This is a genomic window from Pseudomonas sp. Os17 (genome assembly GCF_001547895.1).
In the GTDB taxonomy this organism is placed as follows: Bacteria; Pseudomonadota; Gammaproteobacteria; order Pseudomonadales; family Pseudomonadaceae; genus Aquipseudomonas.
The window spans coordinates 1,046,690-1,102,117 of sequence record NZ_AP014627.1 but is presented as its reverse complement, the minus strand read 5'-3'; the positions used below and the strand labels follow the sequence as shown (position 1 = coordinate 1,102,117).

Sequence of the window (55,428 nt, the reverse complement as noted above, 5' to 3'; positions counted from 1 at the left end):
GCGCATATCGTCCGGACCCGACTTGCCGCCGTTCTCGTCCCGCAGGTGGACCACGACCCGGGTCAAATCTTCTTCGTAGCGTTCGAGCGTGCTTTCAACGGTGCTGCGCACCCACTCCTCCATCCGAAGGCTGCTTTGAATATGGTTATCGCTATGGACTTGGATTTGCATAGTTCTTCCCTTATTTCAGCTTGCTCGTAAGAGGGTCAAGGCAGGGCGTTTGGACCTGCGTTTCGTGACCTCTTGGTTACACAATTAGGCACGGCGACGAACATTTCAACCCCTAAAAAAAGATAAATATTCATACGCAAATAAACCCGGACAAACTGCAAAAGCGCTGTTACTGTCGGGAGTTAGCTCCACTCGGCTACTGCGCTTGCCCCCTCACAATTGCCCCTCTCCCAGAGGGTGCAGACCGCGAAAAATCTCCGCCTCCTCCACCAGCCAGTCATGCACCGCGCGTACGCCCGGATGACTCAGCGCGCCCGGCGCATAGAGCAGCACATAACGCTTGTGGTTAGGCACCGCCAGGCCGAAAGGCACGATCAGGGTGCCGCGCTCCAGCTCGTCGTTGAGCAGGGTGCGTCGGGCAATCGCCACGCCCATGCCGGCAATCGCCGCCTCGATGGTCAGGTGATTGCGGTTGAAGGTATGGCCACGGCGCACGTCCGCGCCCTCGAAACCGATGGCATTGAGGTAAAACTCCCATTCGGCGTATTCGTAGCTGCCGCGCCAGGCGGTGATGTCGTGCAACAGCGGAAAATGCGCCAGGTCTGCCGGGCCGTGCAGCGGCGGTCGGCCGCGCAAGAGGCTCGGGGCACACACAGGAAAGATCTGCTCATCCAGCAGCGCGGTGGATTGCAAACCGGGGTAGCTGCCGTCGTTCAGGTCGATGGCCAGATCGAAGTCGCCTTCGTGCAGGGCCACGCTGCTGTCTTCGGCCACCAGACGCAGCTGGATCTCCGGATAACGCTGCTGCAGCCGCGGCAGACGCGGGGTCAGCCACTTGCCAAGGAACGACGGGATCGAACGCAGGCGCAAGGTGCCGCTGATCATTCCCGCGTCCAGGCGCCGCAGTTCCGCATCGATGCTGCCGTAGGCCTCGCTCACCGTCAGCGCCAGCCGCTGGCCCTCGGCACTCAGCTCGACGCCCCGGGGCCGGCGATGAAACAGGCGCAGCCCCAGGCGCTCTTCCAACTGGCGAATCTGCTGGCTCACCGCGCCGGGGGTGATGTGCAGTTCTTCGGCACAGCGAGTGAAGGACAGGTGCCGCGCGGCACAGGAAAACACATGCAGCCAGACATAGGTCTGGGCATGAAACTGACGACTCATTGTTTAGTCCTGCTAAAGGATCTCTTAGGAATTTTCGTTGGTCAGCCGCGACCGACCCGGGCAGTATCGCCGACATTGCGCTTGGCCTACAAAAAATGGCAGCGATCCACCTTCCATTGCTTGTAAGGCTTTAGCATGGCTATCAGTGTTTTCGATCTTTTCAAAGTCGGTATCGGCCCCTCCAGCTCCCACACCGTAGGCCCGATGCGCGCCGCCGCCACCTTCGCCCAGGCACTGTTCGACCAGGGCCTGGAGCAGCAGGTGCAGCGGGTGCAAATCCGCCTCTACGGCTCGCTGTCGGCCACCGGCGTCGGCCATGCCACCGACCGCGCCAGCGTCATGGGCCTGATGGGCCAATGGCCAGACAGCATCGACCCCAGCAGCATCAACCCTTGCATAGCGCAACTGCGCGAAAGCGGCCAACTGCTGCTGGGCGGACGCACGCCCATCGCCTTTGACTGGCAGCAGGACTTGCTGCTGCTGGACGAAAGCCTGCCCTACCATCCCAACGCCATGTCCCTGAGCGCCTCCGGCGAGCAGGGCATGCTGCTGGAGCAGACCTACTACTCGGTGGGCGGTGGCTTCATCATCGAGGCCGCCCAGGTCGAGGCCGGTGCCGACGCCGCCGCCAGCGTCGAATTGCCTTACGACTTCAACAGCGCCGCCGAACTGCTGGCCCTGTGCAAGACCCACAAGCTGCGGGTCGGCGAACTGATGCTGGCCAACGAACGGGCCTGGCGCAGCGATGCGGAAATCCGCAGCGGCCTGCTGCATATCTGGTCGGTGATGCGTGAGTGCGTCGAACAGGGCCTGCGCCACGAAGGCACCCTGCCCGGCGGCCTCGACGTCCCGCGGCGCGCCGCCAAGCTGCACCGCAGCCTGCTGGAAATCGGCAAGCCGAACGTCATCACCTCGACGCTCTCGGCCATGGAGTGGGTCAACCTCTACGCCCTGGCGGTGAACGAGGAAAACGCCGCCGGCGGCCGCATGGTCACCGCCCCCACCAATGGTGCGGCGGGGATCATTCCGGCGGTGCTGCACTACTACATGAAGTTCAATCCCCAGGCCTGTGACGACGACGTCGTGAGCTTTTTCCTCGGCGCCGCGGCCGTGGGCATCCTGTGCAAGAAGAACGCTTCCATCTCCGGCGCCGAAGTCGGTTGCCAGGGTGAAGTGGGCTCGGCCTGCGCCATGGCCGCCGCCGGCCTGGCGGAAGTTCTCGGCGCCACGCCCGAGCAACTGGAGAACGCTGCCGAGATCGGCCTGGAACACAACCTCGGCCTGACCTGCGACCCGGTGGGCGGCCTGGTGCAAGTGCCGTGCATCGAGCGCAACGCGATTGCCGCGGTGAAGGCGATCAACGCCACCCAGATGGCCCTGCGCGGCAACGGCCAGCATTTCATTTCCCTGGACCGGGTGATCCGCACCATGCGCGATACCGGCGCCGATATGCACGACAAATACAAAGAAACTTCACGGGGCGGCCTGGCGGTGAGCTGGGTGGAATGCTGAGGAGCCTTGCCTGACCGTCCGTAAAACGTGAGCCCGAGCAAAAATAATAACGAGGCGATACCGATGACCGATGTACCGACACCTGCTGCCGAACACCCTGCTGTAGCCACACCCCGCGACACCGCGACAGCCCACCAGGGCTGGAGCAAGCACGACACCACCTGGATGCTCGGCCTGTATGGCACCGCCATCGGCGCCGGCACCCTGTTCCTGCCGATCAACGCCGGGGTCGGGGGCTTCTGGCCGCTGATCGTGCTGGCGCTGCTGGCCTTTCCCATGACCTTCTTCGCCCACCGCGGCCTGACCCGCTTCGTCCTCTCCGGACGCTCCGGGGACATCACCGAAGTGGTCGAGGAACATTTCGGGATCGGCGCCGGCAAGCTGATCACCCTGCTGTACTTCTTTGCCATCTTCCCGATCCTGCTGGTGTACAGCGTGGCCCTGACCAACACCCTGGGCAGTTTCATGGAGCACCAGCTGCACATGACGCCACCGCCCCGGGCGCTGCTGTCGCTGCTGCTGATCCTCGGCCTGATGGCCATCGTGCGTTGCGGCCAGGGCGTGATCGTGCGGGCCATGAGCCTGCTGGTCTATCCGTTCGTCGCCGCCTTGCTGCTTCTGGCCCTGAGCCTGATCCCCAACTGGAACGGCGCCTTCTTCGCCTCGGCCAGCGAAGGCATGGCCCTGCCGCTGTTCTTCAAGACCCTGTGGCTGGCGATTCCGGTGATGGTGTTTTCCTTCAACCACTCGCCGATCATCTCGGCCTTCGCGGTGGACCAGAAGCGCCAGTACGGTGCCCTGGCCGAGCGCAAGAGCAGCGGCATCCTGGCCACTGCCCACGGCATGATGGTGCTGACGGTGATGTTCTTCTGCTTCAGCTGTGTGCTGGCCCTGTCGCCGGCGGACCTGGTGGCGGCCAAGGAACAGAACATCTCGATCCTGTCCTACCTGGCCAACCACTTCCAGACCCCGGTGATTGCCTACGCCGCGCCGCTGATCGCCCTGGTGGCCATTACCAAGTCGTTCCTGGGCCACTACATCGGCGCCAGCGAAGGCTTCCAGGGGCTGATCGTGAAAAGCCTGCGCAGCCGCGGCCGTGTCCTCTCGGCCGGCAAGCTGGAAAAGATCACCGCGCTGTTCATGGTCCTCACCTGCTGGGCCGTGGCCACCTTCAACCCAAGCATCCTCGGCATGATCGAAACCCTGGGCGGCCCGGTGATTGCCTGCCTGCTGTTTTTGATGCCGATGTACGCGATCCAGCGGGTGCCTTCACTGCGCCAGTACTCGGGCCAGCTGTCGAACCTGTTCGTGGTGTTGATCGGCCTGATCGCACTGTCTGCGATCATTTACTCGTTCCTGCCCTGAAACGGACCGGAATAAAAAAAGCGGACCTTGCGGTCCGCTTTTTTATCCCTGCAATCATTGCCTCCCGCGGTTCCCGGCATGCCCCTTGCTTTGTTCGTCCTTGAGCCACACGGACGTAGACAAACCTCGGCGAACGACCGGCCAGTGGTCTGGAATCGCGAACCTATTGCGCGCCCTGCCGGTCAATGACTGCACGACCCAATCAAGCGGTGAGGCATCATGGACAACCCCTTCCAACTGATTACCGACACCTTCACCCCGGACTATCAGGTCAACCTGAGCATCCAGGGCCTGGACGGCAGCATCATGCTGACCCTGTCCCAGGCCGGTCGGGTGGTGGCCAAACGCATCATCAGCGCGGCCCAGCGCAATGACCCGCAACGCATCAAGCGCCTGGTGCAGAGCATCCAGTTCGGCATCGCCATCGAACAGGGCCACAGCGCCGTGGCCATCCTCGAAGCCATGACCAACGGCGACAACCTGGCGCAGTTGCCGCCCGCCGGCCACAAGCCCGCGCCCCAGGCCCTGAGGATTTAAAGCTCGCCCTTCTCCACTTCAGGGTGCTCGCCGGAGCCGGCGCCGAGCTTGCGCTGCGGATGCTCGATCTTCACCGAGGGAAATTGCGACGAGGCGTAGCGCACCACCAGAATGGCGAAGGCCAGCAACAGGATGCCGCCGCACAGGTAGATGATCCCCAGGTCCGGCGGGTTGTGGTGGGAAACGTTGGAGATCAGCAGCCGGGTCAGCGCGGTGATCGCCACGTAGATCAGGAAGCGCACCGGCATGTGGTTGGTCTTGAAGTAGATACCGACCATCGCCCCCAACTCCAGGTAGATGAACAACAGCAGGATGTCATCGATCTTGATGTGCCCTGCCTCGATCATCTGCAAGAATTCCATCACCGCGGCCCAGGCGGTCACCGCACCAATGGCGAACAGCGCCAGGTAATGAAATGTCTCGACGAACAGGTTGCCCAGGGATTCGGCCAACTGATGGACGTTCTGCCGCAGGTTCTCGGCCCAATTGATTTTCACGATGGTACTTCCTTAGGTCGGTTCGACCGGATGATGCGGATTGGACGTGACGGTTGTTCTGCATGCAGAAAAAAGGCCAGGAGCCGTCAATGAGATGGTGGCCACTTGCAACGAGGCACGGCCCGGTAACAATCGGCCCGGGAAAAAAAATCCGTCTACATTAAAAAGCCACTATCCAAGGGAAAAGGATTCGCCTATTCTCTCGACCTGTATATAGATACAGTGTTTATACAGACCCATTATCGTGAAGGCATGTGAGGTGGTGAATGGCCGTCGAAGTGGTATACCGCAGCAGCCGAGATCTGGAGCGCTTGTTCATGGATAAAGCCGAAGCTGACCGTCATGACAAAATGCTCGAACTGGCTGAATTGCTGGCGCAAGTGTTGCAGAAAGCCGTGCCGTCGTTGAGCGAGCAGCAGGTGGAAGAAGCCGGGATCTACATGGCGAAAAATCGCGATGTGTTCGCCAAGGCATTCAAGAGCCAGCCGGATGCGTTGTCCGAGTTGCTCAGCGCCCCCGCCCCCGTGGTGGAAGCGGTCGAGGCGCAGCAACCTGCCGAAGCCGAGGCGCCAGCCAAACCGGCGAAAGCGGCCAAGGCGGCAAAGTAGGTTTCACGCGAATTGAATCAGCCCTGTGTCCATGACCCAGGGCTTTTTTCATGCCTGCGGATAACCGAAAGCGGCGTGCACAACGGCCGCTCAAATGGCCCTTGGTCCTGGCAACTCGGGCAGATCGAGAGACTGGCCACGCAGTATGGAAGTGATCTTGCGCACAAAGGTCACCGGCAAATCAGTCGATTCGCCAAACAGGTCGACAAGGCCAACCTCCACCGCGCTGTCGACGAGGCTGGAGAACGCCTCGGTCTCCGAGGGCGGTATCAGAGCGACAAGGTCCTGTGGCCAGTCATCCCCGCGACCATTCAACGCCAGCAAGGCCCCGGCCCGCTCCCAGGCCAGTACAGAACCCCTGTCCGGATAATCCTTGAGGTGCCGGATCAGCGCATCGACAGCGCAATGGCGAATGCCCTTCCCCTGGCAGTACGCCTCCAGGCAGGTCGCAGCGTATCGCTGCAGATCCCTGACTGAACACTCGGCAAACGTTTTGTCCGCATCTGCCACGGTCATTGCCCAACGCCCCATACCCTGCAACCTGCCGAGCAATGGCCGGACGCGATATCCATGGCTTCCAGGATTCGGTCCTCGGCCGCATCGGATGCATCAAGCCTGAGTAATGCCAGGTAGTTGTACACCGCCGCCGCCGAAAAGCCCCGGTCCCGGTACAGCACAAGAATATTGCGCACCGACTCTATATCCGCCCCTGCCCGCAACAGGCAAGACAGCTGCTCATCCAGCCCACTATCCAGTGCTTCACGCATCGTCGAATACATTCCTTGTCCATTGGGCCTGCCAGGGGGCGGGTTCAGCGCCGCGTTTTCGGGGCCAGATACTACAGAGGGCGTGGGCAAGGATGAAGGCCTGGGCCTAGCGATACAGCACCCGCTCCGCCAGCTCATCGGCCACCCGCGCCGGGGAGCGTTTTTCCGCCTGGGCGTGGGCGAAAACTTCGGTCAGCCGTGAACTGATCTTCGAGAGGTGGGCGGTGATGGTCGACAGCTCCTCGCCCCGGTGCTTGAGCGAGACATAAATCAGCCCGCCAGCATTGATCACGTAATCCGGCGCATAAAGGATGCCGCGACGTTCAAGCTGGTCGGCCACCTCCAGGTTGGTCAGTTGGTTGTTGGCCGACCCCGCCACCGCCGCGCAGCGCAATTGCGCCACGCTATGACTGTTGAGCACGGCCCCCAGGCCGCACGGCGCAAGGATGTCGCAGGGGGTGCTGAGCAGCGCATCGTTGGCAATCGGATGGGCGCCCAGTTGCTCCATGGCCAGTTGCACCTTGCCGGCATCGATGTCGCTGACCAGCAGTTCGGCCCCGACCGCATGCAGTTGTTCGGCCAGGGCGAAGCCGACGTTGCCCAGGCCCTGGATCGCCACCCGCAGGCCTTCCAGGTTGTCGCTGCCCAGGCGCGCCATGGCCGTGCTGCGGATGCCGGCGAACACCCCCATGGCAGCGTGGGGCGAAGGATCGCCGGCAGCGCTGGTGCTGGTGACATAGCGAGTCTGCTGGGCGATGCAGTCCATGTCGGCCACCGAGGTGCCGCTGTCGATGGCGGTGATGTAGCGGCCGTCCAGTTGCTCGACGCAGCGGCCAAAGGCCTCGAACAGCGCGGCGCGATTTTCCACATGGGCCGGGCGGATGATCACCGCGGTACCGCCACCTTGCGGCAATCCGGCCAGGGCGGCCTTGTAACTCATGCCCCGGGCCAGGCGCGCGGCATCTTCCACGGCACTGGTGGCGTCGGGATAGGCCAGATAACGGCAACCGCCCAGGGCGGGCCCCAGGCGGTTGTTGTGGATGGCGATCACTGCCTTCAACCCGGTGCTGGGGTCGACGCTGAGGTGCAGCGATTCAAGGCGGGTGCTGTGCATGAGAGCAAACATCGACAGGCTCCCGAATCACTTCTGGTAGTCGCCAGTATAGGCTTGCGCCTGGAATTTGCTGCGCCGCGCAGGAATAAGCCGAGAGTGTTTGCAGGCATTGGGAAATAACCTGCAACCACCTGTGTCAGCACTGGACGAAGCGGCGCCACGAGGCTAAAACGAGGCATCCGTCGGAGGTTGAGATGAACCCGCGCCAAGCCTTTTTCGCCTGCCTGCACCGCTCGCCGCCCGCTCTGCTGGAGGCGGCCCTGTGGATTGCCGCCGAACACGCCCCGCAACTGGTCCCCGAACGCCAGCTGGAAGCCTTCAAGGAAATCCAACTGCAGATCGGCCACAGCCTGCCCCCTCTGCCGGCAAACGAACTGGGCCAGCCGCTGTTGCGCCGGATGAACGACCTGGGCTTCCAGCAGGACGAACACCTGCCCCTGCGGCCCCAGGCAGCGCTGATGGACAAGGTCCTGGAGACGCGCCGCGGACAGCCCCTGGCCCTGGCGCTGATCGCCCTGGAGCTGGCGCAACGCTTGCAGATTCCCCTGGTGGGCGTGAACTTCCCCGGGCACTTCCTGCTGCGGGTGCCCGGCGCCGATCATTTGCTCGATCCCTGCGGCGGACGCCGCTTGTACCCCGCCGACTGCCGGGAACTGCTGCAACGCCAATACGGTGCCCACATCAAGCTCAGTGCCGAACACCTGGTCAGCGCCGAGCCCACGCAGATGTTCCAGCGCCTGTCGCGCAACCTGCGCCAGTTGCACCTGTCCTACGACGACCACCTGGGGGCCCTGATCAATGCCGAGCGCGTACTGGAGCTGGGCAATGGCACCGCCGCCGACTACCTGGCCCGGGCCAGCCTCTACCAGCGCCTGGAATGCCCGAATGCCGAGCGCTTCGACCTGGAGCACGCCCTGCTGCTCAGCGACGACCCGATCCAGCGCCTGCGCCTGACCGAACGCCTGGGGCACCTGCCGCCCAACACCATCGTGCACTGAATCCCCCCGCGGTTCCGCGCCTGCCGTGCAACAATGCCCGCCGCCCACCCGCCTGCTGCAAGGATGAAAAAGCATGAACAGCGCCGAACGCTTCCTCCAGGATTTCCACCAGCGCCACCCCGGCACCACGCCACCGGCCTTCGCCGGGCTGAGCCTGGCAGGGCGTGGTTCCTCCTACGACATACTGGCAACCACCCTCAAGGCCCTGCCACCCGAGGCGCGGGTGCTGGACCTGGGTTGCGGCGACGGTTTCCTGCTCGACCTGCTGGCCAGGCACCACCCCACGGCACGGTTGCTCGGGGTCGACATGAGCGCCACCGAATTACAGGCGGCCCATGTGCGCCTGGCGGGCCGGGGCCTGCTGCTGGAGGAGCGGGCGCAAGCCCTTTCCCTCGCCAGCGCCAGCGTCGACGCGGTGCTTTCCCACCTGGCGCTGATGCTCATGAGCGATATCGAGCAGGTGCTGCAGGAGGCTCATCGAGTGCTGGTCCCGGGCGGCCAACTGTCAGCGGTGGTCGGCCGGAAATTTCTCCTCGGGGAACTGGGCCAGCACTACCTGCAGGTGTTCCGCGCCGCCGCCCGACGCGACCACCTGGCGCACCTGCCCCTGGTGGACCCACGGGCGCAGTCGGAGGATGGCTGGCGGCAACTGCTGGGTCGGCACTTCACCGCGCTGCACTTCGAAGACTTGGACCTGCCCTGGACGCCAACCTTCGAGGAACTCTGGGTTGCCCTCGGCGACACCTACGACCTGGATCGCCTGAGCCCTGCCAACCGCGCCAGGATGAAGCAGGAGCTGCACGACGCCACCCGGCACTTGCAATGCGCAGACGGCACCCTGCCCACCGGCTGGGGGCTGTTGCTGATACAGGCCAGGGCCGCATGACAGCAGCGCCCGGGCTCTGGCAGGATGGGCGGCTAACTCCAGGGAACGGACACAGCATGCTCATCAGAAAAGCCCACGGCGCCGACGCGCAACGGGTCTTCGACATTCGCAACCAGGCCATCAACCAGCAGTGCGCCGGCCATTACCCCGAAGCGGACCTCCAGGTCTGGACGGCTGGCGAACTGAGCGACTACTTCATCGAAGTGGTGGAAAACACCGGCCATGTCGCGGTCATCGACAATCAGGTGACCGCCAGCGGCATGCTCGACCTGGAGACCGGGCAGGTCGACGCGGTGTTCGTCGACCCGGCCTACATGGGACGCGGCATCGGCCGCAAGATGATGGAGTACCTCGAAGAACGGGCGCTGGAGGCCGAGTTGCCCCACCTGATCCTGGACTCGACCCTCAACGCCGCCGACTTCTATCGCCGCTGTGGCTTTGTCGGTGAGCGCATCGCCCAGTACCAGTCGCCCCGGGGCCTGACCCTGGCCTGCGTGCCGATGATCAAGCACCTGGCACGCTGAACCACCCCGCCCCTCAGGACTTGAGCGGGGCCTGCCGTTGCACGGCCGGCCCCGCCTCACCCGAGGCCGACGCCAGGGGCGAACGCACCTGGATGATCAACAACGCCGCAAGCAGGGCCGGAATCCCACAGAAGAAGAAAATCTGCTGCACCGGAATATGCATCGCCAGCAGCATGCTGCCGAACAGCGGACCGAGGATCGAACCGAAACGCCCCACGCCCAAAGCCCAGCCGGTGCCGGTGGCGCGCACCTGGGCCGGGTAGAAGTTGCTGGCGAAGGCATTCAGGGTCAGCTGGCCACCGATGATGCAAAAGCCCGCGGCAAACACGAACAGCACCAGGTAGCGCGGGTTGTCGTGGTTCAGCCCCAGCAGCACGGTGCACAGCGCAGCCGCCGCGAGCACCACCGCCAGCAGGCGCACCTTGCGTTTCAGGCGGTCGGCGAACCAGGCCATGCAGATCGCGCCGAGGGTGCCGGCGAAGAGGAACATCGAGGTCACCAGGTTGGCCTGCTGCAGCGCCAGGCCACTCTCCAGCAGCAGCGTCGGCAGCCAGCTGATCATGAAATACAGCAGGATCAAGCTGACGAAAAAGGTCGACCAGATCAGCAGGGTCGGCCGCGCATAACCGTGGAGAAACAGTTCCAGCACCGTGAGCTTGCTGTCCGCCTGCGCTTCGTCGCGGCCCAGCTCGGCAGCCGGCGGCTGCCAACCCGGAAGCATCTGTGCGGTGAGCTTGCGCAGCCGCGCATAAGGCGGTGCATCGCGCAGCAGCCGCGGCAGCGATTCGGGCAAGCGCCAGAGCAGGAAAGGAAACAACAGCAGCGGGGTGATGCCACCGGCAAGGAACACCGCCTCCCAACCAAAGCGATCGATGAAGCCGGCGGCCACAAAACCACCGGCAGCACCGCCAAAGGAGAAACCACAGGCCGCCAGGGTGACCATCAGGGTGCGCAGGCGCGGCGGCGAGTATTCCGACATCAGCGCCATGGCGCTGGGCATCGCCCCACCCATGCCGATGCCGCAGATAAAGCGCGCCACCATCAGGCTCTGCAGAGAATGGGCGAACACCATCAGCACCGTCAGGCTGGCGTAGATCAGCACACAGCAAAGCAGGATGCGCCGCACGCCAAAACGGTCCGCCAGGGGCGTCACTGCCAGGGAGCCCAGGGTCAGGCCCAACAGGTTGGCGCTGAACACCGGGCCGAAGGCAGCCTTTTCCAGGCCCCAGTTCTGAGCCAGGGCCGGCACCACATACCCCAGGACCTGGGCATCGTAGCCATCGGTGACCAACAGCAAGGCGAGAAGCAACAGGAGCAACCACTGGTAGCGGGACACCGGGCGGGCGTCGAGCGCCGCGCGAAAGCTGGCAATCTGATTTTGCATCGCAAGGTACCTGTTCGGTTTTTTATGGTGATGGGCAGCGGTGTTGCACAGGTCACCGGTGGTGACCGCTCGGGCCCCCTTGCGGGGCCCGGGTGATGCGGATGCCGCGCGGCCCCGGATGCCGGGGCCGCGCGCAGGCTCAGGCCGGGGTGTCCGGCTGGTTGGCCGGGTGCGCGGCCTGGAACGCCGGGTGTTCGGCCGCCAGGGCCGCGACCCGGAGAATCCGCGGGTAGTTTTCCAGGGACACCTTGAAACGCTCGGCCGCGTACAGCTGGGGAATCAGGAACACATCGGCCAGCCCCGGCTCGGCGCCGAAACAGAACCCCTGATCGCCGATCAGCTGTTCCAGGGCCGCCAGGCCCTGGCTGATCCAGTGGTCGATCCACACCAGCAACTGTTCTTCCTCATGCCCCCACTCGCGCAGCAGATTGAGGGTGCTGGAGTTGTGCAGCGGATGGACGTCGCAGCCGATGATCGCCGCCACCGCCCGTTCCCGGGCACGGCTGGCCAGGTCCTCGGACAGCAGCGGCACCTGTGGATAACGTTCCTCCAGGTACTCGATGATCGCCAGGGACTGGATCAACAGGTCGCCGTCATCGGTGCGCAGCGCCGGTACCCGCCCCTGGGGGTTGATCTCCAGGTATTCCGGCTGGCGGTTGGCGCCGCCCTTGGGCACCAGCAGGTTGACCGGGATGGCCTGGAAATCCAGGCCCTTGAGGGCCAGGGCAATTCGCACCCGATAGGACGCGGTGGAACGGTAGTAGGTATAGAGCTGCATGGGGCTCTCCCTTAACGCGCCGGTTGGACCGTGCCACGGCATTCGCCGAAGCCGATGGAGGCGAAGCCTTCGCGGCGGCAACGCCCGCGCAGGATGATTTCATCGCCGTCTTCGAGGAACTTGCGCACCTCGCCGGAGGCCAGCTCGATGGGTTTCTTGCCGCCCTCGGTGATTTCCAGCAGGCTGCCGAACTGGCCGCTCTGCGGACCGGACAAGGTGCCCGAACCAAACAGGTCGCCCGCCTGCAACTGGCAACCGTTGACGCTGTGGTGCGCGACCATCTGGGCCACGGTCCAGTACATGTACTGGGTGTTGCTCAGGGTCAGGCGGTGAGCCGGCAGGCCCTGCTCGCGCATGGCCTGGGTGATCAGCAGCACTTCCAGTTCGATGTCGAAGCCGCCAGCGGCCTGGTCGCGCGGGTCCAGCAGGTACGGCAGCGGTTGCGGATCGCCTTCCGGACGCTGCGCCTGGGCCTGGCGAAACGGCTCCAGGGCTTCGGCGGTCACCACCCAGGGCGAAATGCTGGTGATGAAGCTCTTCGACAGGAACGGGCCCAGCGGCTGGTATTCCCAGGCCTGGATATCCCGCGCCGACCAGTCGTTGAGCAGGCAGAAGCCGGCGATGTGCTCGGCGGCGTCGCCAATCGCGATCGGCTCGCCCATCTCGTTGCCCTGGCCGATCCAGATCCCCAGCTCCAGCTCGTAGTCCAGCCGCGCGCAGGGGCCGAAGGTCGGCTCGCTCTGCCCGGCCGGCAGGGTCTGGCCCTTGGGCCGGCGCACGTCGGCACCGGAAACCCGGATGGTCGAGGCCCGGCCGTGATAACCGATGGGCACGTACTTGTAGTTGGGCAGCAGGGGGTTGTCGGGGCGGAACAGCTTGCCGACGTTCTGCGCGTGCTCGATGCCCACATAGAAGTCGGTGTAGTCATTGATCTTGGCCGGCAGGTGCATCTGGCAATCGGCCGCCAGGGGCAGCAGTTTTGCGCCCAGGGCCTCGATCTTGCCGCGCAGGCTGCTGCCTTCGCCGAGCAACTCCAGCAGGCGCTCACGCAGGGCGACCCGGGCCGGGCGGCCGAGCTCGAAGAACGCGTTCAACTGACCACCACGGGCGGCTTGCACCGCGGCCTTGGCCTGGCCTTCGAACAGGCCGGCGTCCAGCGCCGCTTCCAGGTCGAAAATCTGTTCGCCGATGGCGACCCCGCTGCGGGGCGCCGAACCCTGGGTGCTGAAGACGCCCAGGGGCAGGTTCTGCAACGGGAAGTCGGGGTGACCGTTGGCGGACTCGACCCAGCTACGGGTGATGGTGGGCAAGGTCATGGGTTATCTCCGATTCGGGTTGAAGGTGACGGGCAGCGAGGCCCAGCAAGCATCGTAGTCGTTCTGCAGCTCCGGGCATTCCAGGGCGAACTGGCTCGGGCGCAGCACCTGGCTGGTTTCGAACATGAAGGCCATGGTGTTGTCGATCTTGGCCGGCTGCAGCTCGACGTTGATCGCCTTGGTGCAGGTTTCGCCGTCCGGGCCGTGGGCGCTCATGCAGCTGTGCAGCGACGCCCCGCCGGGCAGGAAGCCTTCGGCCTTGGCATCGTAGGCGCCCTGGATCAGGCCCATGAACTCGTTCATCAGGTTGCGGTGGAACCACGGTGGACGGAAGGTGTTCTCGGCCACCATCCAGCGTGGCGGGAAGATCACGAAATCCAGGTTGGCCAGGCCCGGCACGCTGGTGGGCGAGGTCAAGACGGTGAAGATCGACGGGTCCGGGTGGTCGAAGCTGACCGTGCCGATGGTGTTGAAACGGCGCAGGTCGTATTTGTACGGCACGTTGTTGCCGTGCCAGGCGACGACGTTCAGCGGCGAGTGGTCGAGCTCGCAGCCCCAGAGTTCGCCGAGGTATTTCTGGATGAGCGTGGTGGGCTGGCGCAGGTCTTCGTAATGGGCCACCGGCGCCAGGAAGTCGCGAGGGTTGGCCAGGCCGTTGCTGCCAATGGGCCCGAGGTCCGGCAGGCGCAACGGCGCACCGTGGTTCTCGGCAACGTAGCCACGGGCTTGCGGGTCCAGCAGCTCGACGCGGAATTTCAGGCCGCGAGGCAGCACGGCGATCTCCAGCGGCTCCAGCTGCAGCACACCCAACTCGGTGACGATGCGCAGGCGGCCCAGTTCCGGCACCAGCAGCAACTCGCCATCGGCGTTGAAGAACACCCGCTCCATCGAGCGGTTGGCGCGGTAGTGATAGACGCTGATACCGGCTGGATGCTGCGCCGCCGAGTTGGCCACCATGGCCACCAGGCCGTCGATGAAGTCGGTGGGCTCGCCAGGTATCTGCAAGGGGCTCCAGCGCAGGCGGTTGGGGGTGACTTCACCCAACGGGCCGCCTGCCAGTTGCCGCGCCAGCTTGGCAAAAGCCGGGTGCTTGGCCGAAGGCTGGATGCGGTACATCCAGGTGCGCCGGGCTTCGCTGCGGGTCATGGTGAAGGCGGTGCCGGAAAACAGTTCGGCGTACAGGCCGTAAGGGGCTTTTTGCGGGGAGTTCTGGCCGACGGGCAGTGCGCCCGGCAGGGCTTCGCTGGCGAATTCATTGCCGAAGCCCGATTGGTAGCTGAGGGCCGACGCCGAAGAATCGAGGTTCATGGAGCCTCCTGGAAGTTGGAATAGGCAGGGGCCCACTACTCCTTCACAAGAGTTATCGGCACGCCTGGGTTATTTTTATCGTAATCCAATTACGCATAACGTAATTTGATTGCCTATGAGCGTCAAGCTATAAAGACCGCCACTTGTCACGGGACCCCGACACCTCCATGGAAAAGCCGCGCAGCACCAGCGACAGCACCGGTAAACAGAAAGTCCGCTCGGCCGAAGTCGGCACCGACATCCTCAAGGCCCTGGCCGAACTGTCACCGGCCACTTCTCTTTCGCGCCTGGCCGAACATGTGCAGATGCCGGCGAGCAAGGTGCACCGTTATCTGCAGGCGTTGATCGCCAGCGGTTTTGCCGAGCAGAACACCGCCACCAATCATTACGGCCTGGGTCGCGAAGCCCTGCGGGTCGGCCTCGCGGCCCTGGGCAGCATGGATGTGCTGAAGGTCGGCGCCCTGCCCCTGGCGGAACTGCGGGATGAGCTGAACGAAACCTGCTTCCTTGCGGTGTGGGGCAACCAGGGCGCGACCGTGGTGCACATCGAACCGGCGGTACGGGCGGTGACCGTGGTCACTCAACTGGGTTCGGTGCTGCCGCTGCTCAGTTCATCCACCGGCCTGGTGTTCAACGCCTACCTGCCACAACGGGAAACCCTCGACCTGCGTCAGCAGGAACTGGCCGGCAGCGAGCCCCATGCACTGGCCGATCCCCAGGTTCACGATGCACTGGCGCAGCAGATTCGCCAGCGCGGCCTGCACCATGTCCACGGCCTGCTGATGCCCGGGGTCGATGCGCTGTCGGCCCCGGTGTTCGATGCCACCGGCAAGATCGCCGCCGTGCTGACCGTGGTGGGACCGACTTCGCTGTTTCACGCCGATGAACATGGGCCGGCGGCCCAGCGCCTGCTGGCGGCCAGCGCCGCCGTGAGCTGGCGCATGGGTTATCAGCCGCAGCCCGAGTAACCGCCCCCCCTCAGCTCATCAGCCCCAGGGCCTGGGCCTTGGCCACGGCCTGGGTGCGCCGCTCCACCCCCAGCTTGCTGTGGATCCTGCGGCCGTGGGTCTTCACCGTGTGCAGAGAGATGAACAACTGCTCGGCAATCTGCTGGTTGGAGCAGCCCTGGGCGATCAATTGCAGCACCTGCAGCTCCCGCAGGCTGAGCAGGCTCTCGTGATGCTCTGGCGGCGCCTGGGCCGCCATGGCTGGCGGGCTGTCGGCTGGCGCCAGCAAGCCGGGTTGCCGCAGGCGCAACTCGTGCAGGGCGTGGGGCTGATTGCAGCGCGCCGCCAGTTCCTGTCCGGCCTGCAGGGCCTGGGCCGCCAGAGCCTGATCGTCGAGCCTGAAGGCCACCTCGGCCAGCACCAACTGCACCTGGACCTCCAGGCCCAGCATGCCGTGGCGCCGGGCCCGGGCCAGCAGCCCCTGCAAGCTGGCCACCGGTGCCTGGGCCCGCCCCAGATGCACCTCGGCCAGCACCAGCAGGCATTCGATACTCGGGATCAGCTCCAGACTGGCCGGCGGCGCCTGCAGTGCCTGGGGCCCGCGATAATGCCGCAGTACCCGACTCAGGGCTTCGTGAGCCAGATCCGCCCGCCCCTGCTGCAGCCAGAGCTGGCTGCTGACCTGCAACAGCACGCCACGGTAGACGCTGTCCGGGATCTGCCGTTGCTGCATCAGTCGCTCGGCGTCTCGCAGGCGGACGAAGGCCTGGGCGTAGTCGCCCTGGTTGGCCGCCAACTGCGCCTCGCCGAGAAAGCCATACAAGGCGCGCTTGTCATGACTGACCAGGCAATCCTCAAGGCCCCGGCGAAAATACCCGGCCGCTTGCTGATCCTGTCCCTGGCGCAGGGCCAGACGCCCCAGGCGCAAGGCCAGGCGCCCCAGCAGGGGCGTGGCCCGCAGCGCTTGCCCGGACAATCGCTCGAGCACCTGCTCCAGCAGGCTTTGCGCCCGATGCGGCGCGCCGCGTTGTTCCAGCAGTTGGGCATGGTCGAGTTCCAGCAGGCCCTCGAACAACTGCGCATCCTGGGCCCGGGCCAGGCACAGGGCTTGCCGATTGAGGGACTGGGCCACATCCAGCTCGCCGCACAGCAACGCTTGCTGGGTCAGGCCGGACAAACACAGCAAGCGGATGGTCCAGGCGCTGTCGTCCAACTCGTTCAGGGCTTCGCGAAAGTGCTGCCGCGCGGCCTCCATGCGCCCGCCCAGATGCAACAGCCAGCCCTGCTGCGCCTGCCAGCGGGCCAGCAGCTGGCGCTGGTCGGCGGCCGACGCCTGCGGCGTGAAACGGGCCATCTGGGCCATGCACTGCCCGGCCTGCTCGAAGCGTCCGGCAAACAGCATGGCCGCCACCAGCAGCCCCAGTAACTGCGGACTGCCCAGCAACAGCTCGGCGCCCTGGCGTTCGTGCAGTTGCAACAGCAGCAAGCCATTGTGGCGCTGGAACAGGAACTCGACATTGAAGTGCTCCAGCAGGCTGACCGCCACTTCATACTCCTGGGCCAGCAGCGCCTGTTCAAAGGCCGACTGCCAATCCTCCTGGGCGGTAAACCACTGGCAGGCCCGGCGATGCCAGGAGCGTCCCGCAGGCCAGGCCTCATCGCGCATCAGCCGGGCCAGGGGCGCAAACACCTGCAGCCAGTCGGCACCGCCTTCCCAGGGTTCGATAAAGCAGCCCAGGTCCTGCAGGGTCCGCAGGTACCGGGCCCCTTCTCCGGCGCCGAACAGGTGCTCGCACAGCTCGGCATTGAACCGCGGCATATGGGCCAGCACTTGCCAGACTTCCGCCAGTTCCGCCGACAGCACGCTGAACAGCTCGTGCTCCAGGTATTCGAGCAAGGTGTTGGGACGCCCGGGCTTGCAGGGTTGGCTGACCCACTCGCTGCCGTCGAGCAAGGCGATACGCACCCCCGCGCACCAGCCACCGCTGCGTTGCAGGACGCGGCTGGCGGTCTGGGCGCACAACGGCTGCGGCAGGCGCTGCAGCAAGCGCTCGATATCGTCCTGGCTGAACGCCAGGGCGCTGCCGTCCAGTTCATGCAGCTGGTCGTCCAGCAACAGTCGTGGCCAGTTGCATTGAGGCCGGCGGCGACTGCCGATCCACCAGGTGAGCGCGGGGTTGTCGACGCTCAGCAAGCGGTCCAGCAGCAGGTCCAGATCGGCCGCCGGCAGCCGGCAATAGTCATCGAGACACAGCCAGGCCGGGCCCGGCAGCTGGGCCAGATGAGCCAGCAGCGCAGCCGGTTCGGCAGCGGCCAGGCCCAACGCCTGGGCCAGGGCGCGACACAGGTCCTCGGGCGTCTGCCGGGTGCCGCCCAGGGGCAACCAGATGACCCGGCAGCCCTCGGGGGCCTGCTGCAGGCATTCGCTGAGCAGTGCGGTCTTGCCGCTGCCGGCGGGGGCGCACAACAATTTGACCCGCGCGCTGGAGAGCAGCAGGGGCTCACTCAAGTGGCGGCGTGGAGAATGATGGGAAGACAAACGGGGCATGAACCCGGGACGCTCTAGACAACGAGTCATGGCAGTCATTGCGGCGAGCCTTTTTATAGTTTTTGCCAGCGTGCCCCCACCCTAGCCCCGACCTCCCGGCCTGTTGAAGAAGTATTCAGCGGGCTGATCCCCTGCCATAAAAAAGGCGACCGGGCGGTCGCCTTTCGAGCGCCTGCGTCACCTGCGGCCTAGCGCACCCCGCTGGCGCGCAAGGCGGCCGGGGTGTAGTCGGCCGCCTTGGCGGCAAAGCCGAATTCCAGGCTGTGCTTTTCCTCGTTCTTCATGCCCAGGGCCAGGTAGCGACCGGCGTTGAGGTCATACAGGGCTTCCAGGGTGTAGGCCGGGACCTGATGGTCGTAGTAGTACTGCGCGTGACCTTCGGCGACCCGCCACAGCTGGCCACGGCCGTCGTAGTGATCCACCAGGGCCACCTGCCAGCTGTCCTCGTCGATGTACATGTGCCGGGTGGCGTAGATGTGCCGCTGGTTCGGCTTGACCGTGCCCACCACCTCCCAGACCCGGTGCAGCTCGTAGCGGGTCAGGTCCTGGTTGATGTGTCCGGCCTTGATGATGTCGTCGTACTTGAGGCTCGGCGAGTCCAGCTTGTAGCTGTTGTAGGGGATGTACATCTCCTTCTTGCCCACCAGCTTCCAGTCGTAGCGGTCGGGGGCGCCGGAGAACATGTCGAAGTTGTCCGAGGTGCGCAGGCCGTCGGCGGCAGTGCCCGGACCGTCGTAGGCCACTTGCGGGGCGCGGCGCACCCGACGCTGCCCGGCGTTGTAGATCCACGCCGAGCGGGGCTCCTTGACCTGGTCCAGGGTTTCATGGACCAGCAGCACGTTGCCCGCCAGCCGCGCCGGGGCGGTCACCGACTGCTTGAAGAAGTTCTGCACGTTGGCGCCCTTGGCCGGGTCCAGGTCGGGGATCAGTTGCGGCGCCGCCACTTCCTCCTCAAAGCGGATCGAGGTGTAGCTGCCGTTGGTCTGCGGGGTGGCCTGGGTGATGATGCGTTTCTGGTTGCCGCCGTGATAGCGGGTCAAGTGGTTCCACAGCACCTCGATGCCGTTCTTCGGAATCGGGAAGGCGTAGTAGCGGTTGCCGGTGAAGTTGGCCAGACCGTTGCCATCGTTGGTGGTGGTCACGTTCAACGCGCTGCGCTTGGCCGACTCGTAGATCTCCGGTGGCAGGCCGACGCTGCGATGGGTCGGGTAGACCGGAATCCGGTAGCTGTCCGGGTAGCGCTTGAACATCGCCAACTGACCGTCGGACAGCTTGTCCTTGTACTGGTCCGCCGTGGCCGCGGTGATGATGAACAGCGGCTTTTCATTGGCGAACGGGTCGGCGAGAAAGCCCTTGCTGTCCACCGCCCCGGCGTTCTTCGGGAGGCCGCCGGTCCAGGCCGGGATCGAGCCATCGGCGTTGCCGGCCTTCTGCGCCCCCAGGGGCGTCAGGCTGGTGCCCAGCTGGGCCGCTTCTTGCGGGCTCACCGCGGCCATCAGGTTGGCCGCCCACAGGCTCAGTGCCAGGGCGCTGCATTGCAGAATCATGTTGCGCATTCAAGTGCTCCTTCTTGTGCCGGTTCAGAAGTTCACGCCAAAGCTCAAGGCGAGGAAGTCCCGGTCGGTGAGGGTGTTGTAGCGCCCGCCAAAAAAGTCGGTGTAGCTGAGGCTGGCGGTGTAGGTATTGCGGTAGTCGGCATCGACCCCGACGCTCAGGGCCTTGGCGCCCTGGTTGAACAGGCCGTTGGGACCGTAGCCGTTGACGTCATGGGACCAGGACAGGTTGGGCTTGAAGTTGATCCCGGCGATGACGTTGCTGTAGTCGAGGATCGCCCGGGCCCGATAGCCCCAGGAGGTGGCGGTGACGAAACCGCCGGTATCGCCGCCATAGCCGTACTGGCCGTAGGCCGAGTCACGGCCGTAGCGCAGCTTGCTCTTGTCTTCCAGGCCGCCGACGTGGACGACCGCGGCCTCGCCCACCAGGGTCAGGCGGTCGGCCCCCAGCACCTGGTCGAAGAACTGGGTCATGGAGCTCTGGATCTGGGTGATTTCCTTGCGCCGGTAGCCGGTGTTGTCGGCGCCCAGGGCGGTCTTGATCGGCGACGCCGCGCCGCCGGCAATCGGGTTGAGCAGGGCCAGGGTCAGGTCGTTGGTGTTGACCTGCACCGGGGCGTTGGGGCGGTAGCTGATCTCGCCGGTCCAGGCGGTGCCGGTGGGCAGCGTGGTGGAGAAGCTGGCGCCATACAGGCGGATGTCTTCGGGGTATTCCAGATAGTACTGGCCACGGCCGAGCATCACGCTTTGCACCAGGCTGGCTCCCGCGCCGGGAACCGTGGGCGCGGCCGCAGCTCCTGCGGCACCAATAGCCCCCAGGGTGGCCGGACTGATGTTGGCCGTGGTGGTGCTCACCACCGGGCTGCGCGCATGGTAGTTCATGAAATACAGGCCGTACTCGGTGTCATCGCCTAGCCAGCGCAGAGCGGCGCCCCACTGCCCGGAATCCCGGGCATCGCGGTCGCCGCCACGGGGCAGGATCACCCCTTCACGGGACACCTGAAAGCCCTGGCCGAACGCCGCGGCAACCGGTTGCAGGGGCGCGATCGCCGGGCTGCCGACGGTGTAGCCGGTGGTGCAGCCGTCGGCCACCACATCGTTGCCGAAGAAGGTGCCGCAGTTGTCCACCACGGTCTGGTCCCACTCCAGCTGATAGAAACCTTCCACAGTCAACTGGTTGGTCAGGCCCTGGGAGGCGAACAGCATGTTCACCGGCACCAGGCCTTCCTTGATCTCGGCCCCCGGGCGGCGAAAGGCCGAGACGTCCACCGGGTTGATGCTGTTGATGGAGTTGCCGATGAAGGTGCTCTCGCCCCAGCTGACCACCTGCTTGCCGGCGCGCACGGTGCCCGGCAGGTCGGCGATGGAGTAGTTGTGGTAGACGAAGGCGTCGAGGATCTGCCCGCCTGCGGACTTGGCGCCTTCCTTGCGGTTGTGATCGCTGATGGGCTTGAACTCGCGATCCTCGTCCTTGAGCTCGAAGTCGTACCAGTACTTGCCGCGCACGAAGACGCCGGTGTCGCCGTACTTGAGCTCCAGGTCATGCAGGCCCTTGAAGATCTTCGAGAAGGTCTCGCCCTTCTTGAAGTTCAGGCGGCCATCGTCGCCGGTGGAAGACTGCGCGGTCCCGCCGTTGACCGTGCCGACGAACGCCCGGTCGGCATCGCGCATGCCCCAGCTGGCGCCGACCGATAGCGACGAGTCGAACTGCCCTTCGATTTCCCCGATGTTGAACGAAACCGCTTGCACCTGGCTGCAACAGCCCAGTGCCACCGCGGCGGCCAACGCCTGCGGTGTGAAGATGGCGCGCATTGTTGTTTTTGTCATGCGTCTTCCCCGGTGAATGACAGGAGAAGTCACCCTACTGCCGGGGTGCCACGGCCGATAAGCGCACCAAGGAGGTATTCGCGTTGTCGCTCGAAAGGATGAATGCCCTTGCCTCTGGGGCGCTCCAGCGGTCTATCCATGGGCTGGATACGCCCCCATCAGGGGCGTCGATCCGATTGGCGGGCGCTCACTTGGAACTGTTGCTCAGGCTGTAACAGTCCTTGTCCTGAATCGCTATTTTTCCACGGCGGGCCAGGGCTTATTCTTGCCCCGCAGTCACGGCAAACAGCACCACGCCACTGCCACGGGAAGCACCCGGCAACCGGGTTCCCCGAATCAGTTTCCAGGCGGCTTGAAGGGGTTGGGTTCAAGTCGCGACACCGGGTTCACTGACGTTGATTTTGTAGCTCCTTGATCTAACGTCTTACTTTGGCCGCTGCTCTTGCAGCGGCCTTTTTTATGCGCGCAAGACAACCGCGACGTTGAACTTACAACCTGTCGTCATCCCCTTCGTCGTAGTGAAACTTGTGCAACAGACGATGCGCCACCGGAGACAGGATCAAGCCCAGCGTGGCGGCGAACACCAGGTTGGTATAAAGCCCGTAGGTGGCAAAAAACAGTTTGCCGCCAGGGGTTTGCGGCATGTTGATGGGCCCGATGCCGCCGAGGATCATGGCCGCGTCATACAAGGCGTCGTGAAAGGAAATGTCCTGCTCGAAGTACAGCAGGCCGCTGATCCCCAGCAGCACCGAAAAGCTGATCAGGGCCAGGACCACCAGGCCATGAACACATAGACGCCGGATAAACAGCAGTCGCGACAGTACCGGCTGATCCTTTGATTCATACATCTCAAGCGCTCCTTGTGCGTTCGCCAACCGTCGAGCATAGAGACGAACGCCACAGGAGTAAAACCGCCGGGGCCCAGGCTCCGGCGGGTCATTGAACGGCTGTTTTCAAGCCGGGGAAGAGTGCCCGCCGATCAGCGCCGGACAACGCTGGTCCGCGCAGCGTCAGAGGGCGTACTTTTGCAGATTCTGCATCATCTCCTTCAGCGCCTCGATGTTGTCCTTGGGATGGGCCGCCCCTTCGAAATCGCAGATCTGCTGCCAGTGCGCCGCCACATCGTCGGGCGAAAAGCCCTGGCGCGGATCGAAACCGACGCCCAGGCTGCGCTCCCAACGCACCTTGCCGATCCAGCCGCCGCCCACTTCGAACAGGCCGGAGGTTTCCTGGCATTGCTCGCTGCCCAGGTACACCACCAGCGGGCTCACCAGTTCGGGCTTGAGCTGTTCGAACACTTGCGGCGGGATCAGCCCCTCGGTCATCCGCGTGCCACCGGTCGGGGCAATGGCGTTGACCAGGATGTTGTTCTTGCGCCCTTCGATGGCCAGGGTCCGGGTCAGGCCGTACAGGCCGAGCTTGGCCATGCCGTAGTTGGACTGGCCGAAGTTGCCGTAGATGCCCGATGTGGAGGCGGTGAAGATCACCCGCCCGTAGGCCTGGTCCCGCAGGTGCGGCCAGGCGGCACGGGTGACCTTGTAGGCCCCTTCGACATGCACCCGGTACACCAGGTCCCAATCGCTGTCGTCCATCTTGTGGAAGGTCTTGTCCCGCAGGATGCCGGCGTTGTTGACCACCACATCGACCCGGCCGAAAACGTCCAGAGCGTTCTGCACGATCTTTTCGCCATCGGTGACCGAGTCGTGGTTGGCCTCGGCAATGCCCCCGGCCTCACGGATCTGTGCCACCACCTTGTCGGCCGCGGAGGCGCTGGCGCCTTCGCCCTGGGCCGAGCCCCCCAGGTCGTTGACCAGCACCTTGGCCCCGTGCCTGGCGAACAGCAAGGCATGGGCCCGGCCCAGGCCGCCGCCGGCTCCGGTGATGATCACTACTTTGTCTTGCAAGCGCACAGATTCACTCATACCGAACTCCAGCAGGGCCAATGGACAATGGGCCGAGTGTCAGGCAGCCGGGCGGCGGTCACAATAAAAACGTCCGGACCTGAATGGTGCGCAATAAGACAGCGGGATAATTGCCCCGAGCGCTCAACAACGGGCTCCGGCAAGGGGCCACGGTGTGGCCCTGGCGCTCAGGAGCCCACGGCCTGACGCGATGGCGACGACAGCCTGTCGCGAAAGCCCAGGTAATGCTTGAGCACCGGCAGCGGCGCCTCGATCTGCGGGTAATGGCCGATGCCCGGCAGCAGCACGGTGTCCGGCTCGGGGATCAGCTGGCGATAGCGCTCCACCATGTGTGCGCCGGAAATCGGGTCCTGGGCGCCGTCGATCACCCGCAGCGGCACTTCGCCGCGTTGCATGGCACTGACCCAACGCTCGCGCTGCAGCCGCCGCTCGGGGATGTAGGCGATCAGCTTGTGCAGGATGCGCGGCCCGTTGTTGCTGTGCACCAGGCTCCAGAAGTCGTCCAGGACCGACTCGCTGGGACGGGTCTGGGGGCCGAAGATCTGCCGGAAGCTGTTCGCCAGGCCGTGGCGGCTGAAGGCCCGCCCAAGCATCCAGCCCAGCGGGCTGAGCAGGAGCTTCTGGGTCAGCACCGGGCGATGGGTTTCCGGAAACAGGCCGCCATTGAGAAACACGCAGCTGGCAATTGCGATGCGCTGTTCATAGTGCCGGGCCAGCAGCTCCTGGGCGACGCTGTCGCCATAGTCATGGGCCAGCAGGTGCAGCGGCTGGCGGACATGCAAATGAGCCAGCAGCGCCTGCTGCAAGTCCGCCTGTTCCAGCAGGCTGTACTCATGCTCCAGGGGCTTGTCCGAGTCGCCGAAGCCGAGCATGTCGCAGGCGATCACCTGATAACGCCGCGCCAGGGGCTGCCACAGGTAATGCCAGTCCCAGCTGGCCGTGGGAAAGCCATGGATCAACAGCAGCGGCTCGCCATGCCCCGCCACCCAGTAGCGAATGCGCCGGCCGCGGAACTCGAAGTCCTTGCCGCGCTTGCGCCAGACACATAGAGGAATCTCGGCAATAGGCATCAGACTTTATAACCTGGGTCGAGTTGATCGAGTTTGCGCAGCAGGGCCGGCCAGGCCAGCACCCCGCCCATGCCCTGGGCACTGCGGGTGACCCCGGCGATCATCGCCTTGGCCCCGCTCAGGATCGCCGGGGAAATGGCCATCAGCTCGGCGCCGCCACTCTGCGCCAGCACCTGAATCTCACAGGCACGCTGGAAGATGAACATCATCAGAAAGGTATCGGCGATGCTGGCGCCGCAGGTCAGCAAGCCATGGTTGTGCAGCAGCAGAAAGTTGTTGTCGCCCAGGTCGGCCTGCAGCCGCACCTTTTCCTCGGGGTTCAGGGCCACTCCTTCATAGGGGTGATGGCCCAGGCTCGACAGGACAAACAGCGACTGCTGGCTGATGGGCAGCACGCCCTGCTTCTGCGCCGACACTGCGACCCCGGCGGCGGTGTGGGTGTGCAGCACACAGAGCGCATCGTGGCGCACCGCATGCACCGCGCTGTGAATGGTGTAGCCGGCCGGGTTGATCTCGTAGGGGCTGTCCATCAGCTTGTTGCCGGCCTGATCGACCTTCACCAGGCTGGAGGCGGTGATCTCGTGGAACATCATGCCGAACGGATTGATCAGAAAGTCTTCGGTGCCCGGCACCTTGGCGGAGATGTGGGTGAAGATCAGGTCATCCCAGCCATGCATCGCCACCAGGCGATAACAGGCGGCCAGGTCCAGGCGGGTTTGCCACTCGATGGCACTAACCTGGTTTTTCACACTCGCTGTCGATTGAACGGGGGCTGAGCTCACGGCAAGGACCTCGGTGACAGTTCTTATTGGAGGAAGAGGACCCTCAGAGTCTAGACAGCCCGCAGCGCTGGCGGAGTTGCATTGCCAGCCAGCTTGATGACCGAGCGGGTCAGCCGGAAAAAAGGCTCTGGCCCGCGGTTTTCACGTCAAAGCACCGACGCCAGCAAAGGGGCGGCGAACAGGTTCAACAGCCCGGTCAGCACCATCACCAGCCCGGCCACGGAGCCCTCTTCGCCGCCGACTTCATGGGCCCGGCTGACTCCGGCACCGTGGGCCCCCACCCCAAACAGGGCGCCCCGGGCCAGGGCGCTGCGCAAGGGCAGCCAGCGCAGCAGCACACCGCCAAGCATGGCACCGAACACCCCGGTGAACATCACGAACACCGCCGTCAGCTCGGGCACGCCGCCCAGGTCATGGGCCAGGGGCATGGCGAACGGCGTGGTGATCGAGCGTGGCACCAGGGACAGGGTCACCGAGCTGTCCAGGGCCAACATCTTCGCCAGGCCGAAGGAACTGCCGATGGACGCGGCGCTGCCCGCCAGCATGCCCAGCAACAGGGCCGACCAGTGGCGCATCAGCAGTTGCCGCTGCTGCCAGATGGGAATCGCGAAGGCCACGGTGACCGGCCCCAGCACCAGCATCAGCCAGTGGGTGTTGGCGGCGTATTCGGCGTAGGCGGTGTGCAGCGGCACGGCAATCGCCAGCAACAGGGCCGGCACCAGGATCAGCGGCGACAGCAGGTAGCGCCCGGTGCGCCGATAGATCCAGCGGCTGAACAGATAGGCCCCCAGGGTCAGGGCCAGCCAGAACATCGGCATCAGCTCAAGCTTCATGGCGCATTCTCCAGCGGCACACCCATTCCACGGTCAGTGCGGTCACCAGCATCACCAGCAAGGTGCTGATGCCGATCACCAGAAGGATCCGCCAGCCGTCCTCGCGCAGCAGGCTGCCGTAATCCAGCAGGCTCATCAGCGCCGGAATGAAAAACAGCAGCATCTCCGCCATCAGCAGGCCGGCCCCCAGTTGCAGCGCCGCCGGCTTGACCCAGCCCAGGGCGAAGGCCAGCAGCAACAGCCCCAGGCCGATGACTCCGCCGGGAATTGGCCAGGGCAGCCAGGTGGCCAGTTGGCAACCGAGAAAATAGATGGCCAGCAGCACCGCCAGCTCGTAAATCAGGCGGCTCAGGCGTTTACAGGTGGAAATGTTCATGGGGTCAGGTCCTCTCAGGGGGCTATTTTATGAAAAGCCCCCGCATCACCGAAGCGAATTGTTAGACTCGAAACCATTCCAATCTGGAATCACCACCATGGATTTCAAACAACTGCGCAGCTTCGTCGAAGTGATGCGCCAGGGCGGGTTCACCCAGGCGGCCAAGACCCTGCACATCAGCCAGTCGGCCGTCAGCAAACAGATCGCTCAGCTGGAACAGAGCCTGGGCACGCCCCTGCTGGAGCGCCAGGGCTCGCACATTCACCTCACCGCCGCCGGCCAGGTGGTGCTGCAACGGGCCGAGGGCATGCTACGCCTGCGCCACGAGCTGCTCAGCGAGCTGGACGACCTGAGCCAGCTGGCCCGGGGCGAACTGCGCCTGGGCCTGCCGTTGCTGGGCAGCGACGCGCTGTTCGCCAGCCGCTTTGCCGAATACCGTCGGCGCTATCCGAACATTCAGGTGTCACTGCTCGAAGGCGGCAGCCTGAATGTCGAGCAGGCGGTGCGCAATGGCGAGCTGGAACTGGGCGGCAGCCTGACCCCCAAGGACCCGGCGTTTGCCTACCAGCCCTTTTGCGATGAGCCGCTGGATGCCTTGCTGCCCGCCGATCATCCCCTGGCGATGAACGCCCAGGTGCGCCTGGAAGAACTGGCGGATACCCCCTTCCTCCTCTATCAGCGCAGCTTTGTGCTCAACGACCGGTTGCTCCAGGCCTGCCAGCAGGTGGGCTTCACTCCCAAGGAGGGCGGGCGCAGTGGTCAGGCGGATTTTCTCGCGGCGCTGGTGGCCGCCGGCCAGGGCGTGGTGTTGCTGCCCAGTGTGGTGGCCCGCGGCCTGGTGCGGCCGGGTGTGGTGCGCCTGACACTCAAGGCGCCGGACTACCTGCGTTGGGATATCGCCTTCATCTGGCGCCAGGGCGCTTATCTGTCTAAGGCAGCGCAAGCCTGGCTCGCGCTGCTGCGGGAACAGCCGGTCAGCCCCGCAGGGCGCTGATCAACTCGGCCAGCCAGGGCTCGGCGTCGGTTTCCGGGGTCACGCTCTCGCTGGCGTCCAGGCGCAGCATCGGCAGCACTTCGCGCACGCCCAGTTCGGCGAACAATTCGCGCATCTGCTCACCGCCACCGCAAAAGGTATCGCCATAGCTGGAATCGCCGAGGCCGATCACCGCCCCCGGCAGCCCGCGACAGGCGGCGGGCAACTGATCGCGAAGGCTCGAATACAGCGGCAGCAGGTTGTCGGGCAGTTCCCCCATGCCGGTGGTCGAGGTCACCGCCAGCAACGCCTGCGGCGCGAAGGCCTGAAGCTCGGCCAGACTGGCCCGTGGGTTGTGCCAGGCCTCCAGGCCTGCAGCGTTGAGGAGCTTGGCGGCGTGCCGGGCGACTTCTTCAGCCGTGCCGTAGACCGAGCCGGAAAGGATGGCGACTTTCATCAATCTGTTCCTGAAGCTGACTAAAAGACTGGGATATTACCAGCTACGGAGTAAAATCCCCTTCCTGGCATCCCGCGCCTCTGGAGAGCCCCAGTGGACAGCGTGCCAGCATGTCTTAGAATCCAGCACCAACTGATCGATAGCGGAACTTCGGGATGATCAACGCGCATCTTCTGCAACGGATGATCGACGCCTCCAACGACGGGATTGTGGTCGCGGAACAGGAAGGCGAAGACAACATCGTGATTTACGTGAACCCGGCCTTCGAGCGATTGACGGGCTACAGCGCCGATGAGGTGCTTTATCAGGACTGTCGTTTCCTGCAGTCCGGAGACCGTGACCAGCCGGGACTGGAGCGGATCCGCCAGGCCCTGGGCAAGGGCCAGCCGTGCCGCGAGGTGCTGCGCAACTACCGCAAGGACGGCAGCCACTTCTGGAACGAGCTGTCGATCACTCCGGTGTTCAACGACAGCGACCAGCTGACCTATTTCATCGGTGTGCAAAAGGATGTCAGCGCACAGATCAAGGCTCAGCAACGGCTGCTCCAGCTGGAACAACAGTTGGCCGCGGCACAGGCCGAACTGGCCGCGTTCAAGGCGACCGACGGACACTAATAAAATCCATCTTTCGTGGTCTGTAGGGATATTCCCCGCCGATCTGTACTCCACCCTTCGAGCAACATCATGCAGCGTGACGCCCTTCTCACTCAGGATGAACTGGATTTCATCCGGACCATGCAGCACAACCCGCAGCTCAATGTGCGCGACAGCACATCCAGCCTGCTGGTCAATGGCGGCTCGCAGATCCGTGACTTGCTGACCCGCCTGGCCGCCAACGAAAAGGTCACCATCCAGGCGCACTTCGACAATCAGCAGATGACCTTTCCCCTGCAATTGGTGGAAGACGAGTTCCATGCCCTGCATCTGCGCCTGGGTGTGCCGAGCATCTTCGAGGACGGCCCGATGGTCCGGCCCTGGCGCCTGGCGCTGGAAGAACCGGTGGCCCTGGAAAACGCCAAGGGCCAGCCGGGACGCCTGTGGGTGCGGGAAGTGTCGTTCAAGGGCGTGTTGCTGGAGATCCGCAACCGGACCCGGCCGCCCAAGCAGTTCGCCCAGTGGTTCAGCCCCTCGGGGTATGAGCGGATTGCCCTGCATGGGCGCTTCGAGCGCCAGACCGAAGCCGGTTTCTATGCCTATCGCCTGGATCAGCGTGATGTGGAAGAAACCGAGCGCCTGCGCCAGTTCATCCTCCAGCAGCATCGCCACAGCCATCCGGCCCTGCACGCCTGAGGCGGGCGGGCCAACGGCGGGCTCAGGTATCCAGGCGCCCGCTGAGGAACTGCCGCAGGCGCTTCTGCATCAGGCGTCCTTCATTCCCCAGGCAGGCCACCGGCGAACCGCTGAGACGCTCCTGCGCCAGGTCCGCCGCATCTCCGGCCAGCATCAGCGGACAATCCAGGGTCAGCGCCAGACGCTGGAGACGCTTGGGCAGTTCCGCCGTGGGCGCATGATTGGAAAACACCACCAGGGCCACGGGCTGGAGCTTCTCGCAAACCAGGGTCAGCTCCTCCAAGGGCGCCCCCGGCCCCAGCAGACGCACACCGAGCTGGTCATGCCCGAGCATCAGCGCCGCCACCAACAGCTCCAGCTCGCGACACTGTTCGTTGAGCGCGGTCAGCAACAAGTGCCGGCTCTGCCCGGCCCGCTGCAACAACAGACGCTGAGTGATCCGCGCGCGCAGGAAACCGTCCAGAAACAACCACTCGCTGGTCTGGCCGAAACCGTCCCGAACCTGCAGCAGCTGCTTCCAGAACGGCAGGAAGATGTCCTGGAACACCACTGGCAGGGCATAACTGGAAAAAATCTGCCCGTACAGACGCTCCAGCAGCTCCTCATCGAAGGCGCTCACCGCCAGCTTCAACTGATCGCGCCACTGGCCGTACTCGCCTTGCAGGGCATCGTCCAGCGGCGCCTTGCCCTGCGCCTGGACAGCGCGGTTCTTGGCCAGGATCTTGCCGACCTTGCTCACCGCCACGCCACGCTCGATCCAGCCCAGAATCTCCCGCACCGCCTCAACATCGTGCATGGAATACAGGCGATGCCCACTTTCGGTGCGCGTGGGTTGAATCAGACCGTAGCGTCGCTCCCAGGCCCGCAGGGTCACCGGGTTGATGCCGGTCAGGCGCGCCACCTCACGAATCGGAAACAACTCGTCCTGAGCGACAGGGTCAGGGGCGGGCGTGACAGGGGCAAGTTCAGTCATGACGGGCATCTGGGGGAGAACACACCGGTAAACAAAGTGGCGCTCATTCTACTCTTCCCCGACGCAAATGCTTCAAGCCCGAGAAAAACCGACCGGCGTCGTTGGTCCCGCGCCAGCAATCGGGAATAATCCTTGCTTGTTTCAGGCGCGGCCCACTACCCCGGTGCCACGTCAAGCGCCTGCCTTATCCAGGCAGCGCATTGGTTTTACGGAGATACATAATGTCTACCTCACCCGTCACCCTGATGGTTGCCCGGCGCGTTGCCGACGGCCGTTACCAGGACCTGATCGCCTGGCTGCGCGAAGGCGAACAACTGGCCACCGACTTTCCCGGCTACCTGGGTTCCGGTGTCCTTGCACCACCGCCCGACGATGACGAATTCCAGATCATCTTCCGCTTTGCCGACGAACATACCCTGCACACCTGGGAGCACTCCGCCTCGCGTACCGCCTGGCTGGCCCGGGGCAGCGATCTGTTTGCCCACCCGTCGGAGCACCGGGTCAGTGGCATCGACGGCTGGTTCGGCGCCGCCGGACAACGGCCGCCACGCTGGAAGCAGGCCGTGGCCATCTGGCTGGCATTCTTCCCGGTATCGCTGCTGTTCAACTTCGTCCTCGGCCCCTTGCTCAGTGATCTGAGCCTGCTGCCCCGGGTGTTTGTCAGCACCCTGGCGCTGACCCCGCTGATGGTCTATTTCTTCATTCCGCTGTCCACCCGCCTGCTGGCCAACTGGCTCAACAGCACACCGGCGCGCGTATTGCCGAGCGCCCCCTCGACGCAAAATCCGTGATTTGCCGGCAAGCCGGCTCCTGCAGCACCTGGCGCAACATTCGCGCCGAGCGCAGGAGCTGGCTTGCCAGCGAAGAGCCGCGCAAGGTCGCTTTCGCCGACCAGCCTGTTGCCTGCAGGCACAGGTCCGCCCCTCGCTGGTATAGTTTTCCCACTACCCGCGACGCGAGCCCTCCATGAACGCCTCCCCCGCCCCGATCCTGATCACTGGCGCCAGCCAGCGTGTCGGCCTGCATTGCGCCCTGCGCTTGCTCGAAGACGGACAGCCGGTGATCGTCACTTACCGCAGCCTGCGCCCAGGCCTTGAAACCCTGCATGAAAAAGGCGCGACCCTGCTGTTCGCCGACCTGTCCAGCGAGGCCGGAATCCTGGCCTTGATCAGCGAGCTGAAAACCCAAACCGACCGCCTGCGGGCCATCGTCCACAACGCCTCGGAGTGGCTGGAAGAAAGCCCGGGCGAGGAAAGCGCCGCCTTTACCCGGATGTTCAGCGTGCACATGCTCGCGCCCTACCTGATCAACCTGCACTGCGCGGAGTTGCTGCAGCGCTCGAGCCCCGCGGACATCATCCACATCAGCGACGACGTGACCCGCAAAGGCAGCAGCAAGCACATTGCCTACTGCGCCAGCAAAGCCGGGCTGGACAGCCTGACCCTGTCCTTCGCGGCGAAATACGCCCCGACAATCAAGGTCAACGGCATTGCTCCGGCCCTGCTATTGTTCAATCCCGACGACGACGCGGCGTACCGCGCCAAGACCCTGGCCAAATCCGCGCTGGGCATCGAACCCGGCAGCGAAGTGATCTACCAGAGCCTGCGCTACCTGCTGGACAACCCCTATGTCACCGGCACCACCCTGACCGTCAACGGCGGGCGACACATCAAGTAAGCCGGCCCCGCGAGGACCATGCATGAGCCTTTCCCTGCCCCAGCATTACCGCGAGATCCTCAAGGATCTGGGCGAAGACCCCGAGCGCGAAGGTTTGCTCGACACCCCCAAGCGCGCAGCCAAAGCCATGCAGTACCTGTGTCACGGCTACAGCCAGTCGCTGGAGGAGATCGTCAACGGCGCGCTGTTCGCCTCCGACAGCGATGAAATGGTGATAGTCGCCGACATCGAACTGTATTCGCTGTGCGAACATCACCTGCTGCCCTTCATCGGCAAGGCCCATGTGGCTTATATTCCCACCGGCAAGGTGCTGGGGCTGTCGAAGATCGCCCGCATCGTCGATATGTTCGCCAGGCGCCTGCAGATCCAGGAAAATCTCACCCGGGAAATCGCCGACGCGCTGCAGAGCGTGACCCAGGCCGCCGGCGTCGCGGTGGTGATCGAGGCCAAGCACATGTGCATGATGATGCGCGGCGTCGAGAAACAGAATTCCACCATGCACACCTCGGTGATGCTCGGCGCCTTCCGCGATTCGAGCACCACTCGCCAGGAATTCCTGCAATTGATTGGACGGAGCAAGTAGCAATGCCACAACTTCAGCCAGGAATGGCTCGTATCCGAGTCAAGGACCTGCTCCTGCGGACCTACATCGGAATCAACGAGGAAGAAATCCTCAACAAGCAGGATGTGCTGATCAACCTGACCATCCTGTACCCCGCCCAGGAGGCGGTGCGTGACAACGATATCGATCATGCGCTGAACTATCGCACCATCACCAAGGCGATCATCGCTCACGTCGAAGGCAATCGCTTCGCCCTGCTGGAGCGCCTGACCCAGGAACTGCTGGACCTGGTGATGAGCAACGACTCGGTGCACTACGCCGAGGTCGAGGTCGACAAGCCCCACGCCCTGCGCTTTGCCGAATCGGTGTCGATCACATTGGCCGCAAGTCGCTAGCGCCAAGCGGCCGGTCAAGGCGATTGGGCTTTGACTGGCCGCCGGCAGCTTGTAGCTTGCAGCTGTTCCCATCCTTCTACGTGCAGTGAGTCTTATGTCCCCTCAACAACGCCTGGAACTGGAAGCCGCGGCCTTTCGCCGCCTGGTGGCCCACCTGGACAACCGCAAGGACGTGCAGAACATCGACCTGATGAACCTGGCCGGGTTCTGCCGTAACTGCCTGTCCAAGTGGTACAAGGCCGAGGCCGATGAACGCCAGATCGAGGTCAGCCTCGATGAGGCCCGTGAAGTGGTGTACGGCATGCCCTACGCCGAATGGAAAAATCTCTACCAGAAAGAAGCCAGCGCCGAGCAGCAAGCGGCGTTCGCCAAAGGAAAGCCCCATGACTGACCTGAACACCCTGCGCGCCAGCCTGAACAGCGGCGAACATGCTTTTGCCGACACCCTGGCCTTTGTCGCCGCCGGTTACCACTACCAGCCCCAGGCGTTCAACAACGGCGGCGTGGAAAACGCTGCCGGACAGAATGAAGGCTCGTGCAAGACCCTGGGCCTGGCCCTGCTGGAAGGCCTGAGCGACAACGAGGCCCTGCTGGCCTTTGGCGAACACTACCGCTCGGTACTGGCCACTCCCGAAGGCACTGATCACGGCAACATCCGCGCCCTGATCGCCCACGGCCTGGCCGGGGTGAAGTTCGCCGCCCAGCCGCTGACCCGCCGCTGATCCGGAGCCTGTAGCAGCCGGCTTGCCAGCGAAGGCGACAGCCTCGCCACTGACAAACCGGCTCCGACAGTGCAACCCCCATAAAAAACCGGCTTGCGCCGGTTTTTTTATTGCCTGGAAATCAGTGTGCCGCGTTCTGCAGGCCGTCCAGGTAACGCTCGGTGTCCAGTGCTGCCATGCAGCCGGCGCCGGCCGAGGTGATGGCCTGACGGTACACGTGGTCGGCCACGTCACCGGCGGCAAAGATGCCTTCGACGCTGGTCGCGGTAGCGTTGCCGTCACGGCCGCCCTGCACCACCAGGTAACCGTCCTTGAGGGTCAGTTGGCCTTCGAACAGCGAGGTGTTCGGGGTGTGGCCGATGGCGATGAACACGCCGTCGACTTTCAGTTCGTCGAAGCTGCCGTCGTTGTTCTTCAGGCGCGCACCGGTCACACCCATGTTGTCGCCCAGGACTTCGTCGAGGTTGGCATTGAGCTTGAGGATGATCTTGCCTTCGGCCACACGGGCGTTGAGCTTGTCGATCAGGATCTTCTCGGCGCGGAAGGTTTCGCGACGGTGGATCAGGGTCACGGTGCTGGCGATGTTGGCCAGGTACAGGGCCTCTTCAACCGCAGTGTTGCCACCGCCGACCACGGCCACCGGCTTGTTGCGATAGAAGAAGCCGTCGCAAGTGGCGCAAGCGGAAACGCCCTTGCCCATGAAGGCTTCTTCCGAAGGCAGGCCCAGGTAACGGGCGCTGGCACCGGTGGCGATGATCAGGGCATCGCAGGTGTAGGTCGCGCTGTCGCCGGTCAGGGTGTAAGGCTTGGCGGCAAAATCCACGGCGTTGATGTGATCGAAGACGATTTCGGTTTCGAAACGTTCGGCGTGCTCGCGCATCCGCTCCATCAGCGCAGGGCCGGTCAGGCCGTGCACGTCGCCAGGCCAGTTGTCGACTTCAGTGGTGGTGGTCAGTTGGCCGCCGGCCTGCATGCCGGTGATCAGCAGCGGCTTCAGGTTGGCCCGGGCGGCATAGACGGCGGCGCTGTAACCGGCAGGGCCGGAACCGAGAATAATCACACGCGAATGACGTACTTCAGACATGACTCACTCCTATCGACCGGCCCAGGTGACCTGGCACGGAACGCCGGATTGCCGGCTGGAATAAAAAAGGACGGCGATACCTTGGGGAAGGCTTTGACTCGTCCGTCCAAAAAATAATGGGTGAAGCGTATAGAGGGGGCGAAGATTAAGGAAATACGGTTTAACAATCCAGCTCATAGGCGGTCTCTATCCTCTGCGGACTCATTTGAAAGGGTCTTTGTTACCGTTGATGTCGAGCTGATCGCACCACTTTCGCCCCCAGGGCAAAGCCGGTAAGGTCGGCGCGTTTTCCATCTGCTCGGAGCGCTCTATGCCCGCCCCCGTACTGTCCGGACCGCAATACCTGCGTGAAGGCCTGAAGCTGGTCCTCAGCCCTGGCCTGCGCCTGTTCGTGCTCCTGCCCCTGGCGATCAACCTGATACTGTTCGTCGGATTGATCTATTTCGCCGGCCACCAGTTCAGCCTGTGGATCGACAGCCTGATGCCGACCCTGCCGGACTGGCTGAGCTTTCTCAGCTACATCCTGTGGCCACTGTTCATGGTGCTGGTGGCGCTGATGGTGTTTTTCACCTTCACCATGCTGGCCAACATCATCGCCGCGCCCTTCAACGGCTTTCTATCGGAAAAGGTCGAAACCGTGGTCCGCGGCACCGATGATTTCCCCGCCTTCAGCTGGGGCGAGCTGATCGCCATGATCCCCCGCACCCTGTCCCGGGAAATGCGCAAGCTCGGCTACTTCCTGCCCCGGGCCATCGGCCTGTTCATCCTCTCGCTGATCCCGGTGATCAACCTGGTGGCCGCGCCCCTGTGGCTGCTGTTCGGCATCTGGATGATGGCTATCCAGTACATCGACTACCCGGCGGACAACCACAAGATGAGCTGGCAGGACATGCTCGCCTGGCTGCGGCAGAAGCGCTGGCAGAGCCTGGGCTTTGGCGGCATCGTCTACCTGGCGCTGATGATCCCCTTCGTCAACATCCTGATGATGCCGGCCGCCGTGGCCGGAGCGACGCTGTTCTGGGTGCGCGAACGCGGGGTGGAGAACCCGCCGGGCAAATAGGCTGCCGGCGTCATAAATCCATCATCCGCACGTCACAATGGCGACATGGCCTCAGTCGACACTGAGGCCATGACGACCGCTCTGCATATCACCCTCATCACTGAAACCTTCCCGCCGGAAATCAATGGCGTGGCCAATACCCTTGGCCGCCTGTGCGATGGCCTGCGCGCCCGCGGGCATCAGGTGGAGCTGGTGCGCCCGCGCCAGGGCTGCGACCAGAGTCGGCCCAGCGATGAAGCGCTGCTGCTGTGCCGCGGCTGGCCGCTACCGGGCTATCCGGGGCTGCAATGGGGTCAGTCGTCGATGCACAAACTGCTGCGGCGCTGGAAACGCCAGCGCCCGGACGTGCTCTACATTGCCACCGAAGGTCCCCTGGGACTGTCTGCACTGCGGGCCGCCCAGCGCCTGGGGATCTCGGTGGTCAGCGGCTTCCATACCAACTTCCAGCAGTACTCCAGCCAATACGGCCTGGGTTTGCTGACTCGCCTGCTGACCCACTACCTGCGCTGGTTCCACAACCGCTCGAAGCTGACCCTGGTGCCCAGTGTCAGCCAGCGCCTGGAGCTGGAGCGCCGCCACTTCGAACGCCTGGCCCTGCTGTCCCGAGGCGTCGACAGCCAGTTGTTCCATCCGGCCAAGCGGCTCAATGAGCTGCGCAGCCATTGGGGCCTGGGCAACGACGACCTGGCGGTGATCCATGTCGGGCGCCTGGCGCCGGAGAAGAATCTCGGGCTGCTCAAGCGCTGCTTCGAACAGCTCAAGGCCAGTTATCCACAGCGTCGGATGAAGTTGATCGTGGTGGGTGACGGCCCACAACGTGCCGCCCTGGAAAAAAACCTGCCCGAAGCCCTGTTCTGCGGCAGCCAGCGCGGCGAGGCACTGGCGGCCCATTACGCCTCGGGGGATGTGTTCCTGTTTCCCAGCCTGACCGAAACCTTCGGCAATGTGGTGCTTGAAGCCCTGGCGTCCGGCTTGGCGGTGGTGGCTTACGATCAGGCCGCGGCAGCCCAGCATATCCGCCATGGCTACAACGGCGTGCTGGCCATGCCCGGGGATGAAGGCGCGTTCTGTGAGGCTACCGGCTGGCTGCTGGAGGAAGCCGAAACCCTGCGCCGGGTACGTCTCAATGCCCGGCAACACGCCAGCCGCCAAGGGTGGCCCGCCGTGATCGAACAGTTTGAAGATCAGTTGCGCAATGCCTGCCAGCCGGCTCCAGCCGGAGACTACGAGGCAATGATCGAAGCGGCGCTGCAAAAAACGCCAGGTACGGTCAAGACACTCCAGGCGGTGAGAGGGCTGCCCCCCTCGCCGCCCGGAGCCGGACGTTAGACCAGGGTCATCAGGGCTTCGCGGCTGAACGGCAGAATGTCCTGCTCACGGCCTTCACGGACTTTCTGCGCCCAATCCGGATCCACCAGCAGGGCCCGGCCCACGGCCACCAGATCGAACTCGTCGTTGTTCAGGCGCTGCAGCAGGTTTTCCAGGCTGGCCGGCTGCGCCACCTTGTCGGTGTTGACCATGAACTGCAGGAACTCGCCGTCCAGGCCGACGCTGCCCACGGTGATGGTCGGCTTGCCGGTGAGCTTGCGGGTCCAGCCGGCCAGGTTCAGGTCCGAACCTTCGAACTCCGGCTCCCAGAAGCGCCGGGTCGAGCAGTGGAAGATATCCACACCGGCATCCGCCAGCGGCTTGAGGAATGCGCCCAGGGCTTGCGGAGTCTGTACCAGGCGAGCGCTGTAGTCCTGCTGCTTCCATTGGGAAAAGCGCAGGATGATCGGGAATTCCGGGCCGACGGCGGCACGCACGGCCTGGATCAGCTCGATGGCGAAACGCGAACGCTGGGCCAGGTCGCCGCCATATTCATCGGTGCGCTGGTTGCTGCCTTCCCAGAAGAACTGGTCCACCAGATAACCGTGGGCGCCGTGGATTTCCACGCCGTCCATGCCGATGCTCTGGGCATCCTTGGCGGCCTGGGCGAAGGCTGCGATCACCTCCCGGATGTCCTCGTGGGTCATGCCATGCACCACCACCTTGCCATCCTTGAGCTTCTCACTGGGGCCGTAGCCGGGCACGCTGGCATCCGGCTCGGTGCCCAGGCGCCGCACATTGCCCACATGCCACAGCTGCGGGACGATCTTGCCGCCCTCGGCATGAACCGCGTCCACCACCTTCTTCCAGCCGGCCAGGGCCGCTTCGCCATAAAACTGCGGCACGTTGGGGTAACCGTTGGCGGCCTTGTGTCCGACCGTGGTGCCCTCGGTGATGATCAGGCCCACGCCGGCGGCGGCACGGCGCCGGTAATACTCGATGACCTTGGCGTTGGGCACCCCACCCGGGGAAAACGAGCGGGTCATGGGCGCCATCACCACGCGGGTCGGCAGCTCCAGCGCGCCGAGTTGAAAGGGTTTGAACAAGGCTTGAACAGGCATGCTGCACTCCGACAAAAAGGCTTGAGTCGATATTCGACGCACAAGACTGCGCCGGGTACCGGCCCCGGCGCACTTATGATGGGGATAATATTCATCCCCCAAAGCCCTGCACAGCATTATTGATTTAAGTGATTTAGATGCAAAAACGCCGCATGAGAGCGGCGCGAGGCAGGCAATAACAATGGGCCGGGCGGGTGCACCCGGCTGGCCGCCTCAGCTCAAGGCCTTCTCGATAGCCTGGACCACGGTGGGATCATCCGGCGCGGTGCGTGGCGAGAAGCGCGCCAGAACCCGGCCATCCTTGCCCAGGAGGAATTTTTCGAAGTTCCAGGTGATGTCCCCCGGAAACTCGGCCCCCTCGCCCGCCAGCAAACGGTACAGCTGATGCCGCTCGGGACCGTTGACCTCGAGCTTGCTGCTCAGGGGAAAGGTCACCCCGTAGTTGAGGCTGCAAAACTCCTGGATCTGCTGCTCGGTGCCCGGCTCCTGCCCGGCGAACTGATTGCAGGGCAGGCCCAGTACGCTGAACCCCTGGCCCTTGTATTGCTGGTAGAGATTTTCCAACGCCGCATATTGTGGTGTCAGACCACATTTGGAGGCGACGTTGACCACCAGCACGACTTGCCCCTTGAAGGGCGCGAGCGGCAGCTCCTGACCATCCAGGGCTTTCAATTTAAGGTCGTGAAAAGCACTCATGACGAACTCCAAATTCCTGTGTTCTTACAGAAAACAGCCTCTCGACAGTACAGCCAAAAGCCGCGGACTAAAAAGGCGCCCTCGCAGGCTGTGTGAAAACGTCGCGAGTGCAGGCAAGACAAGGCAAAAACAGGCGAGGAAGCGGAGTTTAGGAGCCCAAATGAGCATTCCGAGCCTGTTTTTAACGCAGTATTGCCAAACGCAGTAGTTTTCACACAGCCTGCTCGGGCGCCTCTCCAGCACGCTTGAGCTTAGCGCAGAAAATCAGTGGTGATGGCCACCTTCGCCATGGACGTGGCCATGAGCGATTTCTTCCTGGCTGGCATCACGGATGGCAACGATCTTGACCTGGAAGTTCAGGCGCTGACCGGCCAGCGGGTGGTTGCCGTCGACGGTCACGTCGTCGCCGTCCAGGTCACGGATGGTCACGATCTGCATCTGGCCGTCCGGAGCGGATGCGTGGAACTGCATGCCCACTTCCAGCTCGTCGACACCTTCGAACATGCTGCGGCTCAGGGTGCTGACCAGTTCGGCAGCGTATTCGCCGTAGGCATCTTCAGGTTCTACGGAAACGTTCAGCTCGTCACCGACTTGCTTGCCTTCCAGAGCCTTTTCCAGACCAGGAATGATGTTACCTGCGCCTTGCAGGTAAACCAGCGGGGCGCCGCCGGCAGAGCTGTCGATGACCTCACCAGCGTCATTGGTGAGGGTATAGTCGATGGAGACAGCCTTATTGGCGGCGATCAGCATGGGGCGGGACCTTTTGCATAAGAATGAAGAGCGTCGAAGTTTAGCGAAGCAATCGCTCGAAAGCGAACGGAACCCGGACCAACGGAACGGGAAAAGCCGGCCGACAATTCGTGGATTTCATCAGGATGAAGACGGCCACTGGGTGGTGGAGCTGTCCTGCGGCCATACCCAGCACCTGCGCCACCAGCCCCCCTGGCAATCCCGGGCCTGGGTCCTGGACCCACAGCGGCGGGCAGAAAAAATAGGCAAGCCCTTTGACTGTGGCTGGTGTGCTCAGCCCCCGGGAAGCGATAACCTTAGCGCCTGACGATTCGGCAGACGGCCTTAGACCGTCGCCCTTGCCATGCACCTTCCGAGAATTCGCATGCAAACTTTTTTTATCGCGCCCACCGATTTTGGTGTGGGTCTGACCTCCATCAGCCTCGGGCTGGTGCGTACCCTGGAACGGGCCGGCCTCAAGGTCGGCTTTTTCAAACCCATTGCCCAGCCTCATCCGGGCGATACCGGTCCCGAGCGCTCCACCGAGCTGGTGGCCCGCACCCACGGTCTGAAACCGCCACAACCCCTGGGCCTGGCCCATGTCGAGCGGATGCTCGGCGACGGTCAGCTGGATGAGCTGCTGGAGGAAATCATCACCCTCTACCAGCAAGCCGCCATCGGCAAGGACGTGCTGATCGTCGAAGGCATGGTGCCGACCCGCAGCGCCAGCTACGCCGCCCGGGTCAACCTGCACCTGGCGAAAAGCCTGGATGCCGAGGTGATCCTGGTGTCCGCCCCGGAAAACGAAGTGCTCACCGAACTGTCCGGCCGGGTCGAGCTGCAGGCACAGTTGTTCGGCGGCCCGCGGGACCCGAAAGTGCTGGGTGTGATCCTCAACAAGGTGCGCACCGATGAAAGCATGGAGGCCTTCTCCGCACGCTTGAAGGAGCATTCGCCATTGCTGCGCAGCGGCGACTTCCGCCTGCTGGGGTGCATTCCCTTCCAGCCGGAACTCAACGCCCCACGCACCCGCGACGTAGCGGAGCTGATGGGAGCCCAGGTGCTCAACGCCGGCGACTACGAAAGCCGGCGCATGACCAAGATCATCATTTGCGCCCGCACCATGCGCAACACCGTGGAGCTGCTCAAGCCCGGCGTGCTGGTGGTGACGCCGGGGGACCGCGATGACATCATCCTCGCCGTGAGCCTGGCGGCGATCAACGGCGTGCCCCTGGCCGGCCTGCTGCTGACCAGCGACACCCTGCCCGACCCGCGGATCATGGAGCTGTGCCGTGGCGCCCTGAACGCCGGCCTGCCGGTGCTGTCGGTCAGCACCGGGTCCTACGACACCGCCAACCAGCTCAATGGCCTGAACAAGGAAATCCCCATCGATGACCGCGAGCGCGCGGAAATCATCACCGACTTCGTCGCCAGCCACCTGGACGCCAACTGGCTGCACCAGCGCTGCGGCACCCCGCGGGAAATGCGCCTGTCGCCGGCCGTGTTCCGCTACCAGTTGATCCAGCGAGCCCAGCAGGCCAACAAACGCATCGTCCTGCCCGAAGGCAGCGAGCCGCTGACCGTACAGGCCGCCGCCATCTGCCAGGCCCGTGGCATTGCCCGTTGTGTGCTGCTGGCCAAGCCGGAGGAAGTTCATGCGGTGGCCCGGGCCCAGGGCATCGAGTTGCCCGAAGGCCTGGAGATTCTCGACCCGGACCTGATCCGCGAGCGCTACGTGGAGCCCATGGTTGCCCTGCGCAAGAGCAAGAGCCTCAACGCGCCCATGGCCGAGCAGCAACTGGAAGACCCGGTGGTGATCGGCACCGTGATGCTGGCCCTGGATGAAGTGGACGGCCTGGTATCCGGGGTGATCCACTCCACCGCCAACACCATCCGTCCGGCCCTGCAACTGATCAAGACCGCCCCGGGCTGCACCCTGGTGTCTTCGGTGTTCTTCATGCTGTTCCCCGAGCAGGTGCTGGTCTACGGCGACTGCGTGATGAACCCGCACCCCAGCGCCAGCGAGCTGGCGGAAATCGCCTTGCAGAGCGCCGATTCGGCGGCGGCCTTCGGCATCACCCCACGGGTGGCAATGATCAGCTACTCCAGCGGCGATTCGGCCAGCGGCGAAGAAGTGGAGAAAGTCCGCGAGGCGACCCTGCTGGCCCACGAAGCCCAGCGCTCACTGCTGATCGACGGCCCGCTGCAATACGACGCCGCGGCCAACGAGAACGTCGCCCGACAACTGGCGCCCAACAGCCAGGTGGCGGGCAAAGCCACGGTGTTCGTGTTCCCAGACCTGAACACCGGCAACACCACCCACAAGGCCGTGCAGCGCAGCGCCGATTGCGTGAGCCTGGGCCCGATGCTGCAAGGCCTGCGCAAACCCGTGAACGACCTGCCCCGGGGCGCCCAGGTGGACGACATCGTCTACACCATCGCCCTGACCGCGATTCAAGCCGCCAACCGACCCATGGATGTCTAAATGCTGGAATTTCTACCTGCCGTCGTGCGCGGGATCATTGCCTCGATCCTGCTGGCGCTGAACACCATCCTGCTGTGCTCGTTCCTGTTCTGCGTGGCGATCTGCAAGGCCCTGCCCTTCGCCCTCACCCAGCGCTTGACTCACTGGCTGATGAACCACACCCACGAAGCCTGGATCAGCAACAACAAGGCCTGGATGCAGCTGGTGTGCCGCACCCGCTGGCATGTGCAGGACCTGCAAGGCCTGGATTACCAGCACTCCTACCTGGTCACCAGCAACCACCAGAGCTGGGTCGACATCATGGTCCTGCAGTACGTGTTCAACCGGCGCATTCGCCCGTTGAAGTTCTTCCTCAAGCAGGAGTTGATCTGGGTGCCGGTGATTGGCCTCGCCTGGTGGGCTCTGGGCTTCCCGTTCATGAAGCGCTACTCCAAGGCCTACCTGGAAAAGCATCCGGAGAAGAAAGGCAAGGACCTGGAAACCACCCGCAAGACCTGCGCGAAGTTTCGCAACAACCCGGTGGGCATCTTCAACTTCGTCGAAGGCACGCGCTTTACCGACGCCAAGCACGCCCAGCAGCAATCACCGTTTCGCTACCTGCTCAAGCCCAAGGCCGGTGGTATCGCCTTTGTGTTGGACGCCATGGGCGAGCAACTGCAATCGATCATCGATGTGACCCTGCACTACCCCGCTGGCCGGCCCGGTTTCTGGGACCTGTTGTGCGGCAGGGTCAAGGATGTGGTGGTGCGCTTTGAAGAGGTACGGATTCCGCCGCAGTTCATTGGCAAGAACTACGAACAGGACACGGCCTATCGCCAGGAATTCCAGGGCTGGATCAACCAGCAGTGGCTGGCCAAGGATGCGCTGCTGGAAGTGCTGCATCGAGAGTATCCGGCAAAACCCTGAGGGCCTCTTCGCTGGCAAGCCAGCTCCTACGGAGCTGTACCGTCCTGGCCGGGGAAGGCTAATTCAAGCGCACAAAAAAGCCCGCAGCCGATCACTCGACTGCGGGCTTTTGGCTACGGCTTAGATCGCGCCGCGGCTGCGCAGCAGGTCCAGCACCTGCTTGACGCTCTCTTCCACCGACAGCGCCTGGGTGTCGATCACCAGATCGGCATTGAGCGGCACGTCGTAAGGGAAGGATTCGCCCGGGATGTTATCCCCACCCGCCGCGTACAGGCCTTGCGGATCACGCTCGGCGCACACCGCAGGCGATGCCTGGACATACACCGTCAGCAGACGCTCCTTGCCGATCAGGTCCTTGGCCTGCTCGCGCCCTTCGGCACTCGGTGCCACGAACGCGGCCAGGGTCAGCAGGCCGGCTTCGTTGAACTGACGGGCGACGTGGGCCGCACGGCGCCAGTTCTCGGTCCGCCCGGCACGGTCCTGGGGCAGGCCCTTGTTCAGGTCGTGCCGCAGGTTCTGGCCATCGAGCACGTACACCGCACGGCCCATATCGAACAGCTTGCGCTCCACGGCGTAGGCCAGGGTGCTCTTGCCGGCGCCCGACAGGCCGCTGAACAGCACGGTGGCCGGTTGCTGGCCGAAGCGCTGGGCACGCTCTTCGGTGGCCACATGAGCCAGCTTGCCATGGTGGGTGGCGCTGCCATGGGCCACCGGCTGGGCGATGATCATGCCGGCGCCGACGGTGCCGTTGGTCAAGCGGTCGATGACGATGAAAGCGCCGGTGGTGCGGTTGCTTTCGTAGCCATCCAGGGCGATCGGTGCATCGAGGCTGATCTTGACCTTGCCGATCTCGTTCAGTTGCAGCGCGCTGGCCGCGCCCTCTTCCAGGGTGTTCACATCCACCTTGTGGTTGATGCTGGCGATCGAGCCCGGCACGTAGCTGGTCGCACGCTTGATGTCGTATTTCTTGCCCGGCAGCATCGGCTCTTCGGCCATCCACACCAGCATGGCTTCGAAGCTGTCGGTGACCGGCGGCACGTTGTCGGCATGCACCAGCAGGTCGCCGCGGGAGATGTCGATCTCGTCTTCCATGGTCAGGGTCACGGCCTGGCCAGGACCGGCCTGCTCCAGCTCGCCCTCGAAGGTGACGATGGACTTGACCCGGCTGCTCTTGCCCGACGGCAGCACCACGACTTCGTCACCCTTGTGCACGATGCCGCTGGCCAGGGTGCCGGCAAAACCACGGAAGTTCAGGTTCGGACGGTTGACGTATTGCACCGGGAAACGCAGGTCGGTGAAGTTGCGGTCACCGGCCACTTCCACGGTTTCGAGGATTTCCATCAGCGACTGCCCGGTGTACCAGGGCGAACGCTCGCTCTTGTTCACCACGTTGTCGCCCTTGAGCGCCGACATCGGCACGAAGTGCAGGCTGGTGGGCTGCAACTTCAGGCCCTGGGCAAACTTCAGGTAGTCGGCCTTGATCGACTCGAACACGCCTTCATCGAAGTTCTTGAGGTCCATCTTGTTGATGGCGACGACGATGTGCTTGATGCCCAGCAGCGAGGCGATGAAGCTGTGACGACGGGTCTGGGTCTGCACACCGTAGCGGGCATCCACCAGGATGATCGCCAGGTCACAGGTGGAAGCACCGGTGGCCATGTTACGGGTGTACTGCTCATGGCCTGGGGTGTCGGCGATGATGAACTTGCGTTTGGCGGTGGAGAAATAGCGATAGGCGACATCGATGGTGATGCCCTGCTCGCGCTCGGCCTGCAGGCCATCGACCAGCAACGCCAGGTCGATGTCGTCACCGGTGGTGCCGACCTTCTTCGAATCCCGGGTGATGGCTTCCAGATGGTCTTCGTAGATCATCTTCGAGTCGTGCAGCAGGCGCCCGATCAGGGTGCTCTTGCCGTCGTCGACGTTGCCGCAGGTGAGAAAGCGCAGCAGCTCTTTGCGTTCGTGCTGGCCCAGGTACGCGAGGATGTCCTCGCTGATCAAATCAGATTGATGCGACATGACAGCCCCTTAGAAATAACCTTGACGTTTCTTGTCTTCCATCGAGCCGGCGCCATCGTGGTCGATGACCCGGCCCTGGCGCTCGGAAGTTCGCGTCAGGAGCATTTCCTGGATGATGTCCGTCAGGCTCTCGGCCTCGGACTCCACCGCGCCCGTCAACGGGTAGCAGCCAAGGGTACGGAAACGCACTTTCTTCTTGACGATGCGGGCTTTCTCTTCATCGGACAGATGCTCGAGGATGCGCTCGTCATCGATCATGATCAGGGTGCCGTTCTTCTCGATCACTTCACGCTCGGCGGCGAAGTACAGCGGCACGATCGGGATGCCTTCCAGGTAGATGTACTGCCAGATGTCCAGCTCGGTCCAGTTGGACAGCGGGAACACGCGGATCGACTCGCCCTTGTTGACCTTGCCGTTGTAGACGTTCCACAGCTCGGGACGCTGGTTCTTCGGGTCCCAGCGGTGCTTGCTGTCGCGGAACGAGTAGACGCGCTCCTTGGCGCGGGACTTCTCTTCATCGCGGCGGGCACCGCCGAACGCGGCGTCGAAACCGTATTTGTCCAGGGCCTGCTTGAGGCCCTCGGTCTTCATGATGTCGGTGTGCTTGGCACTGCCGTGGGTGAACGGATTGATGCCCTGGGCCACGCCATCCGGGTTGACGTGGGTGATCAGGTCCAGGCCCAGTTCTTCGACCATGCGGTCGCGGAACTTGTACATTTCCTGGAATTTCCACTGGGTATCGACGTGCATCACCGGGAACGGCAGCTTGCCGGGGAAGAACGCCTTGCGGGCCAGATGCAACATCACGGCGGAGTCTTTACCGATGGAGTACAGCATCACCGGGTTGTCGAACTCGGCGGCCACCTCGCGGATGATGTGGATGCTTTCCGCCTCCAGCTGTTTCAGATGCGTCAGTTTGTCGACCATGGCTACTCACGAAAGCTTTCTTATGGACGGCCATCGGGCCGTGTTCGAGCGGGGCATGCTAGCACAGCGACCTGCTTCTAATCAGGGAGCCAACTAGAACGAAACGATATATGAATATGCCGCCCGGTTAGGCAGCTAAATCGCCTGCCCGGGCGGCCCATGCAGGGGTTAGATCGGGTTGGGGCAGTCGATGAACAGGTGCTCCAGGGCAAAGCGCCGGGCCAGATAGTCGCCCAGGGCCTGGACGCCGTAACGCTCGGTGGCGTGGTGGCCGGCGGCGATGAAGCTGATGTCGTTTTCCCGGGCACTGTGGAAGGTCTGCTCCGAGGCCTCGCCGCTCAGGTACAGGTCGACGCCGGCCTGCACCGCCTGATCGATGTAGCCCTGGCCACCCCCGGTGCACCAGCCGACCCGGCGGATCATTTCGCTGCCTTCGATCAGCAGCGGTTCACGGCCCATCGCTTCCTGCACCCGCCGGGCAAAGTCCCGCGCCGTCATGGGTTCGCCCAGGGAACCGACCAGACCGACGACCTTGGGGTTCTCCGGGTCCAATGGGCCTTCCACGGTGATATCCAACTGCCGGGCCAACTGCACGTTGTTGCCCACCTCGGGGTGCAGGTCCAGGGGCAGGTGATAGGCCAACAGGCTGATGTCGTGCTTGAGCAGGGTTTTCAACCTACGCTGCTTCATGCCGGTGATGCAGGGGTTCTCGCCTTTCCAGAAGTAGCCGTGATGCACCAGCACCAGATCGGCCTTGGCCTCCACGGCGGCGTCCAGCAAGGCCTGGCTGGCGGTCACGCCACTGACGATACGCATCACCTGCGGGCGCCCTTCGACCTGCAGGCCATTGGGGCAGTAGTCGGCAATGCGTGAACTGCCCAGATAACGGTCCGCTTCTTCCACCAATGTGCTCAGGGCAACGGCCATAAAAGACTCCTAAATATCCCGTTCAGAGGCGCGCGCGGCCTCGTATAATGCGCGACATTATGGGCCGTGCGCAGCCCTTCGTAACCACCCAGGACTTGCTCAATGCTCAAGGCTCTGCGTTTTTTTGGCTGGCCGCTTCTGGCCGGCGTGCTCATCGCGTTGCTGATTATTCAGCGCTACCCCCAGTGGGTCGGCCTGCCCAGCCTGGACGTCAACCTGCAACAAGCGCCTCAAACCACCAGCACCCGGCAGGGACCGGTGTCCTATGCCGATGCGGTGCTGATTGCCGCGCCTGCGGTGGTCAACCTGTACACCACCAAGGTCATCAACAAACCGGCCCACCCACTGTTTGAAGACCCGCAGTTCCGCCGCTTCTTCGGCGACAACCTGCCCAAGCAGCAGCGCATGGAGTCGAGCCTGGGTTCCGGGGTGATCATGAGCCCCGAAGGTTACCTGCTGACCAACAACCACGTGACCTCCGGCGCCGAACAGATCGTGGTGGCGCTCAAGGATGGGCGGGAAACCCTGGCCCGGGTCATCGGCAGCGATCCGGAAACCGATCTGGCGGTGCTCAAGATCGACCTGAAGAACCTGCCTTCGATCACCGTCGGCCGCTCGGAAAACGTCCGCGTCGGCGACGTCGCCCTGGCCATCGGCAACCCGTTCGGGGTCGGCCAGACCGTGACCATGGGCATCATCAGCGCCACCGGACGCAACCAGCTGGGCCTAAACAACTACGAAGATTTCATCCAGACCGACGCCGCGATCAACCCGGGCAACTCCGGCGGCGCCCTGGTGGACGCCAATGGCAACCTGACCGGGATCAACACCGCGATCTTCTCCAAGTCCGGCGGCTCCCAGGGCATCGGCTTCGCCATTCCGATCAAGCTGGCCATGGAAGTGATGAAGTCGATCATCGAACACGGCCAGGTCATCCGTGGCTGGCTGGGAATCGAAGTGCAACCGCTGACTCAGGAGCTGGCGGAGTCCTTCGGCCTGGCCGGACGTCCCGGGATCGTGGTGGCGGGGATCTTCCGCGATGGCCCGGCACAGAAAGCCGGCATGCAACTGGGTGACGTGATCCTCAGCATCGACGGCGAGCCGGCCGGCGACGGCCGCCGCTCGATGAATCAGGTGGCGCGCATCAAGCCGATGGAAAAAGTCGCCATCCTGGTGATGCGCAATGGCAAGGAACTCAAGCTGACGGCGGAAATCGGCCTGCGTCCGCCACCCGCACCGGTCAAGGAAGAAGACTAAAGCTGGGCCCGGCAATGCCGGGCTAACAGCATACATTCTCATTAGTCATGTTATATTGTTTCAATACTGCTATTGGAACAGCCCCATGACCTCCCGAAAAATCCTCCCCCTGGCCGGTCTGGCACTCGGCCTGCTGGCCGACCCCCTGCTCGCCGAAGAACCGCAAACCCTGGAGCTGGAAACCACCCGCATCAGCACCGAGTACGAGTCCGCCACCGGTCCGGTCAAGGGCTACCGGGCCACCCGCTCGGCCAGTGCCACCAAGACCGATACGGCAATCCGCGATATCCCGCAGTCCGTCAGCGTGATCCCCGCCAGCGTGCTCAAGGACCTGGGCAGCCACAATGTCGAACGCGCCCTGGAGTTTGCCGGCGGAGTCGCCAAGCAGAACAACTTCGGCGGTCTGACCCTGTATGAATACAGCGTGCGCGGCTTCACCACCTCGGAATTCTACAAGGACGGCTTCAGCGCCAACCGCGGTTACCCCAGCACCCCGGACGCCGCCAACATCGAGCGCATCGAAGTGCTCAAGGGCCCGGCCGCCAGCCTCTATGGCCGTGGCGACCCCGGCGGCACGGTGAACATCGTGACCAAGAAACCCCAGCCCGAAGCCTTCACCACCCTGCAGACCAGTGCCGGCAGCTGGGACCGCTACCGCACCGCCCTGGACCTCAACACCCCGCTGGATGCCGAGGGCGACCTGCTGTCCCGGGTCAACCTGGCGGTGGAGGACAACCACAGCTTTCGCGACCACGTCGACAGTCGCCGGGTGTTCGTCGCCCCCTCCTTCAGCTGGCAGTTGAACCCGGACACCAACCTGCTGGTGGAAAGCGAATTCGTGCGCCACAGCTCGACCTTCGACCGCGGCATCGTCGCCCCCAACAACCGCTGGAGCGGCGTCTCGCGCTCGACCTTCCTCGGCGAACCCAGCGACGGCAACATCGACAACCACAACACCATGCTCCAGGCCGCCCTGGAACATCACCTCAACGACAGCTGGAAGCTGCGCCTGGCCAGCCACTACAAGGAAGGCAAGTTGTGGGGCTTCGCCTCGGAAACCCGCCCGTTGAATGCCGACCAGCACACCGTCAACCGGCGCTATCGCGAGCGCGACAACAACTGGCACGACAGCATCACCCAGCTGGAACTGCGCGGCCTGTTCGACATCGGCAGTTGGCAGCACGAACTGCTGATCGGCAGCGAATACGAGAACTACCGCAAGAACGAGCGGGTCACCACCCTCGCCGGCGGCGCCTACGCTGTCGACATCTACGACCCGATCTACGGCCAGGCCAAGCCCAACGGCAAACGTTCCGGCACGGACTTTTTCGAGCATGTCGAAAGCCAGGCCCTCAACCTGCAGGACCAGATTATCTTCACCGATCGCCTGCGAGGCATGCTCGGTGCCCGCCTTGAACACTTCGAACAACGGATCGACGACCACACCAACGGCAAGCGCAGCCGCCAGAGCCACGACGCCCTGACCCAGCGTGCCGGCCTGCTCTATCAACTGACGCCGCAAGTGGGCCTGTTCGCCAACGCCTCCACCTCGTTCAAGCCCAACAACGGGCTGGATGCGGCCGGCAAGACCTTCAAGCCCGAGGAAGGGGTCGGTTATGAAGTGGGGATCAAGAGCGAGCTGTTCGACGAGCGTCTGAGCGCCACCCTCGCCGCCTTCCGCATCGACAAGGAAAACGTCCTGGCCCTGGACCCCGGCAGCGACTTCAGCCGAGCCGTGGGCAAGGCCCGCAGTCAGGGCTTGGACATGCAAGTGAGCGGCCAGTTGACTGACGCGGTGCGGGTGATTGGTGCTTATGCGCTGATCGATGCCGAAGTGACCAAGGGCGACCAGACGATCCCGACCGGCAGTCGCATACTCGGCGTGGCCAAGCACAGTGGCAGCTTGCTGGGCGTCTATGAGTTCCAGGACGGACGATTCAAAGGCTCGGACGTCGGCGCCGCCCTGACCTACGTCGGCGATCGCTCCGGCGAGGCCGGCGGCAGCTTCGAGCTGCCGGCCTATCGCACCCTGGACCTGCTGGCCCATTACAAGGCCAGCGACAACCTGACCCTGGGCCTGAACCTGAACAACCTGTTCGACGAGAAGTACTACGAGCGCTCCTACAGCAACTACTGGGTCACGCCCGGCGAGCCGCGCAACTTCACCGTCAGCCTGACACTCAACCTGTAGCCGGAAATCGCCATGCACAACCTCATATCAATCGCCCTGCTGGGCCTGCTCGCCACCCTGGGTACAACCCAGGCCTCGGCCCACGGTCTGTGGACCGAACAGCGTCGCGGCAATATCGAAGTGATCTACGGCCACGGCGCCGAAGACGACGCCTTCAAGGCCCAGAAGATCAGTGGTGCCTGGGCCTACGACGCGGCGGCCAGAATGATTCCAGTGACCGTGCAACGCCTGGCTGACCATGCGCGCCTGCAACCACTCAAGCCACCGGCGGTGCTGGCCGTGGTGCTGGACAACGGTCCCTGGTCACAAACGGCGGACAAACGCTGGGTCAACCAGGGGCGCAGCAAAGTTGCGGGGGCCATCGCCTCGACCCACACCTTCAAGTACAGCCTGGCGATCTATCAAGCGGGGGCGAAGCTGCCAAAGCTGGAACAGCTCAAGCTGCTGATCCTGCCGGAAGTCGACCCGCTGACCGTGGGCCAGGGCAATAGCCTGCCGGTGCGGGTACTGCTGGATGGGCAGCCCGTGGCTGGGGTCAAGTTGATCGGCGACTACCGCAATGCACCGAGCACCCTGAGCACCGAAACCGATGCCCAGGGACGCGCTCAAGTGTTGGTGAGAAATGAAGGCTTGAACGTGATTGCCGCAGAGCTTGAAGTGCCGCTCAAGGACGACCCGGATGTGGCTTCACGCGGCCTGTTCAGCTCCCTGACCTTCCTCGGCGAGCCGCACCACGAGTGAGAGCAGCCGGGGGGCTGCAACTACAAGCGGCAAGCTTGTAGCTGCAGGCGAGAGGCTCCAAGCATTGGCTCTGGGCTTCTAATTTGCAGCTTGCGGCTTAAAGCTGCCCCAACCCGTCGATCAGGGCCTGGTTCTGCTCCGGCGTGCCGATGCTGATGCGCAGGAATTGGGCGATCCGTTCCTGCTTGAAGTGACGCACGATCACCCCTTGCTCACGCAGCTTGGCCGCCAGGCCGGCTGCGTCGTGCTGCGGGTGGCGGGCAAAGATGAAGTTGGCCGCCGACGGCAGCACTTCAAAACCCTTGGCCTGCAACTGCGCCACCACCCACTCGCGGCTTTCGATCACCAGCTGACAGGTCTTGGCAAAGTACTCGCGGTCCTCGAAGGCCGCCGCTGCACCCACAATGGCCAGGCGATCCAGCGGGTAGGAGTTGAAGCTGTTCTTGATCCGCTCCAGGGCCTCGATCAGGTCCGGATGCCCCACTGCCAGGCCCACCCGCAAGCCGGCCAGGGAGCGCGACTTGGACAGGGTCTGGGTCACCAGCAGGTTGGGATAGCAGTCCACCAGGCTGATGGCAGTCTGGCCACCGAAGTCGATATAGGCTTCGTCCACGACCACCACCGAATCCGGGCTGGCCTGGAGGATCTGCTCCACCGCGTCCAGGGCCAGCAGGCAGCCGGTGGGCGCATTCGGGTTAGGGAAGATGATCCCGCCGTTGGGCTGGGCGTAGTCGGCCACACGGATCTGGAACTGTTCGTCCAGGGGCACCGTCTGGTAGTCGATGCCGTACAGGCCGCAATACACCGGGTAGAAGCTGTAGCTGATGTCCGGGAACAGCAGCGGCTTATCCTGCTGCAGCAGGCCATGGAAAATGTGCGCCAGGACTTCGTCGGAACCGTTGCCAAGGAACACCTGATTGCCCTGCACCCCGTAATAGCGGGCCACCGCCTGCTTGAGCAGGTCGCTGTTGGGATCGGGATACAGGCGCAGGTTGTCGTTGAGCTCGGCCTGCATCGCCGCCAGGGCCTTGGGCGACGGGCCATAGGGGTTTTCGTTGGTGTTGAGCTTGACCAGCTTGGTCAGCTTGGGTTGCTCGCCCGGCACGTAGGGCACCAGGTTCTTGACGAACGGACTCCAGAATTTGCTCATGTTCATTGCCCCTGATCTTGGTCGTCGACGATGCGGTATTCGGCGCTGCGGGCGTGGGCGGTCAGCGACTCGCCACGGGCCAGCACCGAGGCGGTCCGGCCCAGCTCGGACGCACCCTGCTCGGAGCAGAAGATGATCGACGAGCGTTTCTGGAAGTCATACACCCCCAGCGGTGAGGAGAAACGTGCAGTACCGGACGTGGGTAGCACGTGGTTCGGCCCGGCGCAGTAATCGCCCAGCGCCTCGGAGGTGTGACGGCCCATGAAGATCGCCCCGGCGTGGCGGATCTGCGGCAGCCAGGCTTGCGGGTCGGCCACCGACAGCTCCAGGTGCTCGGGGGCAATGCGGTTGGCCACGTCCATGGCTTGCTGCATGTCGCGAACCTGGATCAGGGCGCCACGGCCATTGATCGAGGTGTTGATGATTTCCGCACGCTCCATGGTCGGCAGCAACTTGGCGATGCTCGCCGCCACCTTGTCCAGGAACTCGGCGTCCGGGCTGACCAGGATCGCCTGGGCGTCTTCGTCGTGTTCGGCCTGGGAGAACAGGTCCATGGCGATCCAGTCCGGATCGGTCTGGCCGTCGCAGACCACGAGGATCTCCGACGGACCGGCGATCATGTCGATGCCGACCTGGCCGAACACATGGCGCTTGGCGGTGGCCACATAGATGTTGCCCGGGCCGACCACCTTGTCCACCTGGGGCACGCTTTCGGTGCCGTAGGCCAGCGCGGCCACGGCCTGGGCGCCGCCGATGGTGAAGACTCGGTCGACCCCGGCAATGCAGGCCGCCGCCAGCACCAGCTCATTGACCTCGCCGCGCGGGGTCGGCACTACCATCACCACCTCGGTCACGCCCGCCACCTTGGCCGGGATCGCGTTCATCAGCACCGACGACGGGTAGGAAGCCTTGCCCCCCGGCACGTACAGGCCGGCGCGGTCCAGCGGCGTGACCTTCTGGCCCAGCACCGTGCCGTCGGCCTCGGTGTAGCTCCAGGAGTCCTGCTTCTGTTTCTCGTGATAGCTGCGAACCCGCGCCGCGGCCTTTTCCAGGGCTTCGCGCTGGGCCACGGTGATTCGGGTCAGGGCCAGCTCCAGGCGCTCGCGCGGCAGGATCAGGTCGGCCATGGAGGCCACTTGCAGGCCGTCGAAACGCTGGGTGAACTCCACCAGCGCCGCGTCACCGCGCTCGCGCACGGCCTTGATGATGTCCAGCACCCGCTGATTGACCGAATCGTCAGAGACACTTTCCCAGCTCAGCAGATGATCCAGATGACGGGCGAAATCCGGGTCGGCAGCGTTGAGTCGGCGAATTGCAGTCGGAGCGGTCATAGCGAAGGCCTCAATGATTGGCGAGTGCACAAAAGGGCAAGCTTGGATTTGCAAAGCTCAGGCGCCGCAAGACTACCAAGCCATCCGCGTGGGCACCTGAGCATTCTGGCTATGACGCGGATAGATGGGCGCGGCTCAAGGCCACGCATGTGAATCAGCCGCGGTGTCGCGATTCCACTGCCTTGCGCAGGGTGTCGATCAACGCCTGGATACGGGCGTGCTGCATCTTCATCGATGCCTTGTTGACCACCAGGCGGGAGCTGATGGTGGCGATCAGTTCCTGGGGCTCCAGGCCGTTGGCCCGCAGGGTGTTGCCGGTGTCGACCACGTCGATGATCTTGTCCGCCAGACCGATCAGCGGTGCCAGCTCCATCGAGCCGTAGAGCTTGATGATGTCCACCTGGCGGCCCTGTTCGGCGTAGTAACGCTTGGCCACGTTGACGAACTTGGTGGCCACGCGCAGGCGCCCCTTGGGTTCGACAGCGCCAATGGCACCGGCGGTCATCAGCTTGCACTGGGCAATCTGCAGGTCCAGTGGTTCGTACAGGCCCTGGCCGGAGTACTCCATCAGGACGTCCTTGCCGGCCACCCCGAGGTCGGCAGCGCCATGCTCGACATAGGTCGGCACATCGGTAGCGCGCACGATCAGCAGGCGAACATCGTCCTGAGTCGTGGGGATGATCAGTTTGCGGCTCTTGTCCGGATTCTCGGTTGGCACGATGCCCGCTTCAGCCAGAAGCGGCAGCGTGTCGTCGAGGATACGGCCCTTGGACAGTGCGATGGTCAACATGAGTAACGTAAGTCCTTCTGCGGCGACTGATGCCCGGACGCAAACGGCGCCAGACATGCGTCGAGCCTGAAGACAGGCTCGACGTGGAACAGATTCGGCTGTGGGCACCTCCCTGTGCCCGTCATGCTACTAGCCCGGTACGCGGCGGATCTTGGCGCCGAGCATCTGCAGCTTCTCTTCGATGCACTCGTAACCACGGTCGATGTGGTAGATGCGGTCGATCAGGGTGTCGCCTTCGGCCATCAGGGCCGAGATCACCAGGCTGGCCGAGGCCCGCAGGTCGGTGGCCATGACCGGCGCGCCCTTGAGGATTTCGGTGCCGGTGACGATCGCAGTGTTGCCTTCGACCTGGATCTTGGCGCCCATGCGGTGCAGTTCGTACACGTGCATGAAGCGGTTTTCGAAGATGGTTTCGATCACCGCGCCCGTGCCTTCGGCAATCGCGTTCAGGGAAATGAACTGCGCTTGCATGTCGGTCGGGAACGCCGGGTACGGAGCGGTACGCACGTTGACCGCCTTGGGGCGCTTGCCGTGCATGTTGAGCTCGATCCAGTCGCTGCCGGTGGTGACTTCGGCGCCTGCTTCCTTGAGTTTTTCCAGTACGGCTTCAAGGATGGTCGGATCGGTGTCCTTGACCTTGACCCGGCCGCCGGTGACGGCAGCCGCCACCAGGTAGGTGCCGGTTTCGATACGGTCGGGCATGACCTTGTAGATCGCCGAATGCAGACGCTCGACGCCATCGATGGTGATGGTGTCGGTGCCGGCGCCGGAAATCTTCGCGCCCATGGCGATCAGGAAGTTTGCCAGGTCGACGACTTCAGGTTCGCGGGCGGCGTTCTGCAGCACGCTGCGGCCCCGGGCCAACGCCGCGGCC

General features: G+C 63.9%; 56 protein-coding genes and 1 pseudogene (2 of these 57 only partly in view). 25 read left to right on the top strand and 32 right to left on the bottom strand.

Translation table 11 applies throughout. The annotated features are described in order from the left end of the window. Together POS17_RS04930 and POS17_RS04925 are read right to left on the bottom strand one after the other, a co-directional pair. Positions 1–171: the 5' end (the start) of an HPF/RaiA family ribosome-associated protein gene (locus POS17_RS04930; protein ID WP_060837601.1), read on the bottom strand. 237 nt of this gene lie to the left of the window's left edge; the window shows 171 of its 408 coding nt (coding positions 1–171); its start codon is at positions 169–171; the stop codon falls past the left edge of the window. Between the two features lie 213 nt (positions 172–384). After that, positions 385–1,332 (bottom strand): LysR substrate-binding domain-containing protein, encoded by a 948-nt coding sequence (locus POS17_RS04925; RefSeq protein WP_060837600.1) that lies wholly within the window; start codon positions 1,330–1,332, stop codon positions 385–387. 135 nt (positions 1,333–1,467) lie between these two features. Here POS17_RS04925 and POS17_RS04920 point away from each other — a divergent pair, with 135 nt between their 5' ends. The 3 genes from POS17_RS04920 to POS17_RS04910 all read left to right on the top strand — a co-directional run bounded on the left by POS17_RS04920 (position 1,468) and on the right by POS17_RS04910 (position 4,746). After that, positions 1,468–2,844: an L-serine ammonia-lyase gene (locus POS17_RS04920; RefSeq protein ID WP_060837599.1), complete on the top strand. Its 1,377-nt coding sequence runs from the start codon at positions 1,468–1,470 to the stop codon at positions 2,842–2,844. A gap of 63 nt (positions 2,845–2,907) precedes the next feature. Then, on the top strand, positions 2,908–4,209 hold the full coding sequence (locus POS17_RS04915) for a serine/threonine transporter (RefSeq protein ID WP_060837598.1): 1,302 nt from the start codon (positions 2,908–2,910) through the stop codon (positions 4,207–4,209). A gap of 219 nt (positions 4,210–4,428) precedes the next feature. Next, a complete protein-coding gene (locus POS17_RS04910; protein WP_060837597.1) occupies positions 4,429–4,746 on the top strand; it encodes a DUF3509 domain-containing protein in 318 nt (105 codons plus the stop codon). Here the strand turns inward: POS17_RS04910 and POS17_RS04905 are convergent. Further along, complete coding sequence (locus POS17_RS04905) at positions 4,743–5,243, bottom strand: phosphate-starvation-inducible protein PsiE (protein WP_016968029.1); 501 nt, start codon at positions 5,241–5,243, stop codon at positions 4,743–4,745. The genes POS17_RS04910 and POS17_RS04905 overlap by 4 nt on opposite strands. A gap of 266 nt (positions 5,244–5,509) precedes the next feature. On the opposite strand from POS17_RS04905, the pseudogene POS17_RS04900 reads away from it, so the two are divergent. Further along, positions 5,510–5,764 (top strand): annotated as a pseudogene (locus POS17_RS04900) (YebG family protein); the annotation flags it as partial. 177 nt (positions 5,765–5,941) lie between these two features. On the opposite strand, the gene POS17_RS04895 reads toward POS17_RS04900, so the two are convergent. From POS17_RS04895 to POS17_RS04885, 3 genes are all read right to left on the bottom strand, one after another. Beyond that, entirely contained in the window at positions 5,942–6,367 is a 426-nt protein-coding gene (locus tag POS17_RS04895; RefSeq protein ID WP_060837595.1) for a hypothetical protein, read from the bottom strand. Then, complete coding sequence (locus POS17_RS04890; RefSeq protein WP_060837594.1) at positions 6,364–6,618, bottom strand: hypothetical protein; 255 nt, start codon at positions 6,616–6,618, stop codon at positions 6,364–6,366. The genes POS17_RS04895 and POS17_RS04890 overlap by 4 nt, the downstream gene beginning before the upstream one ends. A 106-nt stretch (positions 6,619–6,724) precedes the next feature. Further along, positions 6,725–7,744 carry a Leu/Phe/Val dehydrogenase gene (locus tag POS17_RS04885; protein WP_060837593.1) on the bottom strand — a complete coding sequence of 340 codons (1,020 nt, stop codon included), beginning with the start codon at positions 7,742–7,744 and terminating at the stop codon, positions 6,725–6,727. A 182-nt stretch (positions 7,745–7,926) separates the two neighbouring features. Here POS17_RS04885 and POS17_RS04880 point away from each other — a divergent pair, with 182 nt between their 5' ends. The 3 genes from POS17_RS04880 to POS17_RS04870 all read left to right on the top strand — a co-directional run bounded on the left by POS17_RS04880 (position 7,927) and on the right by POS17_RS04870 (position 10,140). Further along, complete coding sequence (locus POS17_RS04880) at positions 7,927–8,730, top strand: SirB1 family protein (RefSeq protein ID WP_060837592.1); 804 nt, start codon at positions 7,927–7,929, stop codon at positions 8,728–8,730. A gap of 73 nt (positions 8,731–8,803) precedes the next feature. After that, a complete protein-coding gene (locus tag POS17_RS04875) occupies positions 8,804–9,616 on the top strand; it encodes a class I SAM-dependent methyltransferase (protein WP_060837591.1) in 813 nt (270 codons plus the stop codon). 56 nt (positions 9,617–9,672) lie between these two features. Then, complete coding sequence (locus POS17_RS04870; protein WP_015634198.1) at positions 9,673–10,140, top strand: GNAT family N-acetyltransferase; 468 nt, start codon at positions 9,673–9,675, stop codon at positions 10,138–10,140. Positions 10,141–10,153: 13 nt separating this feature from the next. Here the strand turns inward: POS17_RS04870 and POS17_RS04865 are convergent, their stop codons facing one another. From POS17_RS04865 to hmgA, 4 genes are all read right to left on the bottom strand, one after another. Beyond that, a complete protein-coding gene (locus POS17_RS04865; protein WP_060837590.1) occupies positions 10,154–11,524 on the bottom strand; it encodes an MFS transporter in 1,371 nt (456 codons plus the stop codon). Positions 11,525–11,663: 139 nt separating this feature from the next. Further along, a complete protein-coding gene (gene maiA / locus POS17_RS04860) occupies positions 11,664–12,302 on the bottom strand; it encodes a maleylacetoacetate isomerase (protein ID WP_060837589.1) in 639 nt (212 codons plus the stop codon). Between the two features lie 11 nt (positions 12,303–12,313). Next, a complete protein-coding gene (gene fahA / locus POS17_RS04855; RefSeq protein WP_060837588.1) occupies positions 12,314–13,618 on the bottom strand; it encodes a fumarylacetoacetase in 1,305 nt (434 codons plus the stop codon). A 3-nt stretch (positions 13,619–13,621) separates the two neighbouring features. Further along, positions 13,622–14,926, bottom strand: a complete 1,305-nt coding sequence (gene hmgA, locus POS17_RS04850) for a homogentisate 1,2-dioxygenase (protein ID WP_060837587.1) — start codon at positions 14,924–14,926, stop codon at positions 13,622–13,624. Between the two features lie 167 nt (positions 14,927–15,093). On the opposite strand from hmgA, the gene POS17_RS04845 reads away from it, so the two are divergent. Further along, positions 15,094–15,894: an IclR family transcriptional regulator gene (locus POS17_RS04845; protein ID WP_060837586.1), complete on the top strand. Its 801-nt coding sequence runs from the start codon at positions 15,094–15,096 to the stop codon at positions 15,892–15,894. Between the two features lie 10 nt (positions 15,895–15,904). On the opposite strand, the gene POS17_RS04840 is transcribed toward POS17_RS04845, so the two are convergent. From POS17_RS04840 to POS17_RS04800, 9 genes are all read right to left on the bottom strand, one after another. Further along, positions 15,905–18,460: a LuxR C-terminal-related transcriptional regulator gene (locus POS17_RS04840; protein ID WP_060837585.1), complete on the bottom strand. Its 2,556-nt coding sequence runs from the start codon at positions 18,458–18,460 to the stop codon at positions 15,905–15,907. A gap of 149 nt (positions 18,461–18,609) precedes the next feature. Next, on the bottom strand, positions 18,610–19,977 hold the full coding sequence (locus tag POS17_RS04835; protein WP_060837584.1) for a DUF1329 domain-containing protein: 1,368 nt from the start codon (positions 19,975–19,977) through the stop codon (positions 18,610–18,612). A gap of 24 nt (positions 19,978–20,001) precedes the next feature. Beyond that, the gene (locus tag POS17_RS04830) at positions 20,002–21,801 is read right to left on the bottom strand and encodes a DUF1302 domain-containing protein (protein WP_060837583.1); all 1,800 of its coding nucleotides are present in this window, start codon (positions 21,799–21,801) and stop codon (positions 20,002–20,004) included. Positions 21,802–22,289: 488 nt separating this feature from the next. Then, positions 22,290–22,649, bottom strand: coding sequence for a hypothetical protein (locus POS17_RS04825; protein ID WP_060837582.1), 360 nt, complete (start codon positions 22,647–22,649; stop codon positions 22,290–22,292). 162 nt (positions 22,650–22,811) lie between these two features. Beyond that, entirely contained in the window at positions 22,812–23,723 is a 912-nt protein-coding gene (locus POS17_RS04820; RefSeq protein ID WP_060837581.1) for an SDR family oxidoreductase, read from the bottom strand. Positions 23,724–23,890: 167 nt separating this feature from the next. Beyond that, positions 23,891–24,793, bottom strand: a complete 903-nt coding sequence (locus POS17_RS04815; protein ID WP_060837580.1) for an alpha/beta fold hydrolase — start codon at positions 24,791–24,793, stop codon at positions 23,891–23,893. Beyond that, positions 24,793–25,575: a class II aldolase/adducin family protein gene (locus POS17_RS04810; protein ID WP_060837579.1), complete on the bottom strand. Its 783-nt coding sequence runs from the start codon at positions 25,573–25,575 to the stop codon at positions 24,793–24,795. The genes POS17_RS04815 and POS17_RS04810 overlap by 1 nt, the downstream gene beginning before the upstream one ends. Before the next feature lie 146 nt (positions 25,576–25,721). Further along, the gene (locus tag POS17_RS04805; RefSeq protein ID WP_060837578.1) at positions 25,722–26,408 is read right to left on the bottom strand and encodes an LrgB family protein; all 687 of its coding nucleotides are present in this window, start codon (positions 26,406–26,408) and stop codon (positions 25,722–25,724) included. Further along, the gene (locus tag POS17_RS04800) at positions 26,398–26,784 is read right to left on the bottom strand and encodes a CidA/LrgA family protein (RefSeq protein ID WP_060837577.1); all 387 of its coding nucleotides are present in this window, start codon (positions 26,782–26,784) and stop codon (positions 26,398–26,400) included. The genes POS17_RS04805 and POS17_RS04800 overlap by 11 nt, the downstream gene beginning before the upstream one ends. Before the next feature lie 97 nt (positions 26,785–26,881). Between POS17_RS04800 and POS17_RS04795 the strand changes: the two genes are divergently transcribed. After that, complete coding sequence (locus POS17_RS04795) at positions 26,882–27,778, top strand: LysR family transcriptional regulator (protein ID WP_060837576.1); 897 nt, start codon at positions 26,882–26,884, stop codon at positions 27,776–27,778. Here POS17_RS04795 and POS17_RS04790 read toward each other — a convergent pair. Continuing rightward, positions 27,759–28,214 carry a flavodoxin gene (locus POS17_RS04790; RefSeq protein ID WP_060837575.1) on the bottom strand — a complete coding sequence of 152 codons (456 nt, stop codon included), beginning with the start codon at positions 28,212–28,214 and terminating at the stop codon, positions 27,759–27,761. The two genes, POS17_RS04795 and POS17_RS04790, sit on opposite strands and share 20 nt — an antisense overlap. Positions 28,215–28,369: 155 nt before the next feature. Here POS17_RS04790 and POS17_RS04785 point away from each other — a divergent pair, with 155 nt between their 5' ends. Then, on the top strand, positions 28,370–28,828 hold the full coding sequence (locus POS17_RS04785) for a PAS domain-containing protein (RefSeq protein WP_060837574.1): 459 nt from the start codon (positions 28,370–28,372) through the stop codon (positions 28,826–28,828). Positions 28,829–28,897: 69 nt separating this feature from the next. Next, positions 28,898–29,503: a hypothetical protein gene (locus POS17_RS04780; RefSeq protein WP_060837573.1), complete on the top strand. Its 606-nt coding sequence runs from the start codon at positions 28,898–28,900 to the stop codon at positions 29,501–29,503. A gap of 22 nt (positions 29,504–29,525) precedes the next feature. Here the strand turns inward: POS17_RS04780 and POS17_RS04775 are convergent, their stop codons facing one another. Further along, on the bottom strand, positions 29,526–30,485 hold the full coding sequence (locus POS17_RS04775) for a MerR family transcriptional regulator (RefSeq protein WP_060837572.1): 960 nt from the start codon (positions 30,483–30,485) through the stop codon (positions 29,526–29,528). A gap of 212 nt (positions 30,486–30,697) precedes the next feature. On the opposite strand from POS17_RS04775, the gene POS17_RS04770 reads away from it, so the two are divergent. From POS17_RS04770 to POS17_RS04745, 6 genes are all read left to right on the top strand, one after another. Continuing rightward, on the top strand, positions 30,698–31,267 hold the full coding sequence (locus POS17_RS04770; RefSeq protein ID WP_016964754.1) for an antibiotic biosynthesis monooxygenase: 570 nt from the start codon (positions 30,698–30,700) through the stop codon (positions 31,265–31,267). A gap of 175 nt (positions 31,268–31,442) precedes the next feature. After that, positions 31,443–32,153: a dihydromonapterin reductase gene (folM, locus tag POS17_RS04765; protein ID WP_060837571.1), complete on the top strand. Its 711-nt coding sequence runs from the start codon at positions 31,443–31,445 to the stop codon at positions 32,151–32,153. A 22-nt stretch (positions 32,154–32,175) separates the two neighbouring features. Continuing rightward, entirely contained in the window at positions 32,176–32,736 is a 561-nt protein-coding gene (folE, locus tag POS17_RS04760) for a GTP cyclohydrolase I FolE (protein ID WP_060837570.1), read from the top strand. Between the two features lie 2 nt (positions 32,737–32,738). Further along, complete coding sequence (gene folX / locus POS17_RS04755) at positions 32,739–33,110, top strand: dihydroneopterin triphosphate 2'-epimerase (protein ID WP_060837569.1); 372 nt, start codon at positions 32,739–32,741, stop codon at positions 33,108–33,110. 94 nt (positions 33,111–33,204) lie between these two features. Continuing rightward, positions 33,205–33,501: a DUF1244 domain-containing protein gene (locus tag POS17_RS04750; RefSeq protein ID WP_060837568.1), complete on the top strand. Its 297-nt coding sequence runs from the start codon at positions 33,205–33,207 to the stop codon at positions 33,499–33,501. Next, positions 33,494–33,832 (top strand): HopJ type III effector protein, encoded by a 339-nt coding sequence (locus tag POS17_RS04745; protein WP_060837567.1) that lies wholly within the window; start codon positions 33,494–33,496, stop codon positions 33,830–33,832. Before POS17_RS04750 ends, POS17_RS04745 begins: the two co-directional genes overlap by 8 nt. Before the next feature lie 121 nt (positions 33,833–33,953). On the opposite strand, the gene trxB is transcribed toward POS17_RS04745, so the two are convergent. Further along, positions 33,954–34,916 (bottom strand): thioredoxin-disulfide reductase, encoded by a 963-nt coding sequence (trxB, locus tag POS17_RS04740; protein ID WP_060837566.1) that lies wholly within the window; start codon positions 34,914–34,916, stop codon positions 33,954–33,956. Positions 34,917–35,226: 310 nt separating this feature from the next. On the opposite strand from trxB, the gene cysZ reads away from it, so the two are divergent. Both cysZ and POS17_RS04730 read left to right on the top strand, forming a co-directional pair. Continuing rightward, on the top strand, positions 35,227–35,976 hold the full coding sequence (gene cysZ / locus POS17_RS04735; RefSeq protein WP_060837565.1) for a sulfate transporter CysZ: 750 nt from the start codon (positions 35,227–35,229) through the stop codon (positions 35,974–35,976). Between the two features lie 45 nt (positions 35,977–36,021). Continuing rightward, entirely contained in the window at positions 36,022–37,305 is a 1,284-nt protein-coding gene (locus POS17_RS04730) for a glycosyltransferase family 4 protein (RefSeq protein WP_060837564.1), read from the top strand. Here POS17_RS04730 and POS17_RS04725 read toward each other — a convergent pair. From POS17_RS04725 to POS17_RS04715, 3 genes are all read right to left on the bottom strand, one after another. Beyond that, complete coding sequence (locus POS17_RS04725) at positions 37,302–38,405, bottom strand: NADH:flavin oxidoreductase (RefSeq protein ID WP_060837563.1); 1,104 nt, start codon at positions 38,403–38,405, stop codon at positions 37,302–37,304. The genes POS17_RS04730 and POS17_RS04725 overlap by 4 nt on opposite strands. Before the next feature lie 213 nt (positions 38,406–38,618). Further along, complete coding sequence (locus tag POS17_RS04720; protein WP_016964799.1) at positions 38,619–39,101, bottom strand: glutathione peroxidase; 483 nt, start codon at positions 39,099–39,101, stop codon at positions 38,619–38,621. Positions 39,102–39,365: 264 nt separating this feature from the next. Next, positions 39,366–39,851: an FKBP-type peptidyl-prolyl cis-trans isomerase gene (locus POS17_RS04715; protein WP_016964800.1), complete on the bottom strand. Its 486-nt coding sequence runs from the start codon at positions 39,849–39,851 to the stop codon at positions 39,366–39,368. Between POS17_RS04715 and POS17_RS30710 the strand changes: the two genes are divergently transcribed. The 3 genes from POS17_RS30710 to POS17_RS04705 are packed head-to-tail and all read left to right on the top strand — an operon-like array spanning position 39,820 to position 43,221. Beyond that, positions 39,820–40,158, top strand: coding sequence for a DUF3565 domain-containing protein (locus POS17_RS30710; protein WP_082729943.1), 339 nt, complete (start codon positions 39,820–39,822; stop codon positions 40,156–40,158). The two genes, POS17_RS04715 and POS17_RS30710, sit on opposite strands and share 32 nt — an antisense overlap. A 57-nt stretch (positions 40,159–40,215) precedes the next feature. Next, positions 40,216–42,315, top strand: a complete 2,100-nt coding sequence (pta, locus tag POS17_RS04710; protein WP_060837562.1) for a phosphate acetyltransferase — start codon at positions 40,216–40,218, stop codon at positions 42,313–42,315. Next, positions 42,316–43,221, top strand: a complete 906-nt coding sequence (locus tag POS17_RS04705; RefSeq protein WP_060837561.1) for an acyltransferase — start codon at positions 42,316–42,318, stop codon at positions 43,219–43,221. It abuts the gene before it with no gap. Between the two features lie 120 nt (positions 43,222–43,341). On the opposite strand, the gene cysN is transcribed toward POS17_RS04705, so the two are convergent. The 3 genes from cysN to POS17_RS04690 all read right to left on the bottom strand — a co-directional run bounded on the left by cysN (position 43,342) and on the right by POS17_RS04690 (position 47,094). Continuing rightward, positions 43,342–45,240 carry a sulfate adenylyltransferase subunit CysN gene (gene cysN, locus POS17_RS04700; RefSeq protein WP_060837560.1) on the bottom strand — a complete coding sequence of 633 codons (1,899 nt, stop codon included), beginning with the start codon at positions 45,238–45,240 and terminating at the stop codon, positions 43,342–43,344. Between the two features lie 9 nt (positions 45,241–45,249). Further along, on the bottom strand, positions 45,250–46,167 hold the full coding sequence (cysD, locus tag POS17_RS04695; protein ID WP_060837559.1) for a sulfate adenylyltransferase subunit CysD: 918 nt from the start codon (positions 46,165–46,167) through the stop codon (positions 45,250–45,252). Between the two features lie 168 nt (positions 46,168–46,335). Beyond that, complete coding sequence (locus POS17_RS04690) at positions 46,336–47,094, bottom strand: Nif3-like dinuclear metal center hexameric protein (RefSeq protein WP_019093347.1); 759 nt, start codon at positions 47,092–47,094, stop codon at positions 46,336–46,338. Between the two features lie 102 nt (positions 47,095–47,196). Between POS17_RS04690 and algW the strand changes: the two genes are divergently transcribed. From algW to POS17_RS04675, 3 genes are all read left to right on the top strand, one after another. Beyond that, positions 47,197–48,351, top strand: a complete 1,155-nt coding sequence (gene algW, locus POS17_RS04685; RefSeq protein ID WP_060837558.1) for a Do family serine endopeptidase AlgW — start codon at positions 47,197–47,199, stop codon at positions 48,349–48,351. A gap of 85 nt (positions 48,352–48,436) precedes the next feature. Beyond that, a complete protein-coding gene (locus tag POS17_RS04680) occupies positions 48,437–50,542 on the top strand; it encodes a TonB-dependent siderophore receptor (RefSeq protein WP_060837557.1) in 2,106 nt (701 codons plus the stop codon). A 12-nt stretch (positions 50,543–50,554) separates the two neighbouring features. Beyond that, positions 50,555–51,283 (top strand): DUF4198 domain-containing protein, encoded by a 729-nt coding sequence (locus POS17_RS04675; protein WP_060837556.1) that lies wholly within the window; start codon positions 50,555–50,557, stop codon positions 51,281–51,283. 97 nt (positions 51,284–51,380) lie between these two features. On the opposite strand, the gene hisC is transcribed toward POS17_RS04675, so the two are convergent. The 4 genes from hisC to murA form a co-directional block, all read right to left on the bottom strand. Beyond that, the gene (hisC, locus tag POS17_RS04670; protein WP_060841874.1) at positions 51,381–52,433 is read right to left on the bottom strand and encodes a histidinol-phosphate transaminase; all 1,053 of its coding nucleotides are present in this window, start codon (positions 52,431–52,433) and stop codon (positions 51,381–51,383) included. A gap of 2 nt (positions 52,434–52,435) precedes the next feature. Further along, positions 52,436–53,764 carry a histidinol dehydrogenase gene (gene hisD, locus POS17_RS04665; RefSeq protein ID WP_047283941.1) on the bottom strand — a complete coding sequence of 443 codons (1,329 nt, stop codon included), beginning with the start codon at positions 53,762–53,764 and terminating at the stop codon, positions 52,436–52,438. A gap of 154 nt (positions 53,765–53,918) precedes the next feature. Continuing rightward, positions 53,919–54,554 carry an ATP phosphoribosyltransferase gene (hisG, locus tag POS17_RS04660; protein WP_016968619.1) on the bottom strand — a complete coding sequence of 212 codons (636 nt, stop codon included), beginning with the start codon at positions 54,552–54,554 and terminating at the stop codon, positions 53,919–53,921. A 129-nt stretch (positions 54,555–54,683) separates the two neighbouring features. Continuing rightward, positions 54,684–55,428: the 3' portion of a UDP-N-acetylglucosamine 1-carboxyvinyltransferase gene (gene murA / locus POS17_RS04655; protein ID WP_011059281.1), read on the bottom strand. Its footprint extends 521 nt past the window's final position; 745 of the gene's 1,266 nt are visible here — the last part of the coding sequence; the start codon falls outside the window, past its right edge; the stop codon is at positions 54,684–54,686.

Bases quoted from the DNA above. Each gene is read 5' to 3' on its own strand.
- POS17_RS04870 (WP_015634198.1), top strand. From the start codon at position 9,673: ATGCTCATCAGAAAAGCCCACGGCGCCGACGCGCAACGGGTCTTCGAC.
- folE (WP_060837570.1), top strand. From the start codon at position 32,176: ATGAGCCTTTCCCTGCCCCAGCATTACCGCGAGATCCTCAAGGATCTG.
- POS17_RS04920 (WP_060837599.1), top strand. From the start codon at position 1,468: ATGGCTATCAGTGTTTTCGATCTTTTCAAAGTCGGTATCGGCCCCTCC.
- POS17_RS04895 (WP_060837595.1), bottom strand. From the start codon at position 6,367: ATGACCGTGGCAGATGCGGACAAAACGTTTGCCGAGTGTTCAGTCAGG.
- maiA (WP_060837589.1), bottom strand. From the start codon at position 12,302: ATGCAGCTCTATACCTACTACCGTTCCACCGCGTCCTATCGGGTGCGA.
- hmgA (WP_060837587.1), bottom strand. From the start codon at position 14,926: ATGAACCTCGATTCTTCGGCGTCGGCCCTCAGCTACCAATCGGGCTTC.
- hisD (WP_047283941.1), bottom strand. From the start codon at position 53,764: ATGACCGCTCCGACTGCAATTCGCCGACTCAACGCTGCCGACCCGGAT.
- trxB (WP_060837566.1), bottom strand. From the start codon at position 34,916: ATGTCTGAAGTACGTCATTCGCGTGTGATTATTCTCGGTTCCGGCCCT.
- POS17_RS04800 (WP_060837577.1), bottom strand. From the start codon at position 26,784: ATGAACATTTCCACCTGTAAACGCCTGAGCCGCCTGATTTACGAGCTG.
- POS17_RS04820 (WP_060837581.1), bottom strand. From the start codon at position 23,723: ATGAGTGAATCTGTGCGCTTGCAAGACAAAGTAGTGATCATCACCGGA.
- folX (WP_060837569.1), top strand. From the start codon at position 32,739: ATGCCACAACTTCAGCCAGGAATGGCTCGTATCCGAGTCAAGGACCTG.
- POS17_RS04890 (WP_060837594.1), bottom strand. From the start codon at position 6,618: ATGCGTGAAGCACTGGATAGTGGGCTGGATGAGCAGCTGTCTTGCCTG.
- POS17_RS04925 (WP_060837600.1), bottom strand. From the start codon at position 1,332: ATGAGTCGTCAGTTTCATGCCCAGACCTATGTCTGGCTGCATGTGTTT.
- POS17_RS04720 (WP_016964799.1), bottom strand. From the start codon at position 39,101: ATGAGTGCTTTTCACGACCTTAAATTGAAAGCCCTGGATGGTCAGGAG.
- fahA (WP_060837588.1), bottom strand. From the start codon at position 13,618: ATGACCTTGCCCACCATCACCCGTAGCTGGGTCGAGTCCGCCAACGGT.
- POS17_RS04885 (WP_060837593.1), bottom strand. From the start codon at position 7,744: ATGTTTGCTCTCATGCACAGCACCCGCCTTGAATCGCTGCACCTCAGC.
- POS17_RS04750 (WP_060837568.1), top strand. From the start codon at position 33,205: ATGTCCCCTCAACAACGCCTGGAACTGGAAGCCGCGGCCTTTCGCCGC.
- cysN (WP_060837560.1), bottom strand. From the start codon at position 45,240: ATGTCGCATCAATCTGATTTGATCAGCGAGGACATCCTCGCGTACCTG.
- cysZ (WP_060837565.1), top strand. From the start codon at position 35,227: ATGCCCGCCCCCGTACTGTCCGGACCGCAATACCTGCGTGAAGGCCTG.
- POS17_RS04795 (WP_060837576.1), top strand. From the start codon at position 26,882: ATGGATTTCAAACAACTGCGCAGCTTCGTCGAAGTGATGCGCCAGGGC.
- POS17_RS04780 (WP_060837573.1), top strand. From the start codon at position 28,898: ATGCAGCGTGACGCCCTTCTCACTCAGGATGAACTGGATTTCATCCGG.
- POS17_RS04725 (WP_060837563.1), bottom strand. From the start codon at position 38,405: ATGCCTGTTCAAGCCTTGTTCAAACCCTTTCAACTCGGCGCGCTGGAG.
- POS17_RS04910 (WP_060837597.1), top strand. From the start codon at position 4,429: ATGGACAACCCCTTCCAACTGATTACCGACACCTTCACCCCGGACTAT.
- algW (WP_060837558.1), top strand. From the start codon at position 47,197: ATGCTCAAGGCTCTGCGTTTTTTTGGCTGGCCGCTTCTGGCCGGCGTG.
- POS17_RS04865 (WP_060837590.1), bottom strand. From the start codon at position 11,524: ATGCAAAATCAGATTGCCAGCTTTCGCGCGGCGCTCGACGCCCGCCCG.
- POS17_RS04790 (WP_060837575.1), bottom strand. From the start codon at position 28,214: ATGAAAGTCGCCATCCTTTCCGGCTCGGTCTACGGCACGGCTGAAGAA.
- POS17_RS04880 (WP_060837592.1), top strand. From the start codon at position 7,927: ATGAACCCGCGCCAAGCCTTTTTCGCCTGCCTGCACCGCTCGCCGCCC.
- POS17_RS04775 (WP_060837572.1), bottom strand. From the start codon at position 30,485: ATGCCCGTCATGACTGAACTTGCCCCTGTCACGCCCGCCCCTGACCCT.
- POS17_RS04680 (WP_060837557.1), top strand. From the start codon at position 48,437: ATGACCTCCCGAAAAATCCTCCCCCTGGCCGGTCTGGCACTCGGCCTG.
- hisG (WP_016968619.1), bottom strand. From the start codon at position 54,554: ATGTTGACCATCGCACTGTCCAAGGGCCGTATCCTCGACGACACGCTG.
- POS17_RS04745 (WP_060837567.1), top strand. From the start codon at position 33,494: ATGACTGACCTGAACACCCTGCGCGCCAGCCTGAACAGCGGCGAACAT.
- POS17_RS04705 (WP_060837561.1), top strand. From the start codon at position 42,316: ATGCTGGAATTTCTACCTGCCGTCGTGCGCGGGATCATTGCCTCGATC.
- POS17_RS04875 (WP_060837591.1), top strand. From the start codon at position 8,804: ATGAACAGCGCCGAACGCTTCCTCCAGGATTTCCACCAGCGCCACCCC.
- folM (WP_060837571.1), top strand. From the start codon at position 31,443: ATGAACGCCTCCCCCGCCCCGATCCTGATCACTGGCGCCAGCCAGCGT.
- POS17_RS04770 (WP_016964754.1), top strand. From the start codon at position 30,698: ATGTCTACCTCACCCGTCACCCTGATGGTTGCCCGGCGCGTTGCCGAC.
- POS17_RS04835 (WP_060837584.1), bottom strand. From the start codon at position 19,977: ATGCGCAACATGATTCTGCAATGCAGCGCCCTGGCACTGAGCCTGTGG.
- POS17_RS04715 (WP_016964800.1), bottom strand. From the start codon at position 39,851: ATGCTGATCGCCGCCAATAAGGCTGTCTCCATCGACTATACCCTCACC.
- pta (WP_060837562.1), top strand. From the start codon at position 40,216: ATGCAAACTTTTTTTATCGCGCCCACCGATTTTGGTGTGGGTCTGACC.
- POS17_RS04840 (WP_060837585.1), bottom strand. From the start codon at position 18,460: ATGACTGCCATGACTCGTTGTCTAGAGCGTCCCGGGTTCATGCCCCGT.
- POS17_RS04845 (WP_060837586.1), top strand. From the start codon at position 15,094: ATGGAAAAGCCGCGCAGCACCAGCGACAGCACCGGTAAACAGAAAGTC.
- POS17_RS04690 (WP_019093347.1), bottom strand. From the start codon at position 47,094: ATGGCCGTTGCCCTGAGCACATTGGTGGAAGAAGCGGACCGTTATCTG.
- POS17_RS04830 (WP_060837583.1), bottom strand. From the start codon at position 21,801: ATGACAAAAACAACAATGCGCGCCATCTTCACACCGCAGGCGTTGGCC.
- POS17_RS04785 (WP_060837574.1), top strand. From the start codon at position 28,370: ATGATCAACGCGCATCTTCTGCAACGGATGATCGACGCCTCCAACGAC.
- POS17_RS30710 (WP_082729943.1), top strand. From the start codon at position 39,820: ATGGAGACAGCCTTATTGGCGGCGATCAGCATGGGGCGGGACCTTTTG.
- POS17_RS04825 (WP_060837582.1), bottom strand. From the start codon at position 22,649: ATGTATGAATCAAAGGATCAGCCGGTACTGTCGCGACTGCTGTTTATC.
- POS17_RS04675 (WP_060837556.1), top strand. From the start codon at position 50,555: ATGCACAACCTCATATCAATCGCCCTGCTGGGCCTGCTCGCCACCCTG.
- hisC (WP_060841874.1), bottom strand. From the start codon at position 52,433: ATGAGCAAATTCTGGAGTCCGTTCGTCAAGAACCTGGTGCCCTACGTG.
- POS17_RS04815 (WP_060837580.1), bottom strand. From the start codon at position 24,793: ATGCCTATTGCCGAGATTCCTCTATGTGTCTGGCGCAAGCGCGGCAAG.
- POS17_RS04730 (WP_060837564.1), top strand. From the start codon at position 36,022: ATGGCCTCAGTCGACACTGAGGCCATGACGACCGCTCTGCATATCACC.
- POS17_RS04915 (WP_060837598.1), top strand. From the start codon at position 2,908: ATGACCGATGTACCGACACCTGCTGCCGAACACCCTGCTGTAGCCACA.
- POS17_RS04805 (WP_060837578.1), bottom strand. From the start codon at position 26,408: ATGAAGCTTGAGCTGATGCCGATGTTCTGGCTGGCCCTGACCCTGGGG.
- cysD (WP_060837559.1), bottom strand. From the start codon at position 46,167: ATGGTCGACAAACTGACGCATCTGAAACAGCTGGAGGCGGAAAGCATC.